The 57,671-nt window shown below is 41.5% G+C and carries 49 protein-coding genes and 2 pseudogenes (1 of these 51 only partly in view); 21 read left to right on the top strand and 30 right to left on the bottom strand.

Going from position 1 to position 57,671, the window contains the following annotated elements:
- Positions 1 to 183: 183 nt before the first annotated feature.
- Both hisH and rsmD read left to right on the top strand, forming a co-directional pair.
- Positions 184 to 819, top strand: a complete 636-nt coding sequence (gene hisH / locus V7L20_RS08520; protein WP_334743654.1) for an imidazole glycerol phosphate synthase subunit HisH — start codon at positions 184 to 186, stop codon at positions 817 to 819.
- Between the two features lie 113 nt (positions 820 to 932).
- Positions 933 to 1,478: a 16S rRNA (guanine(966)-N(2))-methyltransferase RsmD gene (rsmD, locus tag V7L20_RS08515; protein ID WP_334743653.1), complete on the top strand. Its 546-nt coding sequence runs from the start codon at positions 933 to 935 to the stop codon at positions 1,476 to 1,478.
- A 129-nt stretch (positions 1,479 to 1,607) separates the two neighbouring features.
- Here the strand turns inward: rsmD and petG are convergent, their stop codons facing one another.
- Positions 1,608 to 1,721 carry a cytochrome b6-f complex subunit V gene (gene petG / locus V7L20_RS08510; RefSeq protein WP_063721252.1) on the bottom strand — a complete coding sequence of 38 codons (114 nt, stop codon included), beginning with the start codon at positions 1,719 to 1,721 and terminating at the stop codon, positions 1,608 to 1,610.
- A 210-nt stretch (positions 1,722 to 1,931) separates the two neighbouring features.
- Between petG and V7L20_RS08505 the strand changes: the two genes are divergently transcribed.
- Together V7L20_RS08505 and V7L20_RS08500 are read left to right on the top strand one after the other, a co-directional pair.
- Positions 1,932 to 2,306, top strand: coding sequence for a cytochrome c (locus V7L20_RS08505; RefSeq protein WP_334743652.1), 375 nt, complete (start codon positions 1,932 to 1,934; stop codon positions 2,304 to 2,306).
- A gap of 502 nt (positions 2,307 to 2,808) precedes the next feature.
- Positions 2,809 to 3,612 (top strand): peptidylprolyl isomerase, encoded by an 804-nt coding sequence (locus V7L20_RS08500; protein ID WP_334743651.1) that lies wholly within the window; start codon positions 2,809 to 2,811, stop codon positions 3,610 to 3,612.
- Positions 3,613 to 3,633: 21 nt separating this feature from the next.
- Here the strand turns inward: V7L20_RS08500 and V7L20_RS08495 are convergent, their stop codons facing one another.
- The gene (locus tag V7L20_RS08495; RefSeq protein WP_334743650.1) at positions 3,634 to 3,783 is read right to left on the bottom strand and encodes a hypothetical protein; all 150 of its coding nucleotides are present in this window, start codon (positions 3,781 to 3,783) and stop codon (positions 3,634 to 3,636) included.
- A gap of 155 nt (positions 3,784 to 3,938) precedes the next feature.
- Between V7L20_RS08495 and V7L20_RS08490 the strand changes: the two genes are divergently transcribed.
- Positions 3,939 to 4,370, top strand: coding sequence for a response regulator (locus V7L20_RS08490; protein WP_334743649.1), 432 nt, complete (start codon positions 3,939 to 3,941; stop codon positions 4,368 to 4,370).
- Positions 4,371 to 4,728: 358 nt separating this feature from the next.
- Here V7L20_RS08490 and V7L20_RS08485 read toward each other — a convergent pair whose 3' ends face one another.
- From V7L20_RS08485 to rpsT, 6 genes are all read right to left on the bottom strand, one after another.
- Positions 4,729 to 6,060, bottom strand: a complete 1,332-nt coding sequence (locus V7L20_RS08485; RefSeq protein ID WP_334743648.1) for a hypothetical protein — start codon at positions 6,058 to 6,060, stop codon at positions 4,729 to 4,731.
- Between the two features lie 169 nt (positions 6,061 to 6,229).
- Positions 6,230 to 10,300, bottom strand: a complete 4,071-nt coding sequence (locus tag V7L20_RS08480) for a DNA-directed RNA polymerase subunit beta'' (protein WP_334743647.1) — start codon at positions 10,298 to 10,300, stop codon at positions 6,230 to 6,232.
- A 96-nt stretch (positions 10,301 to 10,396) separates the two neighbouring features.
- Entirely contained in the window at positions 10,397 to 12,274 is a 1,878-nt protein-coding gene (locus V7L20_RS08475; protein ID WP_334743646.1) for a DNA-directed RNA polymerase subunit gamma, read from the bottom strand.
- A gap of 136 nt (positions 12,275 to 12,410) precedes the next feature.
- Positions 12,411 to 15,710, bottom strand: coding sequence for a DNA-directed RNA polymerase subunit beta (gene rpoB / locus V7L20_RS08470; protein ID WP_334743645.1), 3,300 nt, complete (start codon positions 15,708 to 15,710; stop codon positions 12,411 to 12,413).
- Between the two features lie 745 nt (positions 15,711 to 16,455).
- Positions 16,456 to 17,241: a TatD family hydrolase gene (locus V7L20_RS08465; protein ID WP_334743644.1), complete on the bottom strand. Its 786-nt coding sequence runs from the start codon at positions 17,239 to 17,241 to the stop codon at positions 16,456 to 16,458.
- Positions 17,242 to 17,557: 316 nt separating this feature from the next.
- Positions 17,558 to 17,857 carry a 30S ribosomal protein S20 gene (gene rpsT, locus V7L20_RS08460; protein WP_334743643.1) on the bottom strand — a complete coding sequence of 100 codons (300 nt, stop codon included), beginning with the start codon at positions 17,855 to 17,857 and terminating at the stop codon, positions 17,558 to 17,560.
- Positions 17,858 to 18,589: 732 nt separating this feature from the next.
- On the opposite strand from rpsT, the gene hisD reads away from it, so the two are divergent.
- From hisD to V7L20_RS08440, 4 genes are all read left to right on the top strand, one after another.
- Complete coding sequence (hisD, locus tag V7L20_RS08455) at positions 18,590 to 19,891, top strand: histidinol dehydrogenase (protein ID WP_334743642.1); 1,302 nt, start codon at positions 18,590 to 18,592, stop codon at positions 19,889 to 19,891.
- A 436-nt stretch (positions 19,892 to 20,327) separates the two neighbouring features.
- A complete protein-coding gene (locus V7L20_RS08450; RefSeq protein ID WP_334743641.1) occupies positions 20,328 to 20,753 on the top strand; it encodes a universal stress protein in 426 nt (141 codons plus the stop codon).
- 19 nt (positions 20,754 to 20,772) lie between these two features.
- The gene (locus tag V7L20_RS08445) at positions 20,773 to 20,949 is read left to right on the top strand and encodes a Uma2 family endonuclease (protein ID WP_334743640.1); all 177 of its coding nucleotides are present in this window, start codon (positions 20,773 to 20,775) and stop codon (positions 20,947 to 20,949) included.
- 115 nt (positions 20,950 to 21,064) lie between these two features.
- The gene (locus V7L20_RS08440; RefSeq protein ID WP_334743639.1) at positions 21,065 to 21,358 is read left to right on the top strand and encodes a Uma2 family endonuclease; all 294 of its coding nucleotides are present in this window, start codon (positions 21,065 to 21,067) and stop codon (positions 21,356 to 21,358) included.
- 312 nt (positions 21,359 to 21,670) lie between these two features.
- Here V7L20_RS08440 and V7L20_RS08435 read toward each other — a convergent pair whose 3' ends face one another.
- A complete protein-coding gene (locus tag V7L20_RS08435; protein ID WP_334743638.1) occupies positions 21,671 to 21,913 on the bottom strand; it encodes a hypothetical protein in 243 nt (80 codons plus the stop codon).
- Between the two features lie 790 nt (positions 21,914 to 22,703).
- Positions 22,704 to 22,913 (bottom strand): hypothetical protein, encoded by a 210-nt coding sequence (locus tag V7L20_RS08430; protein WP_334743637.1) that lies wholly within the window; start codon positions 22,911 to 22,913, stop codon positions 22,704 to 22,706.
- Between the two features lie 1,303 nt (positions 22,914 to 24,216).
- Between V7L20_RS08430 and V7L20_RS08425 the strand changes: the two genes are divergently transcribed.
- Positions 24,217 to 24,831 (top strand): hypothetical protein, encoded by a 615-nt coding sequence (locus V7L20_RS08425; RefSeq protein WP_334743636.1) that lies wholly within the window; start codon positions 24,217 to 24,219, stop codon positions 24,829 to 24,831.
- A 196-nt stretch (positions 24,832 to 25,027) separates the two neighbouring features.
- Here V7L20_RS08425 and V7L20_RS08420 read toward each other — a convergent pair whose 3' ends face one another.
- Positions 25,028 to 25,414 carry a hypothetical protein gene (locus tag V7L20_RS08420; RefSeq protein WP_109006756.1) on the bottom strand — a complete coding sequence of 129 codons (387 nt, stop codon included), beginning with the start codon at positions 25,412 to 25,414 and terminating at the stop codon, positions 25,028 to 25,030.
- A 254-nt stretch (positions 25,415 to 25,668) separates the two neighbouring features.
- On the opposite strand from V7L20_RS08420, the gene hslO reads away from it, so the two are divergent.
- Complete coding sequence (hslO, locus tag V7L20_RS08415) at positions 25,669 to 26,574, top strand: Hsp33 family molecular chaperone HslO (RefSeq protein WP_334743635.1); 906 nt, start codon at positions 25,669 to 25,671, stop codon at positions 26,572 to 26,574.
- A gap of 154 nt (positions 26,575 to 26,728) precedes the next feature.
- Positions 26,729 to 28,807, top strand: a complete 2,079-nt coding sequence (locus V7L20_RS08410; RefSeq protein ID WP_334743634.1) for a chromosome segregation ATPase — start codon at positions 26,729 to 26,731, stop codon at positions 28,805 to 28,807.
- Positions 28,808 to 29,117: 310 nt separating this feature from the next.
- Here V7L20_RS08410 and V7L20_RS08405 read toward each other — a convergent pair whose 3' ends face one another.
- Positions 29,118 to 29,996 carry an NAD(P)-dependent oxidoreductase gene (locus tag V7L20_RS08405; protein WP_334743633.1) on the bottom strand — a complete coding sequence of 293 codons (879 nt, stop codon included), beginning with the start codon at positions 29,994 to 29,996 and terminating at the stop codon, positions 29,118 to 29,120.
- A gap of 351 nt (positions 29,997 to 30,347) precedes the next feature.
- Positions 30,348 to 31,532 carry a class I SAM-dependent methyltransferase gene (locus tag V7L20_RS08400; protein WP_334743632.1) on the bottom strand — a complete coding sequence of 395 codons (1,185 nt, stop codon included), beginning with the start codon at positions 31,530 to 31,532 and terminating at the stop codon, positions 30,348 to 30,350.
- A gap of 592 nt (positions 31,533 to 32,124) precedes the next feature.
- Between V7L20_RS08400 and V7L20_RS08395 the strand changes: the two genes are divergently transcribed.
- Complete coding sequence (locus V7L20_RS08395) at positions 32,125 to 32,706, top strand: hypothetical protein (protein ID WP_334743631.1); 582 nt, start codon at positions 32,125 to 32,127, stop codon at positions 32,704 to 32,706.
- Positions 32,707 to 33,024: 318 nt separating this feature from the next.
- Here the strand turns inward: V7L20_RS08395 and V7L20_RS08390 are convergent, their stop codons facing one another.
- The 6 genes and pseudogenes from V7L20_RS08390 to V7L20_RS08360 all read right to left on the bottom strand — a co-directional run bounded on the left by V7L20_RS08390 (position 33,025) and on the right by V7L20_RS08360 (position 42,867).
- Positions 33,025 to 33,414, bottom strand: coding sequence for a VOC family protein (locus V7L20_RS08390; RefSeq protein ID WP_334743630.1), 390 nt, complete (start codon positions 33,412 to 33,414; stop codon positions 33,025 to 33,027).
- Between the two features lie 81 nt (positions 33,415 to 33,495).
- Positions 33,496 to 33,758, bottom strand: a pseudogene (locus V7L20_RS08385) (GAF domain-containing protein); the annotation flags it as partial.
- A 73-nt stretch (positions 33,759 to 33,831) separates the two neighbouring features.
- Positions 33,832 to 34,692: a hypothetical protein gene (locus V7L20_RS08380; RefSeq protein WP_334743629.1), complete on the bottom strand. Its 861-nt coding sequence runs from the start codon at positions 34,690 to 34,692 to the stop codon at positions 33,832 to 33,834.
- Complete coding sequence (locus tag V7L20_RS08375; protein WP_334743628.1) at positions 34,664 to 37,315, bottom strand: Eco57I restriction-modification methylase domain-containing protein; 2,652 nt, start codon at positions 37,313 to 37,315, stop codon at positions 34,664 to 34,666. The genes V7L20_RS08380 and V7L20_RS08375 overlap by 29 nt, the downstream gene beginning before the upstream one ends.
- Positions 37,316 to 38,004: 689 nt before the next feature.
- Positions 38,005 to 41,459: pseudogene (locus tag V7L20_RS32560) on the bottom strand (helicase-related protein).
- Between the two features lie 223 nt (positions 41,460 to 41,682).
- On the bottom strand, positions 41,683 to 42,867 hold the full coding sequence (locus tag V7L20_RS08360) for an NAD(P)H-quinone oxidoreductase subunit H (protein WP_334743625.1): 1,185 nt from the start codon (positions 42,865 to 42,867) through the stop codon (positions 41,683 to 41,685).
- A 283-nt stretch (positions 42,868 to 43,150) separates the two neighbouring features.
- Here V7L20_RS08360 and V7L20_RS08355 point away from each other — a divergent pair, with 283 nt between their 5' ends.
- From V7L20_RS08355 to rsmH, 3 genes are all read left to right on the top strand, one after another.
- The gene (locus V7L20_RS08355; protein WP_334743624.1) at positions 43,151 to 44,563 is read left to right on the top strand and encodes a M48 family metallopeptidase; all 1,413 of its coding nucleotides are present in this window, start codon (positions 43,151 to 43,153) and stop codon (positions 44,561 to 44,563) included.
- A gap of 122 nt (positions 44,564 to 44,685) precedes the next feature.
- Positions 44,686 to 45,012 carry a hypothetical protein gene (locus V7L20_RS08350; protein ID WP_334743623.1) on the top strand — a complete coding sequence of 109 codons (327 nt, stop codon included), beginning with the start codon at positions 44,686 to 44,688 and terminating at the stop codon, positions 45,010 to 45,012.
- 218 nt (positions 45,013 to 45,230) lie between these two features.
- Positions 45,231 to 46,178, top strand: coding sequence for a 16S rRNA (cytosine(1402)-N(4))-methyltransferase RsmH (rsmH, locus tag V7L20_RS08345; protein ID WP_334743622.1), 948 nt, complete (start codon positions 45,231 to 45,233; stop codon positions 46,176 to 46,178).
- Between the two features lie 151 nt (positions 46,179 to 46,329).
- Here rsmH and V7L20_RS08340 read toward each other — a convergent pair whose 3' ends face one another.
- Entirely contained in the window at positions 46,330 to 46,503 is a 174-nt protein-coding gene (locus V7L20_RS08340; RefSeq protein ID WP_334743621.1) for a DUF6887 family protein, read from the bottom strand.
- The gene (locus V7L20_RS32555) at positions 46,500 to 46,670 is read right to left on the bottom strand and encodes a DUF6888 family protein (protein WP_442943515.1); all 171 of its coding nucleotides are present in this window, start codon (positions 46,668 to 46,670) and stop codon (positions 46,500 to 46,502) included. Before V7L20_RS32555 ends, V7L20_RS08340 begins: the two co-directional genes overlap by 4 nt.
- Before the next feature lie 313 nt (positions 46,671 to 46,983).
- Between V7L20_RS32555 and V7L20_RS08335 the strand changes: the two genes are divergently transcribed.
- On the top strand, positions 46,984 to 47,190 hold the full coding sequence (locus V7L20_RS08335; RefSeq protein ID WP_334743620.1) for a glycogen debranching protein: 207 nt from the start codon (positions 46,984 to 46,986) through the stop codon (positions 47,188 to 47,190).
- On the opposite strand, the gene V7L20_RS08330 is transcribed toward V7L20_RS08335, so the two are convergent.
- Entirely contained in the window at positions 47,176 to 47,328 is a 153-nt protein-coding gene (locus V7L20_RS08330) for a hypothetical protein (RefSeq protein WP_334743619.1), read from the bottom strand. The two genes, V7L20_RS08335 and V7L20_RS08330, sit on opposite strands and share 15 nt — an antisense overlap.
- A 170-nt stretch (positions 47,329 to 47,498) precedes the next feature.
- Between V7L20_RS08330 and V7L20_RS08325 the strand changes: the two genes are divergently transcribed.
- Positions 47,499 to 48,056: a methylmalonic aciduria and homocystinuria type D protein gene (locus tag V7L20_RS08325; RefSeq protein ID WP_334743618.1), complete on the top strand. Its 558-nt coding sequence runs from the start codon at positions 47,499 to 47,501 to the stop codon at positions 48,054 to 48,056.
- Between the two features lie 76 nt (positions 48,057 to 48,132).
- Positions 48,133 to 48,699 carry a GNAT family N-acetyltransferase gene (locus V7L20_RS08320; RefSeq protein WP_334743617.1) on the top strand — a complete coding sequence of 189 codons (567 nt, stop codon included), beginning with the start codon at positions 48,133 to 48,135 and terminating at the stop codon, positions 48,697 to 48,699.
- Positions 48,700 to 48,701: 2 nt separating this feature from the next.
- Here V7L20_RS08320 and V7L20_RS08315 read toward each other — a convergent pair whose 3' ends face one another.
- Positions 48,702 to 49,718 carry a potassium channel family protein gene (locus V7L20_RS08315; RefSeq protein ID WP_334743616.1) on the bottom strand — a complete coding sequence of 339 codons (1,017 nt, stop codon included), beginning with the start codon at positions 49,716 to 49,718 and terminating at the stop codon, positions 48,702 to 48,704.
- 473 nt (positions 49,719 to 50,191) lie between these two features.
- The gene (locus V7L20_RS08310; protein WP_334743615.1) at positions 50,192 to 50,821 is read right to left on the bottom strand and encodes a glycoside hydrolase family 16 protein; all 630 of its coding nucleotides are present in this window, start codon (positions 50,819 to 50,821) and stop codon (positions 50,192 to 50,194) included.
- A gap of 493 nt (positions 50,822 to 51,314) precedes the next feature.
- Between V7L20_RS08310 and V7L20_RS08305 the strand changes: the two genes are divergently transcribed.
- Both V7L20_RS08305 and V7L20_RS08300 read left to right on the top strand, forming a co-directional pair.
- Positions 51,315 to 51,479 carry a hypothetical protein gene (locus tag V7L20_RS08305; protein ID WP_334743614.1) on the top strand — a complete coding sequence of 55 codons (165 nt, stop codon included), beginning with the start codon at positions 51,315 to 51,317 and terminating at the stop codon, positions 51,477 to 51,479.
- A gap of 356 nt (positions 51,480 to 51,835) precedes the next feature.
- Positions 51,836 to 53,119, top strand: a complete 1,284-nt coding sequence (locus V7L20_RS08300; protein WP_334743613.1) for an aspartate aminotransferase family protein — start codon at positions 51,836 to 51,838, stop codon at positions 53,117 to 53,119.
- 139 nt (positions 53,120 to 53,258) lie between these two features.
- On the opposite strand, the gene V7L20_RS08295 is transcribed toward V7L20_RS08300, so the two are convergent.
- From V7L20_RS08295 to V7L20_RS08270, 6 genes are all read right to left on the bottom strand, one after another.
- Positions 53,259 to 54,245: an alpha/beta fold hydrolase gene (locus tag V7L20_RS08295; protein ID WP_334743612.1), complete on the bottom strand. Its 987-nt coding sequence runs from the start codon at positions 54,243 to 54,245 to the stop codon at positions 53,259 to 53,261.
- 506 nt (positions 54,246 to 54,751) lie between these two features.
- Positions 54,752 to 55,360 carry a DUF4129 domain-containing protein gene (locus V7L20_RS08290; RefSeq protein WP_334743611.1) on the bottom strand — a complete coding sequence of 203 codons (609 nt, stop codon included), beginning with the start codon at positions 55,358 to 55,360 and terminating at the stop codon, positions 54,752 to 54,754.
- A gap of 132 nt (positions 55,361 to 55,492) precedes the next feature.
- Positions 55,493 to 55,975: a DUF2243 domain-containing protein gene (locus tag V7L20_RS08285; protein WP_334743610.1), complete on the bottom strand. Its 483-nt coding sequence runs from the start codon at positions 55,973 to 55,975 to the stop codon at positions 55,493 to 55,495.
- Between the two features lie 94 nt (positions 55,976 to 56,069).
- The gene (locus tag V7L20_RS08280) at positions 56,070 to 56,465 is read right to left on the bottom strand and encodes a pentapeptide repeat-containing protein (RefSeq protein ID WP_334743609.1); all 396 of its coding nucleotides are present in this window, start codon (positions 56,463 to 56,465) and stop codon (positions 56,070 to 56,072) included.
- 62 nt (positions 56,466 to 56,527) lie between these two features.
- Positions 56,528 to 56,965 carry an RrF2 family transcriptional regulator gene (locus V7L20_RS08275; RefSeq protein WP_229488760.1) on the bottom strand — a complete coding sequence of 146 codons (438 nt, stop codon included), beginning with the start codon at positions 56,963 to 56,965 and terminating at the stop codon, positions 56,528 to 56,530.
- A 447-nt stretch (positions 56,966 to 57,412) separates the two neighbouring features.
- On the bottom strand, positions 57,413 to 57,671 hold the final stretch of the coding sequence (locus V7L20_RS08270; RefSeq protein WP_334743608.1) for a PAS domain-containing sensor histidine kinase. 1,055 nt of this gene lie beyond the right edge of the window; only the last 259 of its 1,314 coding nucleotides appear in the window; the start codon falls outside the window, past its right edge; its stop codon occupies positions 57,413 to 57,415.

Here is a 57,671-nt window from a genome sequence, read left to right as displayed (position 1 = left end):
TAAAAACTTAAGTCATCTGGTATCAGATCAAGTTTGGTAACTTCAAATAATAAATCATCAGAATAATTTGACTGGTGAGATTTTAGCAAAATGTCAAAAGAAGTTAATAGAATTATTTTATTCATAACAAATATTATTTAGAATAGAAAAACCCTCCATAAGAAATTTACAAGGAGCAGGTAAATGCCGGTAATTGCGGTCGTAGACTACGAGATGGGAAATTTGCATTCAGTCTGCAAAGGGTTGGAAAAAGCTGGGGCAACTCCTAATGTTACTTATTCTCCAAAGGAATTAGAGCAGGCAGATGCAATAGTTCTGCCGGGAGTGGGAGCATTTGATCCAGCAGTGCAACACCTGCGCTCGCGTGGTTTGGAACAACCTATTAAAGAAGCGATCGCATCTGGTAAACCTTTTTTGGGAATTTGTTTAGGATTGCAAATTCTTTTTGAATCAAGTGCAGAAGGTTATCAACCAGGACTAGGAATTATCAAAGGAAAAGTGCGGCGGTTTCGTCCAGAACCTGACATCACTATTCCTCACATGGGTTGGAATCAACTGGAAATGACTCAACCAAAAAGTATTTTGTGGGAGCATTTACCGTCCGATCCTTGGGTATATTTTGTCCATTCTTACTATGTTGACCCAATAGACCCGCTAATCCGTGCAGCAACCATCACCCACGGTACTCAAACCGTCACAGCTGCCATCGCTCACGAAAACCTGATGGCAGTCCAATTCCACCCCGAAAAATCCTCTAATATCGGATTGCAAATTTTATCTAATTTTGTTGCTCAAGTCCGCGAAAAAATTCCTGCCTAATTATTTTGTCATTTGTCATTTGTCTTTTGTCATTTGTTAATAAATGAAAATGATCATCGACCTTTCATTAATGCCAATGCCCTATTTGATCCATGCCCAATGCCCAATGAATAATGAGTCTGAGAATTTACGGTAATCGCCAGCTAAAAACTTTACCAGGAAAAGAAACTAGACCCACCAGTGCTAGGGTTAGGGAGGCAGTGTTCAATATTTGGCAGGGAGAAATTGCAGGTTGTCGCTGGCTAGATTTGTGCGCCGGTACTGGTTCAATGGGCGCAGAGGCTTTGTGTAGAGGAGCCAGCCTAGTAGTGGGAATTGAACAATGGAGCCGAGCCTGTGCCACTATCCAACAAAATTGGCAGCAGATAGCGAATGCCGAGCAAGAACTTCGGATATTGCGAGGAGATATTGTCCAACAGTTAAAGACTTTATCAGGCAAACAATTTGATAGAATCTACTTTGATCCACCTTATGAGAGTGGATTGTACCAACTAGTATTAGAAGCGATCGCTCACTATCAACTTTTAGATGCTAGCGGTGAAATCGCAGTTGAACACACCTCACAAAGTTGGACACCGCCAGATATTCCCGATTGGGAAATTTGCCGCGAGAAAGTTTACGGCAACACATCACTTACTTTCTACAGAATTATCCAATGAGAAAAGAGGGGGCAGACAAAGGAGCAGGAGGAGAAAATTTTACTTTATCTGCCTCATCCCCCTCATTTTCCCACTCAAAACTCAGCACTGGCTCAACCATAGCTATCCGTTAACAAAACTCAGTACTGTTTACCCCCCCAATTGATTGGGGCGCTTATATTGCTTATAAGCAGCGTAAAATAGTCCAGCGAGGGTGACGAAAACTAGACCAAGGACAATTCCTGATAATAGGGGTTCAACCACTGTAAATCTCCTCTTTGTAATTATTAAATATTCGTTGCCTGTTTTTGATTTTACCAAATTTCGTATGAATCCTGCGCCCTACAGCCTTTTTGGAAGGCGATTGCCCACAAGAAAATAGTCTTCTGTGCTTGCAGACACAATCAAGAACTTTTAAGCTATGTGTAGGAAATGAAAACTTTTTAGCACACCTAGATTTTCACAGCAAACCTTTTGGATAACCAGATTACCAAACCTGAAATTTTGATTCAGCGGATCGTTTTATTGACGCTGGCTATACTGCTAGCAGTCCCTTTATGCTTTTTTGGTGTTCAGTTGGTTCAAGCCTCCGATCCATACGTCAAGAGTGTTCTATCCTTAACAGGAAACCCAGTTCAAGGACACGCGATCTTTCAAATTAACTGTGCTGGTTGTCATGGCTTGGAAGCAGACGGCCGAGTAGGGCCCAGTTTGCAAGCTGTCTCAAAGCACAAGTCTCGATATAGACTGATTCGCCAGGTGATCAGTGGCGAAACCCCGCCAATGCCAAAATTCCAACCTAGTGCCCAAGAAATGGCAGATCTTCTGAACTATTTAGAGTCGTTGTAAACGTTAGAATTTTTGGTTGCGGGATATCATAATAGGACTTTGGGATAGAGGTATAGTGAGCGTAGGTGTAGCCCGCACTTCGGCAAGCTCAGTGACCATCGTAGACATCGCTTTACCAAAAAGATAACCGGAAAAATCAGATTCAAATGATACTCGCTATAGGGTGAGTATTTCTAGTTAACTAAAAACACCTTTGTTAGGAGAGGGTTATCTCAAAGCACCCTAGCTCAGTTTGATAAATTCGTCTTCTAAGTTGCAGTGGCGAGAAGTCTCATTAGTCATTGACCTTCGTCTTTTCTTCACATCTGGTCGTATTTACGTAGAATCTTTGATAAAAACTTATATAAACTGTATATTTTAGAGTATATTAAAGCCACTATTTAATTATCACGAAAGTCAAGTTGCATACCTAACTCGGTAAGATTAAGACAAAAGTTCCCAATGAATGGGCTAAGGTTTAGCTTATTTAACAAACTAGATACTTTGAGATGGCCGAAAGCTAATGACTGAAGCGATCCAAATCGGTAATCGTACAATCACAGCTAGTGAACTGATTTCCTTACTGGCGAGTTACCAAATGCTGCCACAGTTGCAGCGCGAATTAATCATTGATGAGGCTATAGAGCAAAACTCACGCTTTGCCAAGCTAGCAATAGAGTGTACACCTGAGGAAGTAGCCCAAGCTAAACAGCAGTTTTACGCTGAAAAACAGTTCAAAAATGAAGAAGATATCCAGACTTGGATGGCACATCAAGGGCTGACTTCCAAACAACTAGAAGTTATTATCACTCGTAAGCTTAAAATTGAAAAATTTAAGCAAGCTACTTGGGGTAATAAACTAGAATCCTACTTTTTTCAGTCCAAGACAAAACTAGACAAAGTAATTTATTCTCTACTGCGAACCCAGGATGTGGGAATAGCCCAAGAACTTTACTTCCGTATTCAGGCAAAAGAAAACTCTTTTGCTGACTTAGCGCGTGAATATTCACTCGGACCAGAAGCTCAAACAGGAGGCTTAGTAGGCCCGATTGAACTGAATGCACTACATCCGGTAATAGTGCAAATGCTATCTAGCAGTCAACCAGGTCAGATATTGCCCCCTACCCGCATTGCCGACTGGTTCGTGATTTTGCGACTGGAAAAATTTATCCCCGCACAACTGGATGAATTTATGAAAGTGCGACTGCTGAATGAACTCTTTGAAACCTGGCTACAAGAAGAGCAAAAGCAAATCATGTCTGCACCACGATCAGAGGCGGGGACGCTACCACAGAAACAGAGCGATCAACCTTTAACCAGCCTTTAACCTAAGTATGGCAGGTGACTCCTATGCTTGGTTGGCTTCAAAACTGAAGATAGTGATCGCTCTGTTATTTTTCCAGGCTGGACGAGCGATCGCTTTTGATGTTTGTTGTTCATATAGTAGATGGAATCCCACCTGATTAATTTTTAAAAAGTGGAATCTGGTCTTTGTCAAGAGAAAAATAGAGGCATTCAATGTTGATTAGTGAATTAACTTCTCCATATTGATAAAGCTTTTCACCGCAAGTTTGTGTATTTAGGATGAATACTTATTCCGCTCCATGCGTTGCAATAGAAATAGCAGACTATAGCAGACTATAAAGGGAAAGCATGACAACCGAGCAAAAAACCAACCAAGAAACTGAGTTAAATTCGCTCCAACACTTGATTGGAATCCTGATTTTGCTAGTAGAGGATGAGCCAGATATTGCAGATTTGCTCATCTTCATTTTGGAAGCAGCAGGTGCAGAAGTGATGGCTTTAAGCGATGCAGAAGCAGCCCTTGCCTTGGTAGAATCGCTTCATCCCGATATTCTGGTGTGCAATGTAAAATTGCCCGCTCATGATGGAAATTGGTTAATTGAGCAAATTCGAGTGCATTCTTGCTCATATATAAGACAGCTGCCTGCGATCGCTATCACTTCTTATACACGGGAAGTCTCAAGTCATAAGGCTTTGAATGCCGGCTTTAATCGATTTTTAGTCAAGCTTGAGAGTCCAGAGGAAATCGTAGGTGAGATTGTTCACCTGCTAAACTGTTAACCATTTAAGCAAGCACATTGAGGCCCCAGGGGGGCAGAGGTAAAAACTATCATAGCTAATAATACAATTTTACTCAAAATTATACTGTGATTATTCGGCATGGGAAGTAATACTTCTCATTAATAAATCTATTAATTATATAGCTTCGCTGCACATTAATAATTTTTTATTTGGAAAATATTTAGCCAAATTTGAGGATATTATTATTTCAATTTTTTACCATAAAATAAGTACTTCCAGTGTTCACGACCAAGATCAGGTTACAGCATTTGGATGTTATCTCTGCCTTTTTGATGCTGTATCAAGCGTTGGTGTTCTAAAAATAAACTTGATTACATGAAAAAGACAGAGAATCCACTTAAAGTTGAAAACCCTTTGCTGGTTTTTTTTGCCCTTTGGTCTTGGGCTTAGATTTGTTAACTTCTCCTAAAGCTTCCTGAAACAAGTTGTGTAGATGTATAGGAACACTAGCAATTTCTGGTAACTCTGGCTCAATAGGTTTATTGAATTCTTGCAAAAGTGCGTCTAAGTCGCTTTCAAGACGAAACTCTGGACGTTGCAAAACTGTTTGCAACACATTTTCTAATTTACTTGAATACTGTTGCGCTAATCGATGCCAAATAAAAGCATTAATACTTTTATCTTCAAGGTAATATCGAACTAGTTTTTCAGACCCTTGAACACTTTGCCAATCCTCTGCCGATAAAATTGCTTGTATTTTACTATATGTTTGTAAAAACATTTGTCCCCAACGGGGATGAGAAAGAGCAGTTACCTGTTCTGCTTTCTTGAGTTCAGGAGGCAAATCAACCTTTGGCATCACCATTTTGCTATTACTGCTTTTGCTGTTAAACATCTGAGAGACTACCTTAGAATCAGCACCAAATTCTTCTGCTGCTGCTTTTATTTCATCGTCTCCGATCCCAGCTGCTTCTGCTACTTCAGCCAAGGATTTAGAAGTATCAATTCCTGCTTCTGCAAAACGTTTTTCAGTGATTAATTCTTGGAATTCAGCTATTTTTTTATTAAGCTGGTAGCCAGGTAGTGTAATTTCATCAGTGCCAAAAAAATCCAGAAACTGCTGATGATATTGTACTACTGACAGCCAAGCTTCTTCTAGCAAGTCTGGAGCATCGCTGTAAAGATTACTTTTATAGTTTTCTTTGAAATTACCAATTGCTACAGCAAGTTTTGGTTTACCTAATTTACCCATTATTGTGTAGGGTCCAGAAAACATCCAGTAGCTATCGGTAACAGGAGAAATGCGAGTTAATAAAATTTCTCCTACTTTCAACCGAGATATTGCCTGTAATGTTTGAGTATTGTTTGGCTTGACGATGTATTGTTTATCTGTCAACCAGTTCGTTAATTCAAAGCCATCAGGTAAGATGTTGGTTATGGCAAATAAGCCAATAAAACTATCATGCCAGCTATTAATCAGGTTGCGATCGCTTTCTTCTAAATCTGGATTGCTTTCGATAAACAACTCTAATGGAGACTTATCACCGACTTTCCCGGCTGTCAGAAAGCTATCAATGATTAAGTCCTGCTGGGTACTATCCCCACTTCCACGGCGCAACTGTTCTGCTGCATAAGTTTCTAGTGCTTGTGCCAGTTCGCCTTCAGCATCAAGGACAAAATCAACTAAGGCTTGTTTTAATTGGTGCGATCGTTCTAATATGACATCCACAAGTTAATCTCTCGGTGCAACAGATGTCGATTATAGCTCTTGAGAGAATTGCAGCATCTAGCTATTGCTAGATTTATGGTGATAGAAAGCCAAATAAAAAGGCAAAAGAAAATTTTCTTTTGCCTTTTTAGTTTTTACCTTTTATATAGAGACGAGAAATTTCAACTTTCTATTCGTCGTCGAAATCATCGTCGTCTTCCTCATCTTCCTCGTAATCGTCGTCGTCTGCAACTTCATCGGCGATTAATTCATCTTCGTCATCTAGAACTGATCTTTCTGTACGTCTGCTACCAAAACCAGATTCTCCAAGAGTAGGAGAATCTAAATTATAGGTGCGAGCTGTGCGGTCATCTAAGACCATATCCAGGGGATCATCTACTTCATCCAAGACACTACTGGTAATCTCAGCAGCATAGTCTTCAATCGCACCGGGTTCTTCATAGGTATTGTAGCCAGTACCAGCCGGAATCAATCGCCCGATAATCACGTTTTCCTTTAAGCCGCGCAGCCAGTCCGATTTGCCTTCGATAGCTGCTTCAGTAAGTACCCGTGTTGTCTCTTGGAAGGATGCCGCAGAAATAAAGCTATCGGTGTTCAAAGATGCTTTGGTGATACCTAACAATACTGGGGTATATTGTGCCCTAGCACCGCCTGTAATTGCCATAGCTTCGTTCACCTGCTCAACTTGGCGCAGTTCTACCAATTCACCAGGAAGCATTGTGGTGTCACCACCATCATCAATCCTGACTTTGTTGGTCATCTGGCGAACAATCACTTCAATGTGCTTATCGGAAATATCAATCCCTTGAGACTGATACACCATTTGCACTTCATTCACTAAGAATGACTGTACCTTCTGCAAAGCATGGCTAGCACAAGCATAGATTCCATCTTCAGAACCCAGACTAAAGAAGATTTCCAAAATTTCGTGGGGATTGGATGGGCCATCGCTTAATGGTTGTCCTGCTAACACAGTCGATCCATCTGGCACAATCAAATTTTGTCCTGGGCCTAGAGGATAATCTGTAATCACGCCATTTGATTCTACGACCTTGATGGCGATCGCTTCATCACCACTTTCAGCGTAAACTACCTTAACTTCACCCCCCCGGCGACATAAAATGCACGCTTCTTTGGGTTTACGAGCTTCAAGTAGTTCCTCAATCCGGGGCAAACCTTGAATAATATCTCCGGTTTTGGCGCGTTCAAACACCAGCAACACCAAGTTATCACCCCGTTGTACCAAATCGCCGTCTTCTATCTGCAACACAGCACCAGGGCTGACTCGATAAGGGCGACCGATACGGGTAGTAACAACGTAGTTCTGAGTTTGAAGTGAGGAGTTAGAAGTTTCGGAATTAACTCCTAACTCCTCACTCTTAACTCCTAACTTTTTAACGTCCACTACTTGTCCTGATTCTGGGACAAAAACTCCAGGAGCAACTTCTGTACCTTCTACTAGTAAATCACCCACTTTTACTTTTGGCTGAGTACTAGTATTAATGGTCAGCCTGTCAGCAGCGCGTAACACTAAGCAGCGACGCACGTTTTCGGTTCCTTGTCGGACGCCCCGTACTTCTCCGCCTTCTTTACACAAGATTTGGGTACGTGCGACTACAGATCCAGGGGCGATCGTAAGCCCATCTTGTACCTCAAGTGTGGTTTGGGTGCTACCTTGGGTGGCATCGGCGGTAATGTCTCGACGAATTACCAAGGATTCCAAAATTACCAGTTGTAAACGTTGAACTTCTGGGTCTTCAGTATCCTCTACTAATTCAATATCTGCTGCTAGTGGCGAAGCATTATGGTCTTGTTCCCCTTCTTGCTCAATTTCCAGCACTAGCTGGGTTCGCAGAAGTTCCACGCCTTCAACAGATTTGACACGTTCTGAATCTTTGTAAGGTAGTCGCTGCACAGCCCGCAACTGAATTGACCGCCCGGTTTGTTGACTTACTGATGTAGTTGATGGCACATCTGGATTATCCGGTACAGGAAACTCAACTACTGGACGACTCAATAGAGCGGGCCCTTCCGGTGTCTCCACATACTGGATATAACGCAATTCCGTGGCCACGTTGCCTTGGAATTCCTCACCTGGTTGGATGAAGGTGTTATCTCGCCCAATAACTGATTCGGGATCATCCACCATCAGTAGTTCCCCAGGCTTAACCACAACTTCCCGTAGGATGTCATTTTTCTGGGTAACTTCTATCACACCACTGTTTTGGCAGAAGATATCTTTTACTACCTCAGTGCCAGCTTCTACAAACTGACCGTCTTCTACCAACAACAAGGAGATATCTTTATTAACTTCGTGGCTTTCTTCAGGAATCCACAACAGTGTACCGCCCTGCACGACTTCATAACCCAGCTTGGCTTTGCCTTTTTTCTGGACTTCTACACCTGCGAATTTCAAGAAACCACCAGTGGTTGTCCGATAGCGGTCATCAATTAACTCAGCTACCACTTGACCATTTTGCACTTTAGTGCCTGGTGTAGCCCGGAGGTTAAATACTTGGTTGTTGCCAGTGGAGACTAAGTAGTTATTGCGACCTTGAGAACTTTGGACTGTCACCGTAGCTTGGTCTAGTACCACAGAAGCAGTGATAATTTCAATTTCCCTGGTACTCTTACCTGGGGTAGCTTCTGGCAAGCGCACCACACCGCCGTGCAAACTGGTTAACTTGGTTTCTGCTAAAACTCCATTAGAGGCGATCGCATCACCATTTTTCACCACCAATTCTGCACCAGGCGGCAAATTGTAAACTTCTCCAGACAAAATCCAAATCAAGCCACCGCGTGCGGCTGTGGTTGTGGTATTACCTTGACGGTCAGTTTTTTGTTCTGGAACTACTTCGGCAAATTGCACTTCTCCTGCCAAGTCAGAGGCAACATCTTTAACTGCTTTTTCTGTATTAGTCCGAGTTGTGCGTCCACCGAGGGCAACCTCTGCCAACAACTGACCTTGTTTTATCTGATTTCCATCAAATACATACAGTGTTGAACCTTGAGTTAGATGAACCTCCTGGTTCTCTGGGGTGACATCACCTACTTTTTTCGGTTCTAAAAGCATGACGCCATTAGCCTCAACATAGAGGGCATCTTCCCCGTGGCGAGTACGATATGTTCTGGTTTTTAGTTTGCGGGGAAGCTTAACAGTCCCATCGATTTTAGAGCGAACTTGTTGTGCCACTTCTCCAGTAAACACCCCACCTGTGTGGAATGTCCGCATGGTTAGCTGGGTACCAGGTTCGCCGATACTTTGGGCAGCAATAATCCCCACAGCTTCACCCAAGTCTACCATCTTGGCGTGGGCTAAACTCCAGCCGTAGCAGTGTTGACAGACAGAACGTGCAGCTTCACAAGTTAGGGGTGATCGCAACACAACTTCTGCCACCCCAGATTTTTCAATTTTCTTCGCCAAGTCATCAGAAACTGGGGTATTACGTGGTGCAATTACTTCTTTTGTCACCGGATGCAGCACATCTTCGGCAATTACCCGTCCCATCAAGCGGGTTCCCAGAGGGATCAAGGTTTTAGCACCTTCTGTCATGGGCCGAATTGGAATTCCTCTGGTAGTGCCGCAGTCAAATTCCCGAATAATCACATCCTGGGATACGTCCACCAAACGACGGGTGAGATAACCAGAGTCAGCCGTCCGCAACGCAGTATCCACCAATCCTTTTCTGGCACCGTAAGACGAAATAATGTATTCTGTTACAGTAAGTCCTTCACGGAAGTTGGTTTTGATGGGCAAATCAATAATTTCCCCTTGAGGATCTGCCATCAGTCCCCGCATCCCCACCAATTGGCGGACTTGAGAGATGTTACCCCGTGCCCCCGAGAATGCCATCATGTATACGGAGTTCAGGGGATTAGTCTTCTTGAAGTGGACGACGACTTCATCTTTCAAGGCTTCACTAGTACCATTCCAAGTATCGATTACCTTTTGGAAGCGTTCTACTTCAGTGATTTCTCCCCGTTGATAACGGGTTTCAGTCGCGCGAATTTCTTCCTCAGCTGCTTCTAAGAGCAATCGCTTAGTTGGTGGTATCATCAAGTCATCTACACTGATGGAAACCCCTGCTTTGGTAGCGTAGCGAAATCCCAAATCTTTCAATTTGTCCGCCATTACTGCGGTTCGCGCCGTACCATAATGCGTAAACGCCCAAGAAATTAAATTTCTCAGTTGACCCTTATCAACCACCCGATTGCGAAAAATCATTTTTTCGTTAGTCATTAGTCATTAGTCCTTGATCATTGGGGATTGGGGATTGGGTATTGGGTATTGGGTACTGGGCATTTTTTCCAGTCCCCAGTCACCAGTCCCCAGTCTCTAACTTGCTAGTGCTTCCTGAATGGCATTATTGTAAATAACGCGACCAGGAGTTGTATATATATACTGAGAAATTACATTACCTTTAGCATCTTGTCTGACTCGACGGAACTTATAGAGTAATGTGCGCGTACCATCCTCGTTTTCCGTCACTTTCAGAGGTTCTGTATCCGGTTGGTCTGATTCTATTTCACCGTCAAACCGCACATAGATATAGGCGTGCAAGTCAATTTGATCTTGCTGGAAAGCCATAATTACATCCTCTAGCGAAGAAAAGTAATTTCCTGCTCCTTTTGTCGCACCGGGATTTTCTGCTGTTAAGTAATAGGCCCCCAATACCATATCTTGACTAGGCGTGATGATGGGTTTACCAGTGGCTGGTGACAAAATATTGTTAGAAGCCAACATCAACAACCGGGCCTCAGCCTGACTTTCTAACGACAGAGGGACGTGTACCGCCATTTGGTCGCCGTCAAAGTCGGCGTTAAACGCTGGACACACCAGAGGATGCAGTTGAATCGCTCTACCTTCTACTAAAATCGGTTCAAAAGACTGAATACCCAAGCGGTGCAACGTTGGTGCCCGATTTAGCATTACAGGGTGTCCTTCAATCACCTCTTCCAGCACATCCCAAACACTGGGATCACTACGCGATATCAGTTTTTTCGCAGCTTTAATGTTATTTACCATGCCACTACGAATCAGGCGGTTAATCACAAATGGTTGAAATAGCTCAATTGCCATTTCTCTAGGCAAACCGCATTGGTGAATTTTTAGCTTTGGCCCGACTACAATAACAGAGCGTCCAGAGTAATCAACACGTTTACCTAACAAGTTTTGTCGAAAACGTCCTTGCTTACCCTCAATAATGTCGGACAAAGATTTTAGGGGTCGGTTATTTGCCCCCACCACAGTGCGTCCTCGACGACCATTGTCAATCAAAGCATCCACTGCTTCTTGCAGCATCCGCTTTTCGTTCCGCACAATAATCTCTGGTGCCAAAATTTCTTGCAAGCGTGCCAAACGATTGTTGCGGTTAATTACCCGCCGATACAAATCATTTAAATCGCTGGTGGCAAACCGTCCGCCATCTAGTTGCACCATTGGGCGCAAGTCGGGGGGAATCACGGGAATAACTGCCATTACCATCCACTCTGGTTTAGAACCAGTGGCGATAAAGTTGTCAATCACCCGCAGTCGCTTAATTAGCTTGGCTCTCTTTTGTCCTTTGGCATTGCCAATTTCTTCCCGTAGGCTTTCAGCTTCTTGTTCCAAATTGATATCGGCAAGCAAACGCAACAGCGCTTCAGCCCCAATACCTACTTCTACGCCTTGCAGCACAGAATCTTCGCTATAAATTTGGTCTTCTATTTCCAACCACTGGTCTTCGCTCAGTAGCTGTTTGTAAGTTAAAGTTTCGGCATTCCCAGGACTCAGGACAACATAAGAGTTGAAATAAACAATCTGCTCCACATCCCGCAAGGGCATATCCAACAGGATGGAAATATAGCTAGGAATACCTTTGAGATACCAGACGTGAGCTACTGGTGCGGCGAGTTTAATATAGCCCATGCGGTGGCGACGCACCCGTGACTCGGTAACTTCTACCCCACAGCGTTCACAGACAATACCTCTGTGACGAACTCTTTTATACTTACCACAATGGCATTCCCAATCTTTTGCAGGGCCAAAGATGCGCTCACAAAACAAGCCATCCATCTCTGGCTTGAGAGTTCGGTAATTGATCGTTTCTGGTTTGGTAACTTCACCGACTACTTGGCCATTGGGCAATGTTCTCTCGCCCCACTGGCGAATGCGTTCCGGGGAAGCCAAGCCTATTTTTACGTAGTCAAACTGATTAGTTTGGGCAGGTCTCATTTTTGTAATTCGTAATTCGTAATTAACAATTTCTAATTCGTAATTAACAATTTTTAATTCGTAATTCGCAATTAATTCTTCAATTACGAATTACGTAGCTTGCTTCTCGCTGCAGGCGAGTATTATCAATTACGAATTATTCGTCGTCTTCCAGCGATTCGCGGGAAAGAGATTCATAGGTGGGTCGAGGCGGTGTGCGACGGGCTGATTGGTCTGCCATCAAATCGACTTCTACATCTAGCGAACTGCCGTCTGTTTGGGTTTCTACCTTGTGTACGGCTATATCTAATCCCAATGATTGCAACTCGCGCATTAGCACCTTAAAGGATTCTGGAGTTCCAGGTCGAGGAATTGCCTTACCTTTAACGATCGCATTTAACGCTTCATTCCGTCCTTGCATATCGTCAGATTTAACTGTAAGCAATTCCTGTAAGGTGTAAGCTGCACCAAAGGCTTCCAATGCCCACACTTCCATTTCCCCAAACCTCTGACCACCTTGTTGGGCTTTACCACCCAAGGGTTGCTGAGTCACCAGTGAGTAAGGTCCAGTTGAACGGGCGTGGATCTTATCATCCACCAAATGCACCAGTTTCAGCATGTAAGCCACACCGATAGTAATTGCTCGGTCAAAGGGTTCACCTGTACGACCGTCATACACCATGATTTTGCCAGGATTGTCTGGGTTATACACCCAGTCTTTGCCTGTTTCGTCCCGTGCTTCTTGCAATTTGCCATGCACGATTCGGCGGGATGACTCTTCACCGTACATTTCATCAAAGGGAGTAATCTTAAATCGTACTCCTAAGGTTTGACCAGCCCAACCTAATAAGCACTCAAATACTTGTCCAACGTTCATCCGACTGGGTACACCCAAGGGGTTAAGTACAATGTCCACTGGTGAACCATCGGGTAAATAAGGCATATCTTCCGCCGGTAATATCCGAGAAATAATCCCTTTATTACCGTGGCGTCCTGCCATTTTGTCGCCAACTTGGATTTTGCGTTTTTGGGCGACATATACCCGGACTACCATATTGGCTCCTGGTGGCAGTTCATCGCCTTGTTCACGAGTAAACAAGCGCACATCAACTACGCGACCTTTTTCACCATTTGGGACTCGCAGGGAATTGTCCCGCACATCCCGTGCTTTTTCACCGAAAATCGCCCGCAACAGTTTTTCTTCTGGCGGTTGGTCAGATTCACCTTTTGGTGTAACTTTTCCTACCAAGATATCTCCAGCTTCTACCCACGCACCAATGCGAATAATTCCCTGTTCATCCAATTGACGCAAGGCATCTTCCCCGACGTTAGGAATTTCTCTGGTGATTTCTTCTGGTCCGAGTTTGGTTTGTCTGGCTTCAATTTCATATTTTTCAATGTGAATTGAGGTGTAGACATCATCCTGCACCAGTCTTTCAGAGATTAAAATTGCGTCTTCGTAGTTGTAGCCTTCCCAAGGCATATAGGCAACAACAATATTTTGTCCTAACGCCAATTCACCGCCTTCGGTGGAGGAACCATCAGCCAATACCTGACCAGCAACAACCCGTTCACCAATGCGGACGAGAGGTTTCTGATTTAAACAGGTGTCTTGGTTGGAACGTTGGTACTTGGAAAGGATGTACTTAATTTCTGAGGTATTAGGTTTCGGACGGACGCGAATTTCTGTAGCATCCACATAAGTGACATCGCCATCAGTACGTGATACAATCACCATTCCGGAGTCTCTTGCTCCTTGGGCTTCCAAACCAGTACCCACCAGAGGGCGTTCTGGTTTGAGCAGGGGCACTGCTTGCCGTTGCATGTTCGATCCCATCAGCGCTCGGTTAGCGTCATCATGCTCCAAAAAGGGAATCATGCTGGTTGCAACCGACACAATCTGTACGGGAGATACTGCTACGTAGTCCACCTGTTCTGGTGTTGTGGTGGAAAATTCTTGGCGATAACGGACTGGTACTAGTGGTCCAATAATGTGCCCAGTTTCATCTATAGGAATATCTCCCGGAGCAACCCGCAGATCGTCTTCTTCATCGGCTGTCATATAGGCTGGAGGCAGATCAAATCTAACTCGCCCATTTTCTACAGGTCTAAATGGTGTTTCTAAGAACCCATACAGGTTAACCCGCGCATGGGTTGCCAAGGAGCCAATCAATCCGGCGTTGGGGCCTTCTGGTGTCTCAATAGGGCATATCCGTCCATAGTGACTAGGATGAATATCCCGCACGGCAAACCCAGCGCGTTCGCGGGTTAAACCACCAGGACCAAGGGCACTTAGACGGCGTTTGTGAGTCAGTTCTGCTAAGGGATTGGTTTGATCCATGAACTGACTTAATTGGCTAGAACCAAAGAATTCTTTAATTGCTGCTACCAATGGTTTGGGGTTAACTAAGGAAGCGGGGGTTAGCACTTCGGCATCGGATACGGTCATCCGTTCCCGAATAATTCTCTCTAAGCGGTTTAAGCCCACCCGCACTTGGTTTTGCAGCAATTCACCGACGCTTCTCACCCGGCGATTGCCTAAATGATCAATGTCATCGATGTTACCGATGTCATATTCTAGGTTGATCAGGTAATCTACAGCTGCCAAGATATCGCCAGGAGTCAACACACGCATTGTGTCTGGGACAGAAAGGCGCAATTTCTTGTTGAGTTTGTAGCGTCCAACGCGACCAAGGTCATAACGTTTCGGGTCAAAGAAACGAGAGTCTAAAAGTTGTTGTCCACCTAATACTGTGGGTGGTTCACCAGGACGGAGTTTGCGATATAACTCCATCAGGGCTTCTTCTTCAGAAAATTGCCCTTCTTTTTCGATGGTTTTTTGGAAATATTCGGGGTGGCGTAAGGCGTCAAAGATTTCGTTGTCTGATAATCCTAAAGCCTTTAGGAGTACCTGCGCTGAGAGTTTGCGGGTTTTGTCGATGCGTACCCATACCAAATCGTTACGGTCTGTTTCAAATTTCAACCATGCTCCCCGGTTGGGAATTAAGCTAGCTGAATAAGTACGTCGCCCATTTTTGTCGATTTCTGATTTGTAATAGACTCCTGGCGATCGCACGATTTGATTGACAATTACCCGCTCGGCTCCGTTAATAATAAACGTGCCGCGATCAGTCATCAAAGGCAAATCCCCAATGAATACCTCTTGCTCTTTGATTTCCCCGGTTTCCTTATTAATCAGACGTGTGGGAACATACATTTGGACAGCATAAGTACTATCCCGCCGTTTGGCTTCTTCGACGCTGTACTTTGGCTCTTTGAGTTTGTAATTATGACCCAAAAAGTGCAGTTCTAATTTGCCCGTATAATCTGTAATAGGACTAAAAGAGTTAAGTTCTTCTATCAACCCTTCTTCCAAAAACCAGCGAAAGCTTGATCGCTGGATTTCAATCAAGTCGGGCAATAGAAAGGCGGGTTCCATATATGTTTCTTTGGTCATGCCTCTACCTTTGTCAACCTGGTTAAATTTTTACTTAGACACTGCTGTTTAATGCTTCCCACTCCTAGCTAGTGTCCGTAGCTGTTTGGGAGCTTCTTCTTACACACCTGTAAATAGCAGGTGTGGGCAAACGCAGCGATTAAAGCTGGAATGAACAATTGGGACAAGGGGGTAATCGCCCGGAATCGGGGACTCAGACGCCAAAAACCCACTATAGTCTTGATTTAAGAAGAATATACAGTTGAGATATTCCTGAGTTTTATCTACTTTCTTCATTTCCCCTCCAAAAAGCGCGTTAATTTGCTGACGCAGCTCTAGACGGTGTGTCTTAAATCCACCCGGCTATTTATACTCTCAGTGATATGCTAGATATCCTAAGACTGAGGGAATGATCCGCACCTTGTCGGCTTTGAATCAGAATCACTTCATTTTGCTGGATTGTACTCACAAGGCAATTTTGTTTAACGATTTTGAATAGGTTCGATACACGCCAAGCCAATGTTGTGCAATCTAGCTCAACTTGAGTTGGCACAGTTAGTCATGTGTGGAGAGCATCCGCTTGTAGAGATTTGGAGGATGGCCAAGCCGATAACAGTACGGAAAACTAGGCTTAGAAATTTTAGGTTCCTTCCTTTATCATTATGGCGCAAGCAAAATGTTTTTGAGGGAATAATATTAGCATATTTTCCCTTTCTAGAGTTTTATTTTTTTTAACACAACAGAATAAAAGAGATTAAAGCACACTTTATATTGACAGACCAAATAATTCACAAGCATTCTGGGTGGTTTGATGGGCAATCGCCTCTACCGTTTCCTGACGCAGTTTAGCTACTTGCTCGGCTACATAAAGCACATAGGCAGGCTCGTTACGCCTCTGGCCTCGTTTCGGAACTGGGGCAAGAAATGGGCAGTCTGTTTCAATCAGCAGGCGATCCCTACTCACTATCGCCGCTGAGGATTGGATCGCTTTGGCGTTTTTGAACGTTACCGTCCCGCTAAAGCTGATGTAGAAGCCTAAATCGAGAAACCATTGAGTTTCTTCTGGTGTTCCTCCCCAGCAATGCATGACTCCCCTGACTCTTTCTCCTTTGAGTTCCCGCCATTTTTGCAATACTTCTCTGGTTGCTTCAGCAGCATCGCGGCAGTGGATAATCACTGGTAAGTTAAGTTCAGCTGCGATCACTAACTGCGACTCAAACACCATTAACTGATGTTCATAGTTATCAGCTTTGTAAAAATCCAGCCCCATTTCTCCAATTGCTACTACATGAGAGTCAGAACTCGCTAAAGTTTTGATTTTCTCGGCTGTTTCGTGATTCCATTTATCAGCATCTAAAGGGTGTAATCCTACGGCAAAGCTGATTTCGGGAAACTCGTGCGCTATGGATTGAATGCTGGAAAACTCCTCTGGGTGAACACAAGAATGTACTAAACGTACTACTCCTGCTTCTTGCCACCGCGATCGCACTGTTGCTAAATCCGGCTGGAAACTATCAAAGTTGAGATGAACGTGCGTGTCTATCAGTTGCATTCTTGGCCCTTTGTCATTGGTGATAAATTATTAGCCCTGATCGTGACTAAGCACAAATGACCCTCCAGGTGAATCTTTTTCCTGCTATCACTAAACTGCTCAAGAGGGAAACTACACCAGCTACTCATTTTAATTTGCTCATTGCACAGCCCTGCGGCTGAAGAATTAAAAACCATAGAGTAAGTTGTGTGGAAACCCTCAAGACTGCACTGGCAAGCCATTACCCTTTGCGTTTTTTGCCACTTACAATAACTTTCGTAAGGTTTGTAATATAGTGGCTCTCTAAGTCAGAACAGGTAACTAACTCATCTAATGACTATTGAGCAACTGCTTGAGTTACTGGTTTTAGTTTCTGAGCCAATCTTGACTTTTTCCTTGCCCCATTATTGGGGTGAAGAACACCCCGTTTGATCGCTTTATCGATTTTGGCGTAAGCCTCCGATAAGCGAGCCTGTGCTTCTTGTTTTAATTCTGGGGTAGGATTAGCTGTATAGACAGCTACAGCATTAATGTATTTCTTCATCAGCGTCTTGACTGCTGATTTGTAAGCTTTGTTACGCAGTCGATTACGTTCTGCGATTTCGGCACGCTTGAGAGCAGACTTTGTATTCGCCACAGTCAATTCCAAAAATACATATGTACACACACTACTAGACTTACTAATATAGCATCCAAATTGCCAATGTTAGAATTTCCTAAAAAAATCTATCATCAGGATTCGGTACTGGAGATTGGAGAAGATAATCCTTAGTCCCCCTCCCTAATGCCCAGTCCTTAATTTGGTGTGTCGTCAATTAAGGAAATGCGTTAAAATAAGGTACATGTAAAATAGTAACCCTAACTCATCACCTGGTTAAGCAATGTGATTGCCAATATAATCAATCTGTCCCTAAAAAAACGGGTGTATTGTCAAAGGCAAGGAACTGAAAATAGCTAAATTTCAGGGGTTTTGAAGTATAGAATCGATACTATGTTATCGTCTCTGTACGGATGTTAACTACTAAAAAGTTAGGAAAATAAAAATTATACTCAGACCCTAACCCCGTGTAAATCTGGGGGATTGGATGTGTAAATACACTACCTGCACGCCGGAAGGAGTGAGGGTAAGGGCGTAAGAGTAGTGGGAAATGGCAGGCCTGCTTGCTGCCGCTAGCCTGCTAAGGCTGGTTGGATTAAGCAATTAAGTGGCCTGATCAAGCAAACTAGATGCTGGCAGAGTTGAGAGTATCAAAAAAATCCAGGTTAAGCTAGAGAAGAGAATTAGAGTCAGCTTGCACACCCCAGTGGGTCAAGAGCAAAACTAAATCTCAGGTGTGAATAATTATAATTTTGGCATTGTCCTTACTCCATGCTGCGAATCATTACTCAGCAGGCAGACGTCAGAGCAGAACTACAACGGATCTGCGATCGCACCCATGACGAACAGGTGCTTCACAAAGAAGCAACGGTGCGAGAGGTTTTGCAAGCAGTGAAGCGCCAAGGCGACAAAGCTGTATTGCATTACACAGCCGAATTTGACAAACAAACCCTAAAAGCCGAAGAACTCCAAGTTACAGGCTCGGAACTAGATGCAGCCTATCAGCAGGTGTCAAAAGAGTTGTTGGGCGCAGTTCGGCTAGCTTGCCGCCAAATTGAAGCGTTTCATCGTCAGCGAGTCCCAAAAAGCTGGGTACACTTTGGCGATGATGAAGTAGTGCTGGGCAAACGCTATACCCCCGTAGATCGAGCGGGGTTGTATGTGCCTGGTGGCCGTGCCGCCTATCCCAGTACAGTGCTGATGAATGCAATTCCGGCTCATGTTGCTGCTGTACCTCATGTAGTCATGGTGACACCCCCTGGCCCTGGTGGCGCAATTAATCCAGCAGTCTTGGTAGCTGCCCAAGAAGCAGGAGTGCAAGAAATTTATCGCATTGGGGGCGCACAAGCGATCGCTGCTTTAGCTTATGGCACAGAAACAATTCCGAAAGTGAATGTGATTACTGGGCCTGGTAACATTTATGTCACCCTAGCGAAAAAACTTGTCTATGGCACCGTTGGCATTGATTCTTTGGCAGGCCCGAGCGAAGTGCTGGTGATTGCCGATGAAACCGCAAATCCAGTGCATGTAGCTGCTGACTTGCTAGCCCAAGCCGAACACGATCCAATGGCGGCAGCAATTTTGCTGACAACAGATGCGGCTTTGGCGAAAAATGTGCAATTAGCCTTGGAAAGACAGCTAGTGGATCACCCACGGCGAATAGACACAGAAAAAGCGATCGCTCATTATGGCTTAATTGTCCTTGTGGAATCGCTCGAAGCAGCAGCAGAACTCTCAAATGAATTTGCCCCCGAACACCTGGAATTAGAAATCAAAGACCCTTGGGCACTCCTACCACAGATTCGCCACGCTGGGGCAATCTTTTTGGGTTACTCTACACCAGAAGCTGTAGGAGACTATTTGGCAGGCCCTAACCACACCTTGCCAACTTCTGGCGCAGCCCGCTATGCTTCGGCATTAGGGGTGGAAACTTTTCTAAAACACTCTAGTATTGTTCAGTACTCCCAAACCGCGCTGCAAAATGTTGCTAGTGCCATTGATGTACTAGCAACAGCAGAGGGCTTACCTTCTCATGCTGATTCAGTCCGACGCCGAATTCAGCAAGAAGAGTGATTTAGAATAGTTAATTTTTCCTAATACTGTTGGCAAAAGTTACTCGATCAGTGGTGAATAAAAGTTTGGATCGCGATGTTTGACGACAAGCCGTTTTGAGTTTACGCACGTTGGTTGCTACTTTGCTTTAAGCCTTTTTGGCGGGCGTCTACAAGTTAGACATTGCCCGCCTAATCCATTAGTTATTAAAAAAGGAGTACTCGCGTAGTCAGCCAGCAAACAGTTTAGAGGAAGATAACCTTTTTCAAATAACGGGCAAAAATATTCTCGACACCAGTTGCTACAACTCATTAGCGTTAAAGTGGGGTGAAACCAATCTATGGCACAGCCTCGAATATATAAAGTAAGTAGGCAGATGGAAAAATAATTTAGTGTAGCTGTCGGCGAATTTTGCTAGATACTTATGTAAGGGTCTACTCTTTAGGAGACGAGAGCGGTGCTAAATAGTGTTTTGGTAGCTCTGGACGGTTCGGAAATTTCAGAACGAGTAATTCAGACTTTAGATAATTTGGCGTTGTCAAAAGATGCCAAGGTTATTCTCTGTCATGTTTTCCTTACGCCAGAGTCAGAGATGGAACTACCCGCCGATCGTCCTCAGCCAGAGTCACCAACATTTTCTTATTTTCATATTGAAAAACAGCTGCAATCCTATCAAGAAAAGTTATCAGTCACCAGTGAGTTAGAACTGGTAACTGGTGATCCTGCCGATGAGATTATTCGCCTTGCCAATATTTACAAAACAGACTTGATTATAATTGGCAGTCGGGGGTTGATTGGGATGAAGCGAATTGTCCAGGGTTCTGTTAGCAGTCAAGTTGTGGAAGAAGCTAATTGTTCAGTGTTAGTCGTCAAACCAAGGTAAAAATTTGTTAGGGGAAACTATGACTATAACCACCCCAAAATTAACCTTTAAAGAGTATCTAGCTTATAATGATGGCACTGATACGCGTTATGAATTAGTCAATGGAGAATTAATTCCCATGAGTCTAGGAAGTGGACAACATGGGGCGGTAACAGAATTTCTTAATCTTTCTTTCGAGCAGAAATTCTCCGGCTAAAGTTGGATTGGACTTCTAAACAAATGGTTGTCGGTGTTCGTTCTCCCGTGCTGGCAGATGGGATACATCAAGGATTCCAGATGTAGTGGTGATTCCATTGCCTCAGTGGTGAGAGTTGAGAAACCGAGAGGTAGTTATTGAACTCAACGAACTACCCCCCTTGTTAGTGGTGGAAGTGGTCAGCGAATCAACGAAGATTGTAGATTATCGAGCCAAGCGAGTTGAGTATAACGTTTTAAATATTCCAGAGTATTGGATTGTCGATCCATTAACGAACAAAGTGACTATTTTTACATTGATAGAAGAATTATACGAACCAGTAGAGTTTGTTAATACTGAACGCATTCAGTCTCAAATTTTTCCAGAGTTAGATTTGACAGTTAAACAAGTGTTGACGGCTGAAAATTAAAAATAATTTGCTCTACAATCTTCTTTGCTATGTTGTGTAACAACTTACTATTTAATTTGACACTTCAATATGCAATAACATTGTAATAATTTTAAGAAAACCCAAAAAAATAGCAGGGTTTTATCCCTGCATAGAGTAGCGCTTATTTCCTAATTGACTACTCAAAGATGAGCAGTATTTTCCGAAAAAAGTGCTACAAAAACTATTGACTGTAGCTATGAAAAACAGTCAATCGGAATTTCTTCAATTTGGAAACCCTGATCAAACAAAAAACGTTGCTAATTCAGATCAAGCATAATTTGGAAACTTTACTTATGAAGGGGCTATAACTACACCAGAGCCGCCAGTAGGAGATCCAGAGTTGCCACCAATGGAACCACCGGAAGCAGCACCACCGCCAGCGCCATTAACATCTCCATAAAAATAGATAAAGTTTATGGTTACATTTCTCGCCTGCTTATTAGGCTTTTCATTCTTGCCAACTTTTTTACCTCCAAACATACTTACTTCTTGGTTTGGAGTTAGTTCTTTAAAAAGCGTTTTGTTGTCGTTCATTAAGCTTTAGATTGTGATGAATATGGTCGATTTGTGAAGATAGCAGCTTTGTACTGCCAGAAGTATTATACGGCTGTTGCTAAACAGGTCAATCAATTATTTTGTTAAAAAATAAAAATATACAGCAGTTTGCAAGCAAGTTGTTTAATTTTGTCAAAAAATGTATAAACTAAGCTTAAGATATATAAGACTCCTATTTGATTTTTGAACAATCAAGCTGCCTAGAAGCTTGACATACCAAGCTTGACTTCTCAGTACACTGAGCAAGATTCAAGTAGGATTCCTATGTTAATACTGGTAAATTAATGAAAAGTTTCAGTATTAAAGATATAGTTAAGCAAACCAAATAATATTTTTATACAAGTTTTACTTAGATAAATTTTTAAAACTTACAACTGGGATTCTGCATTTTTGAATAAATATTTTTATGTAAAAACGGTTTTTTGTAGTTATTGTATAAAACCCAAGTTTGAATAGATATAACTTCTTTTCTTAATATAAAAACCTTTAACTCGCTGAAATATTTATTAATGGTAAAAAATTATATTGCCTAGACACTTTGTTAAGTTTGGTGAACAAAGTGTCTAGGCGACAAGAAACGTATGTTATCCTAGGCGAATCTAATATCCAGCTAAATGACTAGCGTAGAACCATGCCAATTAGCTGTTTAAGATTCGCTCAAAAGTTACTTAACCTACATAATGAATAGGTTAAATACTTTTAGAAGTGCCACTTAATCGCTGTAAAGACGTGATTAATCGCGTCTTTACGTTTATTAATTAGGATCAGATTAAGTAACGTTAATGTTGCCAGGACCGCCAAGAACAACAGATCCAGCAGTTCCACCAGATCCATTATTAATGGAACCGCCGCCTGCAGCACCGCCGCCGGCGCCCTGCTGACCAACCAAAATAATATTAAATTTTTTCGTACCACGATTACCACCAGAGAGGTTGGCTTCTTCGTTGGTGTCTAATGCAGTAAACAATGTGCTTTCCATAATTTTAGTTTTCCTTTGATTGCTGAGATTTAGATAACGTCACACCAAATTCATAAATACAAAAAGCATATTTATGAATATTTCTGTGCCGTTGGGAACATTATATGGATGAAACTAGCTAAATAAAACAACTATTTTTTTAAGAAATGTATATTACCATTACTTGAAAACTATACTACTTATCTAATATTTATACTGTTATTTTGAAAAATAATAATTTTTCTCTCTGTAGAGTATATTGTAATTAAAGCCTGATTCTATACTTAAAATATACCTAAATTTTATATAATTTTTTGTTTTTTATACTAAATAAAATAAAATATTTTACGTATTAATACCAATGATAACCTGCAAAGTCCTTAAAAAAGAGTAAACAATAAATTAAATATTATTTTATTATACAAAATATTTAAAAGCAAATTTAGAGAATGCAATAAGTTTTACTTAACTTTTTCATATTACGTACTATCACGGAAGTAAAACTTATTTTTAATTATGCTTATACAGATACTCTTTTAAAAACTATAAAAGATTGTCATAGTAACGCTTTTAAACTTGCATAACTACTTATTAATTAGAAGATAAAAGTATTTTTTGGAATATAAAAGCTTTTTGCAATTGTTAAATAAAGAAACGGTAAAATTTGATAAAAAATTATAAAGATTTGGTGTTCATACTAAAATGCGCTAATTGTTATTTTGAATGAGCTGTTTACAAGCTTCATATCAACATACTAAATACATTATAAGTCGGCGTTAAAAAATCAAGCTATGTGACAAAATGTAAAGTCATTGAAAAGCTTATAAATTAGTTTTTCCATAGTTTTTACAAAACTAAACATACATGTGTTTTATCATGCCTACTTACTTACAGTCAAGGCACTTATTAGTAAAAAAAGCCAAATACTGGGAAATAATAGGAGTTTTCAAAGGTGTGAAGTACAGCAATTTGTAGAGGCGCACAGTTAGCTGTGCGCCCTTACCTTGTACTCATTCAAACGAGAAGCGCTATATCCGGCAGAATCAGTTACAACGATCGCAAATCGCTGCACAACTAAAAGCCCTAGAAACTCAAGTCACTCCTGAGTCCAATGCAATGCGACAGGCGATCGCATCTATGAATAAATATCAGCAGATGGGAAATATGGGGGCGATCGCTATTCATTAAATTAAGGAAACAGTACAAGCTTTCAAACCTACTTTTGCTAGACTAGAACGGGCTAAGGCGGCACTCAATCGCAGCGATGCTAATGTGGCGATCGGACAGGAACTAAAATAGGAGGATAAATTTGGCTTAGGTTTTTATGAGTTCCCGCCGCATTCTCCAAGTTGGTGAATCTTATACTTTCAGCCGATATTTTGAATTGCTTTTTACAATAGATGATATTCTAGCCGAATTAAATTGCACCATTGAAAGGAAAAATCTCACATTACCTGAATCATCAGAAATTTTAGATATCCAATTTTTACAGCAGCAACTTCGCCGTAATTTATCTCATATTGATTTAGTTAATGAAACTACTAGACGCGAAGCTCTAATTGGGCCAATTTTGTTTGAAGTATGTGCTTTAACTAATCAGAAACTCAATATAGAATATTCTATTGCTGTCAATAATTATCTAAAAGGGACTCTCGACTACTATATTGCAGCCCCTCAAAATTTATTAGTTATCGAAGCCAAACAATCAGATTTAGTTAGAGGATTTACTCAACTCGCTGTTGAATTAGTAGCACTTGACCAATGGACTAAATCCACATCTGAACTTTTATATGGTGCAGTTACGACTGGTGAAGACTGGCGTTTTGGGGTTTACCATCGTGCCAATCGTCAGGTGATTCAAGACCAGAAACGTTATCAAGTTCCAGAAGATTTATCTGTGCTGGTAAAAATTATTGTAGGTATTATTTCTGGTTCATAATGAACGCGAATTTAATAAAGTACAAAACCTCACTCCCAACCCCTCTCCGTGAGTTCAAAGAGGGGAGACTTTGACTTTCGTCAAAGGTGGAGTGAGGTTAAAAACCATATTTGGATGTTATTTAATTCACATTCCTAAACTGGGAACTGGGGAAGCAAAGAATAACCAATGCCCAATTTATTCACTTCTAATCAATTTAACGTCCTTGAGTTGCCAAAAACTGACGCAAGCTCAACAAACTCAAAGTTTGACCCAAATTTAAGGGCAAAAGTGAAACTCCTTCCAAGCGGGACTGTACCCAACCTTCTCCCCAATACCATTCGTGGAACCCGTCAATGCCTCCGCTAAGTACCAAGCGGAGACAGTTTGATTTGACAACATCTACTTGATGATGAATCGCAACTGGCCCAGTCCAGGTTGTAAACTGGAATCCTGGAAGCAGTTCTTCTGGCATTCCTGGCGCAAAGCGTTGCCCTAAGAGCCATTTTTCGAGTTGTACAGGATGCAGCAGACTGTCACGAATTGCATCTGTTGATGCTTCGATTTCGATCCGCAGTTGGCTTTGTTGAAAATTACCCAGCATTTTTATAGGATTACCTAAAAGTGAGCGATCGCTATTTCTAATATTGCAAATAGTTTTGGTCATTAGTCCTTTGTCCTTTGCAAATAACTAATACTTCGACTCCTTTCGACTTCGCTCAAGGCAAGACGCTCAGTACAAGTGACTAATGACCAATGACAGCCGTTTATTTGCGTAACACCCCACTACGTTACTTTTCTTGCAGTAGAGAACTTAGAATAGAAAAAGTGAACTTGTTAAGAAATGTAAGGTTATTCATGGCGGATCAGTTAATTCGTGCAACAGCAGCCGAAGGTGGAATTCGTGCCGTAGGTGTGATCACCACACGTTTAACAGAAGAAGCACGGGGGCGTCACAAGCTTTCCTATGTGGCAACGGCAGCACTAGGTCGGACTATGGCGGCGGGCTTGTTAATGGCTTCTAGTATGAAACGAACTGGCTCGAGGGTCAATGTCCGGGTAAAGGGCGATGGCCCTTTGGGTGGCATATTGGTAGATGCAGGCTTAGATGGTACGGTACGCGGGTATGTGGCAAATCCATCTGTGGAATTGCCTCCCAATGCCAAAGGAAAGCTAGATGTTGGTGGTGCAGTGGGTGAGGGCTACCTCTACGTTGTCCGGGATATTGGTTACGGTTATCCTTACTCTAGTACTGTTGAACTAGTTTCTGGCGAAATTGGCGATGATGTGGCTCACTATCTGGTGAATTCCGAACAAACACCTTCGGCTTTAGTTTTAGGTGTGTTTGTGGGAGCAGCTGGAGTAACGGCTGCTGGAGGATTACTGGTACAAGTATTGCCCAAAGCTGCCAGAGACGAAGCTTTAGTAGAAACTTTGGAATCACGGGTTGCTGGTCTAGCAGGGTTTACGCCATTGTTGCAAGCTGGTAAGACTTTACCTGAAATCTTTAACGACTTGTTGGGAGATATGGGGCTGGTAATCTTTCCCGAACGGCAAATGCTCCGCTTCCACTGTGGTTGTTCTTTTGATCGCGTTCTGGGGGCACTGAAGATTTTGGGAGAAGCAGAACTGCAAGATATGATTGTCAAAGATGATGGTGCTGAAGCAACTTGCGAATTTTGCGGCAACGTTTACCAGGCAAGTAGCGATCAGTTAGCTCAACTAATTGCCGATTTGCAAGCTGAATCTACTGTTTTAGGATAACGTATAAAATAGCACTGATTTTAGATATTGCTAATGGTACTCTGTGGAGAGAGATAATCAAAAAAGTAGCTTTTTAATGATGAGAAAGTTACTATGTCAACAATGGAATTATCAACCTAAAACAGAGCGCTATTCAATTATTTTGGTGTGAGAGATGACAGAGCGGGATATTCCAGACAGTTGGTCAAGTGCCAATGGAAGAGAGCCAGATCAAAACAAAAGATTATCCCGAACAGAACAATTCGGTGAAACTCAGCCATTTGATGCCCCAGCTACTGGTTCTAACTCCAAGTCAGTGAAGCGGCGGAAAAAAAACCATAGGAAAGGATTACCTATAAATAGTAATTCAGAAGAAACTGCACAACTCAGTAGTACTGGGAAATGGCCACGCTGGATGAAAAGCTGGACATTATGGCTGGTACTACTAATGTTGATTCCTGGCAGTGTAGGATTCTTGGCAATGGCAATGCTGCTAAAGTTGCCCTCTGCCCCTAATTGCCCCTCGATTTTCTGGCCGCTAGCTAGTGCTTCCGTGCGGCTACACTGCGCTCAGTTAGCGGCTTCTAAGCAGACAGTGAACGACTTATTGCAAGCGATCGCTTTGGTGAAGCAACTACCACAAAATCACCCGTTACATGAAGAAATTAATCGTTTCATCGAAGAATGGTCGCGGGATATTTTGAAGCTAGCTGATGAAAGTTTCCAAACAGGTAATTTAGAAGAAGCGATCGCAACTGCTCGGAAAATACCCGAAGATGTCGCCGCTTATAAATTAGTCGATGAGCAAATTGACAAATGGCAGTCAATTTGGTCAAAGGCAGAAGCCACATACAACGGTGCGATCGCTGAAGTCAAAGAACGGCGATGGCAATCGGCATTTATGTTATCGGCCAAAATGCTACGCATAGACAATCAATACTGGGCGGGTACTAAATACGACCAATTGAATCGTCTAATTGCCACAGCGCGGGAAGATGGCGATAAGTTAGGAAAAGCCGAAAGTTTAGCAAACAGCAAAGTTGTCGATAATTTATTAGAAGCTATTAAGTTAGCCGAGTCCATTGGGCAAGAAAGTTACATTTACCAAAAAGCTCAGGAAGCGATTCCGGTATTTGGACGCAAAATGCTGGAATTGGCACAGGCAAAACTAGATAAGCAGGATGCGGATGAAGCACTGAACATTGCTAGACAAATTCCAGAGATTGCAAAACTACAGGGCGAAACAGATGACTTTATCGCCATAGCTGACGCCAAAAGAAGTGCTTGGATAGGTAACGTTTCTGGTTTAGAGGCAGCGATCGCCCAAGCACAACAAATTGATCCTTCCAGACCAGTGTATAACGAAGCACAGCAACTGATTGCTCGTTGGCAATTGGAAATTGAAGATGTTGCTAATCTAGAAAAAGCGAGAACATTAGCTAGCCAAGGAACAGTGCCTAATTTAACAGCAGCGATCGCCCAAGCGCAGCTGATTCCTGCTAGTAACCCCAGAGGCACAGAAGCTAGGCAAGAAATCAGTCGCTGGCGTGCCCAAGTGGAGACAATTGAAGACCAACCTTATTTAGAACGCGCCGAACAGATAGCAATATTCGAGGATATTAACTCTTTGCAAGCTGCGATCGCCCAAGCCAGCGAAATTCGTAGAGGTCGTGCATTATATCCAGAAGCACAGAAAAAAATTCGCACTTGGGTAGGAAAGATTCAGCGAATTCAAGACCAACCTTACTTGGATCAAGCACAAGAACTGGCTCAGAGTGGAAATCTCACCGCCGCCATTAGCGCAGCTCAACAAATTGCCTCGTCGGGAAGGGCGCTTTCTGGGGAAGCACAAGCTGCGATAAATGACTGGGAAGGGCAAATCCGCACCAGAGAAAACTGGAAAAAAGCCCAGGAAGTAGGCGCAGCTGGCACGCCAGAAGCTTTAGTTAAGGCAATACGGCTGGCGGATCGGGTTTCAAACAATAGCATCTTACGTATGGATGCGAATCAGGCTATTGACCAATGGAGTCAGCAATTGTTAGAAATAGCACGTTCTCAAGGTGAGTCTGATATTGCCAAAGGAATTGATATTGCCAAATCGATTCCACGAGGTAGTGCTGCTTACAGTACGGCGCAAGAGCAAATTAGGGCTTGGCAGGAATTTCTCAATCCTCAACCAGAACCTCAGCCTCAGCCTCAGCCTCAACCTGAATCTCTACCATTTCCTCAATCAACTACTACTACTGGGCAGTAATATCCTTATTAACAATTCAGTTAAAATCTTTTGATTCAGAATTTTTAAAGCACATATCAGGGATGCCGGGGTGTAGAGATATTTCCTCAATGTGTCTCAATTTATAACATCTTTCAAGTAGAGGCGCACAGTTAGCTGTGCGCCCCTAGGAAAATTTATCAAAAAAGCTTCATGTTCAAAACCGAACTTCGTCCCGCTACGCTAACGCCCGCAAGTGGCGTGGCTTAGTTTAATTACGAATTACGAATTACGAATTACGAATTACGAATTACGTTAGCGTAGCGGGGCGTAGCAAGAGTGCGAATTGGTTTCATTCCCCGATCGCTTCTCCCCATTCTTTAATTACAGAAAATAGTGATGAGTAATCATCATCAGCAAATGACATTTTCACGGCTGTTTGCAAGATTTGCCGCACTCCTTTAATACTGCTGAGATCCAAACTCCGAGATTTCGCTTCTGAGATAAATAATTCTGTATCTTTGAGCAAGTGTTTTGTGGGGAAATTGGGATTAGCATAATTGCCATCCAACATTCGTTGCAACTTTTTGTCAAAGGTCGGTGCATAGAGTGAACTGTCGCGCAATATTTCCATAAACACATCCACATCGACACCTTGACGCTGGACAAAAGCCAGACTCAGAGCAAAGCTAGTTGTTAGAGAAGCTATTAGCTGATTAAGTGCTAATTTGAGCGCCGCCGCAGATCCCACTGGCCCAATAAGTAAAGGTTCTGTTCCAAAATTTTGGAGTAACTTTAAGTAGCGTTGATATTCTTCTGGCTCGGCCCCTACCATAACACTCAACTTGCCAGCTTTTGCTTCTGGGATACTCCCTAATACAGGTGCTTCTAAATATTTACCACCACCCGCAACAACTGCATCTCTAATTTCTTGGCTTTCTGTAGGAGTAATTGTTCCCATTTGGATGATTGTGCGCCCTTCCAAAGTTTGCCAAGCAGTGTCTGAAAGCAACACGTTATAAATAGCCGGGGCATTAGTCAGCATGAGGATTATGCACTCAGCAGTACGAATGGCGTGGCGGGGATGTGTAACAATTTCAGCCCCAGCTGCTTGTAGTGGTGCTAATTTTTCTGGGGTGCGATTATAGGCAACTAGCTGTATATCTGCGGCTAATAACCTTTGAGCCATTGGTAGTCCCATCAGTCCAGTTCCCAGAAATGCCACCTTCATTTTTTACGTTCCTTTGGTACAGCGTAGGCGTAGCCTGTTATAGACATCGCGTTTCCATCGTTTGATTTTAATATCAGTTATCAGTGAACAGTTATCTTTAAATACTGATAACTGTTCACTGACTAGTGATTAACGTCTCTGGTGATTAACCACCAGCCGCAAAAGTCATCATAATTATCACTGAAAGTAAAATCCCTGGAGTCAGTAAGGTTACTAGCATTAACAGGTCATGAGTGGACATAATTATTACTTTGGTATTGTGTTTAGCTTTACAGTAATCACTGTTATGCTAGTCTAAATAAGACTGATAGTGCATTCTTAAATAGAGTTTTAACTTTTCTTTTTTTAGGTTTACTCTGGCAGGGTCAATCCTTTTAATGGTTGAGAAATTTCTGTATTGTCTAGACCTTTGCTCTGAATTAAAACTCCAAAGCCGCCGAGTCCTGTAGGATTTATAAGCTGGTGTAGTGAGTCTCGACGCTGTAATAACTGTGAGAGGGGTTGCTGTTGATCACAAAGGGCAGCAATGCGATCGCCTAACCCCAATGCCATCAAAAATAATCCCTGCTGGATAAAACCAATATTCTTTAAATTGGACTTTTCGCCCCAGCGTTCCAAAGCCGTAAAGTCAACATGGGCTGTGATATCTTGTCGCCCAATATTTATATAGGGATTGTCATGGAAACGGTGATGGTAATAACACTGTAGCGTTCCTTGCGATCGCCTGGGATTATAGTACCGACTGGCGGGGTAGCCATAATCAATTGTTAACACATAGCCGCGCTGCAAGCGGTCTGCTACTATACTCAACCAGTCTAGAGCAGCTAAATTAATTTCACTACGGTAGCCATCTGGATATGCACTTTGGATGAAGTCGATTCCCAATAAATCGAAATATTCAGCTAGTTGGGGCGTTGAAGGTTCTCCTGTGACTTCTACAAATGATGGACATGGGGCATTGGTTTCTTTTTCATTCCATGTGGTTACATAAATTTCTTGGAGTTCTCCTGTTTCTAGGATGAATTGATGGACGGGGAAAGCATCAACTAACTCGTTAGAGAAAAAGCAACCAGCGATCGCATTTGGTGGTATCTCCTCTAAATTACACCAATGCACCGGGAAATCTTGCAAGCGTTGCTGCTGTTCTTGTCTTAAAGTTGGCGACTTTTCAACAATGATGTACTCCAGTGCCGTAAAAAAATCTGGGTAGTGCAGTTGATTATATTTAAGGATATGCAAAGCTAGCAATCCTTGACCTGCTCCCATTTCTACTAAAGAAAATGGTATAGGTTTTCCTAAAATCTCCCACATTTGCAAAAATTGTTCTGCTAGTAACTCGCCAAAGTCAGAACAGAGGTTGGGAGAGGTAAAAAAATCACTATCTTTAAAACCTATTTTGACTGCATCGCTGGAATAGTAGCCGTATTCAGGGTGGTATAATACCATGTCCATGAATTGGGCAAAAGTGATTCGTTGCTGGGGACTGGTGGTAATGTGATTTGCGATCGCAGCACACAATGCTGGATTTGAATCCATAAATTTGAGGTTTAAGATTGGAGAATAGAGAAAAATAAATGAATTATGAATGATGCAAAACAAAACTCATAATTCATTATTTCTCTAATGGTCTACAAACCTATGATATCGACCACTGTGGTATAAGCGCTGGCATTCATTAACAGACAAAACTGGGGAAGTTTGCAGTTCGGTGCGATCGCCTATGAATTTTATATATTGACAAATCTACTTTATTGTATATAAATCAATATTTTTGCGATCAGAATATGATCTTTATGTATTTTACTTTGGACAAAAAGTGGGAGAATGTCTCGTGAGTAGTAGTACTTACAAATAATCACAATCACTAATGCCAGTCACCAATAGGTTACATGCGCTTTGCTTCTAGAGCGCACTGGAGCCAAAAAACTCCTCAACCGAGTTCATCATCTGGACAGTCGCACCAATCGCTTACATACGATTTAGATGGATGGTGGGGATCGAGGAGAAGACTTTATGCGTTGGATGATGGATGTGTAACGGTTGATTGTTGAGGTGGTCAAGAAACCTTTTGCTATTTCTGGATAAGTTTTAATAACACAAATGTGTAATTAATCAGGAGAACATTCTCATGTCTAATCAAGATGTCGTTAATCAAGTTGCTATTAAGTTTAATGATAAGTTTTTTCTCAAACACGAGAGCGGAAAATACTTGATTGCGGTTGAACAAGGACGCTACAACTGGCCGAAGTTGAGCCAAGAGAAAAAAAAATTAGCAAAACTTGAACTTGTGGGCGGTAATGGCGAGCTTCAAGCCAACAGCCGCATCAAAATCAGAACGACAGAAAAAGCAATAGGCGACAATAATATTTTGGGGGCTTTTGCGGATAGCCATGATTGTTACTATTGGCAAGATGGCTATGATGAGGATAAACAAAGCTGGCAGATTACTAAAGCGGATGGCGATGCAAGTCCAATTCGCTATGGTGATCGCGTTCGCATCACCAACATCTCCTACAGTAATCAAAGCCTAGCTGCCGATACAAAGTACGATGGTTATATAACTACCGTGGAAAATGCTAGCGACTCGTGGATCTTAGCACCTGCTACCGTAGAGGCTTCTTTTAGAGGTTTAGACGATACAGGGAGGCACGATCCGGAGGAAATAAGTGATGGAGAGGATGATGATGATGATGCTCCTACTTGGTTCTAATTCATCTGGACTACCGGATTTTTCTCGTTCGTCGTCGTGGTTTGTCGTCTTGTTGCGTGTTTGACGGCGACGACGCAAAGTAAGTTCCGGTACCTCCTAGCTGTCTAAATAGTATACAAAGCAGGTAATGATATTGCACCATCAGAAAATCGACTGCTGTTTGGTGCAATAGCTCATCCACCCAAGTGAAAATCTGATCGGTTATAGAAGTATGGAACGTGGCTAGAGGCTACGGTAATTATAGCTTTGCTTGTTTGATGCCTTAATCAATGAAAACTTGCGATATGGGAATTACCAATTTCAAGATAGCGATCGCTATTAGGCACTCACCAAGGACACCAGTACACCATTGAGATCGCGGACACGAGCAATTGTATGTCCTCCAGGCTGGCTTTTCGGGGCATCTAGTGTTTTTGCACCTGCCCCAATTGCTCTCATGTAGGCGCTGCCAACATCAGGTGTGATAAATGATATCTGAATTAATGGCGGTGGTTGTGTGGGATCGTTAGCATGGCAGCCTCCAGGAAATAATTTCTGTGCTTCGCTACTAGAAGAGAAAGCTAGTGTGGTGTTTCCGGTTTCGATTTCCGCCCAGATAGATTGTCCTTTATCCTGGAGAGTGCGACGAAGTAAACCAAAGGCTTTTTCGTAAAACTCAACTGTTTTAACTACATCGTCTACCCAGATGACCGTGTAACCAAATTTCACAGTTCTTTCTCCTTATTAGAAAAATCAGTGCTGGCGAGTATCTCTGCTACTTAACTGTATGCGATTTAAATACACAGTTACTTAATCCAGAATATTACGATCTGTTGCTATTTGTGCCCCTGTTTGCATCATTTCTATATCTGATGGCGACCAATAATCAGGCCCTTAACAGTGATGTGCTATTAGTAATCCCTATAATCCTCTAAGGATGACAATTGGTGCAACTAAGGAAGAGCGCGAACCTGCAAATTGCACAGAAAATCTCGGTGACAAGGCTGGATTGGCTCTAATTTAATATCAGCGATCGCCTTTACCCGTCCTCCTAAGTATAAAGCAGCATAGTCGCGTTTTTATTCATAGTTACAGACATTTGTCAACCAATATAATTAAAAACCTTCATAGTTGTGCCATTAGTATTCAAAATGCTACTTGTAAGTCTCCAAACATTGGGGCAAAGGTACGGTAAGCTTTTAATGCTGCTTCTTTTACGGTTGCATTTACAATTGGAAATGTAGTGAGGATGTAGCTAAATTCATCTTCAGTTAAGCCGTAAAGGTGTGCTACTATTCCATCGAGTTCGGCGCGGAGTTTGGCGCGTTCTGTTTCGTCGATAACGCCTTGTTGATGGGAACCTAAACCGACTTCTTGCGCGAGTTCGTCAAATTCTGGTGTGGTGCAGATGAGTTTAGCGGCACGTTGTACAATGTCGTTGAAGTAGCGATCGTTTTTTGTTAAACGTGGGACGGGTAGTTGGTAGACAATAAACATTGAAATTGATGTGGTGACTCGTTGTCGAGCCATAAAGTCAAATATGAAAGAGTTGAATAATCCACAAACATACAAAAGTTCTTGAGTACTAATTGTTGATTTATTCAGGTTGCTGAGTGTTAATTTATGATTGGCAAAAACATTTTTTGGAATAATTGCAGAAATTAAAGTTCGTTCATTAGTGCTAGCTGCTATTTCACGAAATGCTAGTCTATATTTCTGGTAACTTAATATTTGCCCAATATCTTCTTTTTTGGACAGTAACTGTTGACGCGCTTCATTTTCATGAATCCAATATTTAGATTGAGCATATAAGTGGGTAAACTGATGAATCATTTTACCTTCATATAATTGCAACTTCCCTTGTCCTGGCTGTTGTTTAAACAAATGACTATCATTCGTCATGTCAAACTCACGAGTTAAGCGCAAATTCCACTTACCATCAATTTTTTCACCCAGCAGAGGAAACTTAAGCATTTTCTTACAAATGCGGATATCTATCTCCCTCATTTTTAAACTCCATGACGGATACCGAATCAGGCGATAGTTTACGAACCATATCAATACTAATCTGCAAGCTATCATCACTAGGAAAAGTTTGAAGTTCTTGCACATCATGACGCATAAACGCAGACGGGAATTCTGTTGTTGTACTACCTTTTACAAAAGTAATAACAACTATTTTAAAACTGCGATGAACACCTTCAAAAACTTCCTTACGATTTTCAAGACAGAATAAACCAGTAATTTTAGTATGACTAAACAACATCTCGCGCAATTGCTTAGTCCCTAAGTCAGTATAGATACCACTAGGAATTACAATTCCGCACTCACCGCCTGAACGCAAAAGATTAAAACATTGTTCTGTAAACAGCTTATAGAGATTAATATCCGTACCTGCTTTTTTACCATTCACAATAGAAATCTGATTTTTATACTGTTCAGATGAACGATAATATGCGCTGACATAAGGATATTGACTTTGATATTCTAACCAAGTACTAGCAATTATTGGATTTTTTAATAGTTTATTCTGTTCCTTCTCAAAATCCTTAATATCCATTTTGTTCTTAGTCACCAGTTCATTATGCTGTACAAAGAACTCTTTAGCTTGTGGCTTAAAAGTTTCCCAAGGTGGATTAGTAATAATCGCATCAAAACCGCCGCCTTCTAAAACCTTGTCAAAATGATAACCCCAGTGAAACGGCTTCAAGGCTGCAATATCATCAACCTTTAATACACGCTTCTGTGATTTTCCAGTTAACTGAACCTCCTCGTATTTAATACCCAGCTTTTGACTAAACTCATCCAACAATAAAAGATTTAACTTCTTTTGTGATTCTTTATTAAGGTTGTCAATAGATTTACGTAAGTTCAATAACCTTGCATCTTGATGCGTTCCCAGTTCTCCACCAGGAAGTTTTTCCTCACCAGGAATAAAAGCATGTTTTTTGTAAAGTTCAATAGATTTATTCTTTTCTTCAAGAATTTTCTTATAATTATCTGCGGCTAAAGACTGTAACAGATTTCCTTGTAGTGAATTTCCGACTGCATCAAAAGCAGTATCATCTACTTTAATTAATCCAATCAACGAATTACCCACCATAATATTAAAATCAATATTAGGCAATGGCTCTAATTCTTCCACATCATTAGCAGAAGAAACTAAAGCTAAGAAAAGACGCAATTTAGCAATTTCCGTTGCTTCCTCCATGATATCTATACCATATAGGTTATCTGAAACAATACGCTTTTTAATAAAATAAGGTAGTGATGGGTGGAAATTTTCTATATCTTCAAGCTTCTTTTTTAGAGTGTCATCACCCATTAATTTAATTGTCCCAATTACCGCACTATAAACTTGAATTAGCGTCTTCATCGCCGCCACTAGAAAAGCACCAGAACCGCAAGCTGGGTCAAGTATTGATAAATTAGGAAGAATATCTTCCATTAGTGAACGACAAACATTTGTATCGAGCTTGATCAGAAGTTCATTGATATCTTCAAATGGCTTATACTTATCAGATAGCGCATCATTTACACGGTCTACAATTAACTTGTGGATAGTTCTGTCACAAAGATATTCTGTAATCTGCGGTCTAGTATAATAGGCTCCAAAAGCCTTTTGATTGATGTATTTTTCAAATATATAACCCAACACATCGGGGTTTATCTCATCATCTTTACCTTCAGGCGTATCATCGAGATTCCAAGAATAACGCTCAAATAAATCGAGAACTTGTTCAAACGCCTCATCAACTATAGAAATCTGATATTTCTCTTCAATATGATGCTTGAGAAATAGTCCACCATTCAGGTATTTAACCTTTCCTACCAATTCCTGTACAGATAAATCGCGTTCAATCTCAGGTTTAGCAAAGCTTTCAAAAAACAAAGCCTTAAGAAATTCCGCATAAAAAGAATTTTCACCTTTTTGCTTGCTTTGTTCAAGCTTATTTTGCAGATAATTTAAATCATGATTATCAATAAAACCCTTACGCTGGAGAAAATAAACAAACATCAGACGGTTGAGAATTACCGATGTATACCAACGTCTATCTGTTTCATTGTCAATTCCTTTCACAAACAGCAAAAACTTCTGGTGTTGCTCTTGAAATTCCTTGTAAAACTTCTTAGTTACTGGCTCAACATCGAACCCGCGTTGTAGTTTATAAGCAATTTCGACAACAGTCGGTTTGCCATGTTCTAATTCAGTAATATCAATGACTAAAGAACCAAGCTTACTTAAAAATAAGTCTCCTGGTTGACCTTTCACATATAAATGGTCACGAACGTAGCTTTTAGTTCCTTCTCGTTTAACCCAATACCAAAGACTACGTGTACGTTCTTGGGTAATAAAAATGAGAAGATTTTCAGCTATTAGTTTAGTAATTTCTTGATGAATAACAATTCTAACTTTCGCTTCTGGTATTTTGCCATCTGCTGCGGTGATTTCAAAGATTGCAACACCTGAAAGTTCAGCAATCTTATGGTATTGATATCTCTTGTTCTCAATTTCTAAGGTTACAGGTTTTTGCCTTGAAGGTTGCGACCAACCTAATTGCTCTATAAACAAATCACTAAATTGGAAATTAGAGAGTAAATCGCGTGTTCGTTGAAAATTAAGTGGCATAAGTTACCATGCTTAAACAATAAAAAAAGAGCATGGTAAATTTGCCACTCATAAAATAAATCTGTGGCTATAAAAATTAAGTCTGCGCTGACAGACTTTAAGAAACCCTCTTTATCCGAGTTAAATTTTTACCCATGATTTTTATACTTTATAAATCCTTTATGCTTGATTAAGGTTCAGCGATACTACCGAAAAAGTTATCGATTTATTTGAGCATCAGCTTAATTTGTACAGCTGTGATTTTTAATTGTCAGGTAGATTTGCTGATTACTTTACCAAAATGCCTAATTGCTTTATAAAAATGCCCGTTTGCTTTATAAAAATACTGAAATGCTTTCTCAAAATGAGCTTTGACTTACTCAAAAGAAGCTTTTGCTTTCTCATTTTGGTGTTTTCCGCAAGCAAAATCAACTTTTACTTATTCAAACTCCAATTTGCTTTTTCATTTTGGTGTTTTCCGCAAGTCAAATAAGCTTTTGCTTTCTCAAACCCCAGTTTGCTTTCTCATTTCAGTGTTTTACGCAAGTCAAATCAGCTTTTACTTATTCAAACCCCAGTTTGCTTTCTTATTTAGGTGTTTTTCGTAAGGCGTAGGTTGGGTTGAGGAACGTAGCTTGCTTCCCGCAGGGTAATCCAACATTATCAAAGCTTTAAAGACGCAATAAATCGCCGTCTCTACAAAGGACTGATTATTGTAAAGACGGCGATTTATCGCGTCTCTTACCAAATAATCCTAAAGAACAAATAATCTGAGGTTCTCGCTTCTCCAGTTCTTCAGTTACAATACACAAACGGTCATCCATCCGTAACGCCACAACTAACTCAGCCAACTGCTGATTATTAATACCGCTTCTCAGTTGACGGTTTAGAGTATCAATGGCTGACTGTCGCAAAGGATAACGGTAAATCTCATCAATTGCTTTTAAAAGTTCTTCACTGACAAATAGCGTTCCCTTCATTTCTTGAACATAACTTTTCAGTCGTTCATAAGTGCGGAACCTTGCACCTGATGGTCGCCCTAATTGACCGCCTGCATTTTTCTCTTCTTCAGCAATCAATTCAGCACCCTTTTGCACTAACTCGTGATGTTGTTTATCTCTGGGTATCGCTGGGGTAGATTCTTCACACGCCGCTACCCGCAGAACTGCTAATTGTGATTGAGTAACGCTATTTCCATCACGGTCAACATAAATCAAAGAATCATTTCCCTCGGTGGTTTTCATATAAAGCAATACCCCCTCCGGTTGCACTGGTTGAGGAGTATGGGCGCGAGTAGAATAAACTACATTTTCCATTTCTTCAATCGTTTTTTTCAAACCTGGATTACCATCGGTGGCTTTTTTCCAAATTTGAAATGCTTCTGATGTCAAATCAACTTCTGTATCTTCTTCGCCATCTAAAATTCCAGATTTCTCGTTGTATAAATCAAGAATTACCCGTGCATCATCGTCTTCAAAAAAAGCTTCATCAGTTCCCACTACTTCAGCATTTTCTTGCAGTCGTTTACGGAGTCGTCCCCGCAAATTAATAATGCGTTCTACTCCCTCGGCTGGTAAAAAAGAATAACAGAGAATTTGGTCAGCATTTTGTCCAATGCGGTCTACCCTTCCTGCACGTTGAATTAAGCGAATAATTGCCCAAGGTAAATCCCAATTGACAATAATTGCACAGTCTTGCAAATTATGACCTTCACTCAAAACATCGGTGGCTATTAAAATTCGCAACTCATCTGATGATGAAATTTGCTCCTGTTTTCCATTACTCACAGGGCTAAATCTTCCGGTGATTACTGTTGGGTCTTTAGATTGACCTGTCACCCCTGCCACATTAGTAATATGACTCGACTGCAAATTCTTTGCAAGATAGCGGACTGTATCAGCAAATTGTGTGAAAATTAGTACTTTATCGTTGGGGTGAGTTTTTGTTAGCAATTTGATTAAAGCAGCAAGTTTTTCATCTTGTTGAGAATTCCATTCGCCACACTGTTGCAGTATATTAATCAGTGCTTTGGCATCCTCTAACAAATCCTGTTTCAGTTTTTTAATATCAAAAACTGTAGACCGCAGCCATTTAAATCTTCGTTGATATCGAGTTGTATATTCTTGATAAATTGATTCTCCTTTTTGACGAAAAACTTTTTCTGTTTTAGATGCTTTCTCATCCTCGTTAGAAAAAGAAGTTACTTCTCCTTCCTCTCTCTCTACTTGCAGCAAAGCAGTGGAATCATCTTCTTCTGTTTCGGTATCAAACAAGGCTGCTACTACAGAATCAGCATCTTCATCATTATTACTTGTATCTAATAACTCAGCTTCCTGTGTTCCAATCGGAATATCAAGCCCCTGCTCTAGAGCATATAAATAAAATTTCGTAAAATGTGGCGCTCAATTGATTGAATAAAAGCAACACCACTACTTTCTAAACGTTTAAATAAATTGGTGCGAGAAAAACCCATTAACCTCCTACCGCCACGAAATAAGCTATTAATAAAGCGTTGTTCGGTGTCTGTCGGCGGTTGTTTGTGTTTAGCAATAACGTAATTTCCTAGTCCATAACGAGGTAAATTCAGTTGATTAATGACTTCTACTACTAACTCAGAGTAAAGGCGAGCATAAAAATCTGTGTTAGAACCTTCAAGAGGAAACTTAAGATTATGAGGTAGACGCTGGGGAAAATAAGAACGTCTTCCATCAGCAAATTCTAAATATTTCCGCCCGGTTTCATCTGTTTGGGCATAATTATCTTTAATAAAAGAGCGAGTGCGTCGCACCATGTAACGCTTCATCAATTCTCGCCAGTCATCAGGGTGTTCGCTTTTCTCAAAGGCAGCTAAAGAACGTACAGAACACTGATGCTTTCTAATAAATTCTAATTCTCCTACAGAACTGCCACCAAGTTCATTAATTAAAGCTTCTGGTCTTAATCCTAAATCTTGGTCTTCTGGCACAAATAGCCGGAGTTGGGCGGAAAGGTCAAGATAACTTTTATTGTAAGGAGTAGCTGATAATAAAATACATTTACTTTCATTGGCAGCAATATATTCTGTAATTGCTCGATAACGTTTACCTTCACGGTTACGTAAATTATGACTTTCATCAATTAACACAACTCGATAGCGGCGGAGTTTTGGTAATTTATTTTGTACTTGACTAATTGGCATAACTTCGGCAAGTAGCCGATAGTTGTTTACATATTCTTGCCACATTTGCACCAAGTTTTTTGGGCAAATAATTAGTGTTTCAAAAAAACAATCTTCTTGTAATATCTTGGCAAGGGCGGTTCCAACTAAAGTTTTACCCAAACCGACCACATCACCGACTAATACGCCGCCACGCCTAGTTACATGACGTGCTGCTAGCTGTACGGCGGCTTTTTGGAAATCAAATAAGTTATTAAATTCGCGGGGGATGCGGAATTCAGAAAGTCCAGCGATCGCTTCATGGGATAAGTGGTAAGCTATCTTCAGGTAGATGTAGTAAGGTGGGATTAACTCAACTCTTGCCCAGCTTTGATCGATAATTTCTGCGAGTTCTTGAGAAATATCTACACAACCGTAATCTTGCCAGCGATCGCTAAACCACTTTTGCAGTTTATTACAAGCATCGTGGTCTAAAATATCAACATTCAACTCCCCTTGTTTCGCCAGTCCAGGAAGGGTTAAATTACTACTACCCAAGAATCCCACTGTGGGTATGTTAGGGTCATAGCGATGCACAAGATATAACTTGGCGTGGAGAGAATAACGGAGATACAGTTTAATAATTACTTTCTGAGTTTTTAACTGATGACTTAACCGCCGCAACCCCGCTTCATCTTCATTAGTCGGCGCACCAATAGTCAACTGCTGACGAAATTCTGCCGCCATGCGTTTTTTAAACCGTACAATGCTACTGTTGTCAATCCGTCCATCACTACTACTAAGGGAAAATGCCGCATGAACTTCATCACTGGGCAAACTTTGCATCCCAATTAGCAAACGGCAACAAGCATTTTCACTACCAACATACTGTTCAATTAAATCATCAATTCTTCGCCAACCTCTGAGATTGAAGTAGCCAACGCAAAAATCTGCTCGATAGGAGATTTTGAGGGTTTCTCGTAAAATCGGTAGCAATTGTAAATCAATATTGTCAAAAATCCGGGGCATTATTTAAAACTCTATAAATATTTCGTACATCTGTTATATGAGTAAAAAACTTTTCCAGCCAGATTTGTGAAGGATGTCAGACAAGAGACGCGATAAATCGCCGTCTGTACAATAATCGGTCCTTTGTAGAGACGGCGATTTATCGCGTCTTCAAAATCATAAAAAAATAGAGCAGTTGCACTGAAATACAACTGCTCTAAAAAAGTATTTAGATAGATATTATTTACCTATCTACAGATCCCATAATTACGTCAACACTGCCAAGAATCACCACGATATCTGCAACCTTCATGCCCCGCAGTAAATGGGGGACAATCTGAAGGTTGTTAAAATCTGCTGCGCGAATCTTCCAACGTGCAGGGAAGACGTTATCCTCGCCTACCAAATAAATTCCCAATTCACCTTTGCCACTTTCTACACGGGCGTAGATTTCACCCTTGGGCATCTTAAAAGTGGGGGAAACTTTTTTACCAATGAATTGATAATCAAATCCATCCCACTCGGATTTTTTACCTGCGGCTAAACGCTTGGCTTCCAGATTTTCGTAAGGGCCGCCAGGAAGTCCTTTAATTGCTTGGCGAATAATCTTTACAGATTCGCGCATTTCCCGCATCCGCACCACGTAACGGGCAAAGCAATCACCGGCGGTTTCCCACTGTACATCCCAGTCGAAATCGTCGTAGCATTCGTAATGGTCAACTTTCCGCAAATCCCATTGCACACCAGAAGCGCGTAACATTGGGCCAGAAAGTCCCCAGTTAATTGCTTCTTCACGAGTGATAGTACCAATACCCTCAACACGTCGCCGGAAGATGGGATTATCGGTTACTAAGCGTTCATACTCATCAACTTTAGGTACTAAGTAATCGCAAAATTCTAGACACTTATCTACCCAACCATAAGGTAAATCGGCTGCTACCCCACCAACGCGGAAGTAGTTGTTATTCACCATCCGATAACCTGTGGCAGCTTCCCACAAATCATAAATCATCTCCCGTTCCCGAAACTGGTAGAAGAAGGGAGTTTGTGCGCCTACGTCAGCGAGGAAAGGGCCAAACCACAGCAAGTGGTTAGCGATGCGGTTCAATTCCAGCATAATGACGCGGATGTAACTAGCGCGTTTGGGGACAGCAACACCTGCAAGCTTTTCTGGGGCGTTGACAGTAACCGCTTCGTTGAACATTCCCGCCGCGTAGTCCCAGCGACTGACATAAGGGACGTACATTACATTAGTACGGTTTTCAGCGATTTTTTCCATTCCCCGGTGCAAATAGCCGATAACTGGTTCACAGTCAACGACATCCTCGCCATCCAGAGTCATGATTAGCCGCAGAACCCCGTGCATTGATGGGTGGTGTGGCCCCATATTTAGCACCATTGGTTCAGTGCGGGTTTCTAGTCTGGTCATAGATTTTGTGTTCTCCCGTTGTGTTCACGTAGCGTGCTGAAGGCAAATTTTCAATTGAACCGCTTAGATGCCAACCAGAATGTTTCAGTTTGTTGTACTTCTTCAACTATTATATGGAAGCTCGATATCCACTTAATTGAGGCATCGGATTTTTTTCACCTCATCGCGCTGTGACAAGGGGACAATGCCCAATGCATAATGCCCAATGATTTCTGAGTTTTTACGTAAGTCATAGAGATATTGTGTCAGTTATATTACAGTTTTATGAGGCTGATACATATCTATGACTTTCACTCAAGAGCGTTTTGATAAGCTAATTGAGAAGTTAGAAGTTTTTGCAAATAAACAACCGCATCTTTATAAATTGCATGTTGGTTTTTTGGCTACTTTAGGGTACGCATATATATTTTTGGTTCTAGTTGTAACCTTGACTCTGTTGGTAGGTATTATCTTTTTGATGCTTAAGGCTCAGTCAATTCATGCCTCATCTGTAAAAGGTGTTCTGTTTTTGCTGGCGTTCGCATTGGTGTTAGTGCGATCGCTATGGGTTTCTTTTCCCCCGCCTACAGGTTTACCACTACAACCCAAAGATGTACCCAATCTCTATTCTTTAATTAACCAAATCTCATCGAAGCTACAAGCTCCACGGTTTCACCAGATCCTGCTGACCAACGATTTTAATGCAGGGGTTGTCCAAAGACCACGCTTAGGTTTGCTGGGATGGCAGCAAAATTACTTAATTGTGGGTCTACCGCTCATGCTAGCACTGCCACCCGAACAATTTCGTGCTGTCTTAGCCCATGAACTAGGACATTTATCAAGAAATCACAGCCGTTTTAGTGGTTGGATTTATCGCCAACGCGAAACATGGTATCGCATTATTAAAGGGCTACGACAAGGTGGAAATGAAGTATCATCATTAATTTTTGATCGGTTTTTGACATGGTACAGCCCGTTTTTTAATGCCTATTCTTTTGTGTTGGCACGGATGGATGAATATGAAGCAGATAGATGTGCCGTTGAGCTAACGGGAGAACAAAATGCTGCTGAAGCTTTGATAAATGTGGAGGTCAAAGCTAGATTTATAGAAAGATATTTTTGGTCTAGCATCTATAAACAAGTTGAAACAGAAATCGAACCACCAAAAATGACTTATATGGCTATGCAACAGGCTTTAAGTCAGAGACTTCATCAGGAAATAACAAGTAGTTATTTAATGGAAGCTTTAACAAAAAAAACTAATAATGCTGATACTCATCCTTGCCTGACAGATAGACTAAAAGCCTTGGGATACATCTTCAATCCTCAGCAGGAATTAGCTATATTTGCACCAATTGAAATCAGTGCTGCTCAAAACTTATTGGAAAATAGGTTAGAAAAATTTATCGCACATTTTAGTCAAACTTGGCGAGAAGAAATAGCAACACCTTGGCGACAAAAATATGCTAATTTTCAACAATCAATAGCTACTTTAAAAGATTTAAATCAAAAAGCCAAAACACAACAGCTAACTTTAGATGAAGCTACTAAACGAGCCTTTTTAACATTTGAGTTTGATGGTGAAGAAGTGGTTATACCACTATTACAAGAAATTATTCATCGTGATGCTCACCATGCCTCAGCGAATTATTTACTAGGTCAAATATTATTAAATAAACAGGATACAACCGGAATAGAATACATTGAAAGAGCATAGAGCAAGACTCAAGTATAATCATAGAAGGTTGTCAGACAATTTGCTATTTTCTTCAACAACAAGGAAAAATTAATGAAGCAAAATCTTATCAAGAACGTGCCGAAAATTATCATGAATTAATTTTGAAAGCACAGCAAGAACGTTCAACTGTAAGAGAAAAGGATAAATTTGAATCTCATACTGTCTCAGATATAGAGGTCAATAAGCTTTGTCAGCAGTTTTCTCATCACTCGGATATAATAACTGCTTACTTGGTGCAAAAAAATATACAATTCTTTCCTGGAAAACCATTTTACGTTCTAGCTTTGAAACGAAAAGTGAGCTTTTTAGAAGGTATTCAGGAACCCGATCACTCTAAACTTGTAAACAGCTTGTTAGAGGAAAACGAATTTCTTGGAAATGTATTCATTTTTATTTTAAATAACCATTTAAATATGGAAAAAAACTAAAACGGATACCAAATTCGATGATTTACCAAAAAAAAGGTAAAAAATAGCACTACAGATGCTTGAAGCTCAACATTCAAAGCTGACGCTGAGTGTTGAGTTTATGATATTTTCTTTTGTGTCTTAGTGCTTTAAAAACTATTTTTTAGCTAGGAACCACAAAGACACAAAGAAAAGAATACATAATTAAAGTTCATCTGTGGTTTTTTGCCCTAAGTCTCATGAATCGTCAGCTAGCTATCGAAGAACCGATATTTTCTCATCTACCAGTGTTACCGCAGGAAGTAATTGCAGGTCTAGCGGTATCTCCAGGAGGTCATTATCTTGATACGACAGTAGGCGGTGGTGGTCACAGCCGTTTGATTTTAGCAGCTGCACCAGATGTAAAATTAACCGCGATTGACCAAGATGAAGATGCTTTAGCAGCAGCGAGGAAAGAATTAGCAGAGTTTGGCGTTAGCGTTCGCGAAGCCTCTCGAAGAGAAGCGTCTTTGTCAGGAGAAGCTCCTCCGAAGGAGGCTCGCATACAATTTATTTATAGCAATTTTGCTGACTACGAGTTTCCCCCCAACACTTTCGATGGTATTTTAGCTGATTTGGGGGTAAGTTCTTACCACTTAGACCGTGCAGAACGAGGTTTTAGCTTTCGCCAAGCTGCTAGTTTGGATATGCGAATGGATCGGGGGCGATCGCTAACTGCTGCTGATGTGATTAATAATTGGGATGAAGCAGAATTAGCTGATATTTTCTTTAAGTACGGTGAAGAAAGATTATCGCGGCGCATTGCAAGACGCATTGTCGAACGGCGACCATTGCACACCACTACAGAATTAGCTGATGCGATCGCTTCTTCAGTTCCCCCGAAATACCGTTATGGGAGAATTCACCCCGCTACCCGTGTTTTTCAAGCTCTGCGAATTGTCGTCAACGATGAGTTAAAATCCCTAGAAACTTTTTTAGATAAAGCACCAAATGCCCTTGTCCCTGGCGGTAGAATTGCGATTATCAGTTTTCACAGTTTAGAAGACCGTCTGGTGAAGCATGGTTTAAGAAATTCACCTTTGTTAAAGGTCTTGACAAAAAAGCCGATTATTGCACAAGAAGAGGAAATTAGTCAGAATCCGCGATCGCGATCGGCCAAACTCAGGATAGCCCAAAAGCTGCTGTAAATATAATAGACCTCTTGCACAAATGCAAAATTCGCCCTCATCCCCCAACCCCTTCTTCCAAGTTTGGCACAAGGATTCATGCAAGAAGTCTAATGCAGCGTTAAACTGCTCCATCTTGTAGTTTAGAACTATTGCGAATACGCTCAATGAACTAAGGATAATTTTCTAAATCCTGTTCTGACTCCAACGGTGGCATTTCAATCCAATTACCTTCAAGATGCAACTTATCGACATAAGCGTAGAAGGCTTCTTGATCTTCCCGATGAGCAAGAACGTAATCATGTAACTCTTTCTGACTCATTGCATGAAAATTAGGCTTGCTCATCCTATGTATCTCCATTTACCGTTAGGGTATATCTCTATAATATTTTCCTCGCCTGTCAAGAAGAATAGATTTTTTGTCTGTTCATCCATATGAACGATATTAATAGGCAAATAAAGCTTAGTAAACCAGCAGCACAATATGTAGCACTGTGTTTTTTGTTCTGGTATAGGAATAATCCGAACTCCTTAACATTAGTTAAAGTTACTGCTAAAAATAAATTCTCAATAACTTATGATCAGCCAAACTAAGGATAGCCCAAAAGTTACTAATAGACATCTCCAGAAATTAAATATGCGTTACCTAAAACCCTTGTAGCGACGTAGCACTGCTACGTCTCTACATTCTTTTTCGGAAATGTTTAATCAGTAATTGGGATTAATTCATTACTTATTACCGATTTTTGCTCCATAAGTTTTAACTCTAATAGTATTCTAAAATGACAAATAGCTTTTTTCGCTACAGTTTTCGAGGGAATATTCCATGACTATTTGGGTAAATGAGCAAATTGATCCGTCTGGGATGATTCATGCCTGTATTGCCACTTGTAATGAATCTCAAGCCAAAGATTGCCATGATTCATTTGAAAATAATTTGACCGAGGCGCAAAAGGAAGCAGGTTGGGTAGCGCGATTGCGGATAGTGGATTCTTGGGATGAAGTGCCGGTGAATTCTTTAAAACTCAATTAATTGGGTGAGATGGAGTTCATTTTTTGGGGTTTTAATTGAACAGATTTCAGGAGCGTAGGCGCAGCCCGCCATAGGCATCGCTTGTCTACCACACGCTGCACCTATGCCAATGCCGAGTGCGATCGCAGCAAATTCCATGAGAACAGGTTAATAAAGAATAAAATTCTGATTAAAATTCTCAAATTATTAGTAACTGCTTCTAAAAAAAGTAACATATTATAGGAAAATGATGATTTTTCTTAACTTTGAAGAGGTATCATCTATACCGTAGATTAAATTAAAAAATTTGTATAAGCCGAATCAATTTAGTGAACTATCCCAAGGTTTACACTTCGGAGCAAGCCTGTCCCATTAATTTAGTTGGCGAAACGGGACAAGCGGTTCAAATTTCAATTCATGCTCCCAGTCAATATATCTGTGCCAACTGCGAACGGATATTACCAGATTGGAAACGGCAACCATTTTTACGAGTAGTGATTGTCTTACAGCAATCGCGTTATCAATTAGTCGAAAAGACAACAGAAGTAGAGACAGAGAAAGAACGCTTACGAGAAAAGTTTATGAGATTTGGCTGCGATTTGGCATTTAATCTGCGCGATCGCGGATATTTAACTGACCTAATCGACCCTCGTACAGGCTATCCTTTACTGTCTCATCCTGGAGCAATCCCTCACGATGATACAGCAGTTGTCAAAGCTTTGCTCAACTATCCAGTGATTAAAAATCAATGCCGTGTGTTAATTCATCCCGATTGGGGTGCAGCAGTTTATCCTAGCATCTTGATATCAGAAGCTCCTCCAATTGCGATCAAATTGGTTACAAAAGGCATAGCATCCATGCATGGGTGGAAAGAAGTTGATTATTAGTCATTGGTCATTAGTTATTAGATCATAAACTCCAAATTTAAGAGTAATGTATCAAAAGATGTGTTAAAACCTTGTAATGACTAAAACGCAGCCTAATCAGATCAAAATTCGCCTAGCCCAACCGCAAGATAGAAATCAGATTTTTGATATTCGAAGAGATGCCATACAGATACTTTGCTCCAGAGATTATAATTTTGAACAAACTCAAGCCTTATTGAATGATACACAGTTAGATAAATCACAAGGAGGAGAGACAAAAGATATTGTTTTTGTCGCTGAAATTGGTGAAAAAATTGTGGGTTTTTCTGCCTATTCTAGATATTGGGTGAATGCAGTTTATGTCCATCCTAAATATGTGCGACAAGGAATTGGCACAGAGTTGCTAAAAGCAATAGAAAGCGAAGCTTGTTCTCAAAATGTTAATACGTTAGCTGTCTGTGCTTCAATCACTGCCAAACCTTTTTATGAAGCATCTGGCTATCAAGACTTTGGCAAAACTTATATAAGTTCAAGTAGTGGAGTTTATATACCATGTAGCCGTATGCAAAAATGGCTATCTTCAGCTACTGAGGCAGAACAATTGCCATCAGACAGTTTGACAGTTATATGCAGATTCTTGCAGTGGGTATTAACTGGTAAGTAAACTCAATTATTTTTTGGTCGTCGCAATTTATGAGAACCAATTGGGCCAAGAATTTGGTTAAGGTCACGCAATTGTTCTGCTGTACCCATACCAATTAGCCGATCGCCTGGCATTAAAACCGTATCGCCAGTGGGGCCACCGATTAAAGTCCCATCAGCGCGGCGAATTGCCAGAACTAATGCCCCAGATTGCGATCGCAACCTCGCTTTTTGTAAAGTTTGACCGACAAAAGGGCAAAAAGCTGGGTCGAGTAAAAATTCTTCCATATACAACTGACGGTCTGCACCTGCTAAAATTCCGTCTACAAAGTCTAATACTTGGGGTCTGAGAGCCGCAGCAGCCATGCGCTTCCCACCAGTAATATAGGGGGATATCACTTGATCTGCACCACCGCGTCGTAACTTCTGTAAAGCCTCTTCTGTACTTGCTCGTGCAATCACCCGAATTCCTGAATTTAATGTTTTGGCTGATAAAACAATATATAAATTTTCGGCATCTGAAGGAAGGGCTGCAACGATACACATCGCCCGTTCAATACCAACTTTCAAAAGGGTGTCATCTAACGTAGCGTCACCTTGGTATGCTGTGTAACCTTCAGTCTGCGCCCTTTGTACAGATTCCGTCTCCGAATCAATCACCACAAAAGGTACGCCTTCTGCCTGGAATTCCTTGGCAATTTGACGACCAGTCCGACTAAATCCACAGATGATGTAATGTTCTGACAGGGATTCCATTAACCGCCTCTGTTGTTGTAGCCGAATTCCTTCTTGAAAGTACCCTTGAATGATCGCTTCTGTAAATCTGTTGACAATGTAACCGATATTGACTACACCTAACAAAATCAGGGCAATTGTAAACAATCGTCCTCGGCTACCCAGTGGATGCGTCTCTCCATATCCGACAGTTGCTAAAGTGATCACTGTCATGTAAGCTGCATCTTCCCATGACCAGCCCTCAACTAACCAGTACCACAAAGTGCCAATCAGGAAAACACCGCCAAGAGCGATCGCCCCTGCCATTAACTCCTTTTGGATACGTTGATATTTTTGCTCAAGTGTTGAGAATGACGTAACAATAGTACTTTTAGCCTACCTTTTCTAATTTTGTACTAACTCTATCGCATTTGTACTTTTTAGTACATTTAAACTAAAAGTTATCTAAACTAATAGTCCAAACTCAATACCTGAAGTTTAGATTAACCCATGAACCTATCCCACTAAGAAAATTCTGTTAATCCAGATGTGAATTGTAGCTAGAGAAAAAAGCATTGAAGCAGGTAGCAATCCTCTCCCAACAAACAACGAGTCTGCGGTATTTGCTTTGAACCTATCCCACTAAGAAAATTTATATTAAAAAGCTTAAGCTTATTAAGAACTTGGCTGATGACAAAAAGAAGTGTGTATTCTCTGGGGTTTGTTCTAGATCAAAGCTCGTAAATTGGTAAAGGTATTAATTAATATTAGAGGTTTTCTTAGTGCCATTTCAGTCAAATTTACATTGGTATAAATTTGAATGAGCGAATAATCAGCTCAACCTGCTGACCATTTGTTGGTGGCTGTCCCTTGAAAAGCCAAAGGTTGATATAAACGGGCATTGGTTTGTGTCCTATGTAGTTTGCTGAGTCGAGAGGCTGATATAGCCAATTGGCAAACTGGTTAGTGTTGTCATCATAGTGGCCATTCAGCGACTGGAAGTACACGTTTGCAGCAGTCCAGGTGAACCTATGCGTTGTATAACTTCCGTTTAGGTTCACTGGGAAATTATTGTACTTGCGGTCGAGTTCCTTTTTCACAGGCCAGACTGTATAGTTGCCAATTGAAGCTGCTACATTGCCCCACTTAGCGAACTCAATATCAATTTCGTTGGTGCCATCGACTCCGACATCGGGTGTTGGATAGTTGTACAAGCCAAATACAGTATTAGGATCGAGTTTATCCAATCGTCCGATAACTTGAAACTGATAACGACCAAAGCCGAGTCGATCTTTGGTGTATACTTCTGAAGAATACCACTGGTTTTGACGTTTAGTGAGTTTCAGGTGTAAGTAGCCGTTTTTATCGACCCAAACATTGTTCTCATCCCAATTGTTTGGACCTGGGCCCTCATTAGTGCCAGACCTCACTATCCAATCGTAACCAGAGAACTTGATAGTTTTAGCTTCACAAGGATTGCAAACTGTTATTACAAGGGTTGCTACGCTTGCGACTAGTATAGTTGTTGTTTTCACTTTTGCTTCTTTTTAACTTTTCGTTTAGTGATTTACTTTACATCTAAATCTAAGAATATTCAACAATTTAGTTACAGTATGAGGCTACAAATCCAATCCAAAACCTCAGTAATCATGTCTTGTAAATAGTAATTTTTAATCTTACCTTCTTATTTGTTATAAGTAGGTCGGCGCAATTAAAGCTAACTGGCGTACCCCTCCAAGGAAGCAAGCTACGCGTAGTGTCTGTCTGCGACACGCTGCACGAACGTAGAGAAGGACACAAAGAAAGAAATAAGAAGCCAAGAAAATTTGGCGCAGCCTCACAAAGAAATGTATTAGTACAGTTTTGCGTAAAAGCGTAGCGTTTTTAATGCATCCCGATGCATTGGTATTGTAAAGGGACGCATTGGTATTGTATCGGGATGTATTGGCATTGTATTGGGATGCATTGGTATTGTATTGGGATGCATTGGCATTGCAGGGGGACGCATTAACAATGCATCCCGATGTATTGGTATTGCAAGGTATTGCTGAATTTAATTCGCTACGAATTAAAAAATACTGTACTTAGCTTTCTTGCAGTTTTCCTGCACACAGCAAGGGGAATTTCCTCATGTGTCTTAGCGCCATCAAAACCGCAGGCTGGCATTTGACGAGTTAAGCTTGGACATCAGTGAGAAAATCCCTGGACTCTACCTAAGACTTGCAATGCCTAGCTTGGGCTGGTTTTATGCAAATTGACTTTCACTCATACTCTTGCTCAAGTGTTAAGTACAAAGTTTTTTTTCACCCCCACCATGCCTTTGAGGTTATATAAGCGTTAGCTTAAAATGAAGTACGAGTTGTACTAAATAAAAAGTATTTTTTAGGGATTTCTAGGAAACTAGTAAATAACTATATAATGAAAAACTTTCAAAAGGAGCGGTAGTGAGCCTACAAACTCTCGTTGAACAAGCCACCATCCCCCCAGATTCAGGGTCTGTAGCATCTAGTCCCTTTGAGGCAGATAGCTTTAATGAAGCTGTCATGTCTACATACGCTCGGTTTCCTCTAGCCCTAGAACGCGGTGCTGGATGCCGGGTTTGGGATACACAGGGGCGAGAATATCTGGACTTTGTGGCTGGAATTGCCACTTGTACTTTAGGACATGCCCACCCAGTTATGGTAGAAGCGGTAACACGCCAAATCCAAAAGCTGCATCATGTCTCTAATTTGTACTATATTCCTGAGCAAGGTGAATTGGCAAAATGGCTGGTTGAACATTCTTGTGCCGATCGCGTGTTTTTCTGCAACTCTGGTGCTGAAGCTAATGAAGCCGCAATTAAACTGGCGCGGAAGTATGCACACACAGTATTAGACATTGAAAAACCGATTATTTTAACTGCCAATGCCAGTTTCCACGGACGGACTTTGGCAACAATTACCGCTACAGCACAACCGAAGTATCAAAAATATTTTGATCCCTTGGTTCCTGGTTTCCACTACGTAAATTACAACGATATTAACGCTGTGGAAGTGGCGATTAGCGAGTTAGATGAAGGCGATTATCGGGTAGCGGCAATTCTGATCGAGCCATTGCAGGGAGAAGGCGGTGTGCGTCCAGGAGATATTGCCTATTTCAAAAAGCTCCGGCAAATTTGCGACGAAACTGGCATTTTATTGATTTTCGATGAAGTGCAAGTTGGTATGGGGCGCAGTGGCAAATTATGGGCTTACGAACATCTTGGCGTTGAACCGGATATTTTCACCAGTGCCAAAGGCTTAGGTGGCGGTATCCCCATCGGTGCAATGATGAGCAAAAAATTCTGTGATGTTTTTCAACCAGGGGAACACGCTAGCACTTTTGGCGGAAATCCTTTTGTGTGTGGTGTAGCACTCAGTGTTTGCCAGACGTTGGAACGGGAAAATATTTTGCAGAATGTGCAAGACAGAGGTGAACAATTGCGATCTGGATTGAAGGCGATCGCAGCAAAATATCCTCAGCACGTTGGCGAAGTTCGGGGTTGGGGTTTAATCAACGGTTTGGAATTGCGAGCCGATATTCAAATAACCGCAGCAGATATCGTCAATGCTGCCATCATAGAGGGCGTATTGCTAGTACCAGCCGGGCCAAAAGTAGTCCGATTTGTGCCACCACTTATTGTCACAGAGGCGGAAGTAAACACTGCCTTGGAAGCTGTGGATAAGGCGATCGCAACTCTCACAGCTTAGGTAATCAAAAAGCGAGGATTAATCTTTATGCCTATCTCTCGCTTTTTCTTACTTTTAGATTAATTTTTACTCAACACGGGCTAAACGCCCCGCTACCGCTAACAGCACTTTGCTATTATATCTAAGACTAGTTGAACTTTTAGGTAATCGACTTGTCGATTTGGAGGTCTGTTAGAAACTCGATGAGCAATCTATTAACTTCGACTGGGCGTTCTTGCTGAATCCAATGACCAGCCTTTGGTAGCAATACCTTCTGCTTCAAGTTGGGCACGTTTTCCTCTAGGGTGTCGAATGCTTCACGGTACATTGTGATCACTGCATCTGCTTCTCCCGCCACAAACAATGTAGGCTGGCGCAGCTTTGCGCCACTAAGAAATGGTGTTAGTTCCCAGATTCTATCTATGTTTCGATACCAGTTCAACCCGCCCCGGAAACCAGTCCGCTCAAACTCAGAGGTGAAAAAGTCGATATCCTGGTCTGTTAACCAAGCTGGAAGTTGCTCTGGTACGTAACTTGTGTCTATTGCCTTCTCCGACTTGTTAAATAGGAAGCGCCAGCGTTTTTCTGGTGGTGGATCTCCCGAGGCGGAGTAGAGAATTGCACGTATGGTAGCGCGAATATCAGACTCTAGTTCCGCCTCAGCTTTACCTGGTTCTTGAAAGTACAGCTGATAGAACTCCTGCTCGCCTGCCATCAGCTTCATTGCTTCTGTCGGTCGAATGTCTGACCAACTGCGGGGTTGATAGGGCACACTCAGCAGGGAGATAGCGTGGAAGATATCTGGACGAAGTAGGGCACAATACCAGGCAACAGGCGCACCCCAATCGTGTCCAACAATGATTGCTTGCTCCTCACCCAGCGCATGAACCAGACCAACAATATCACCAACCAACTGGAAAATATGGTATGCCTCAATTGGTTCCGGTCTTGAGGTCTGTCCATAGCCGCGCTGGTCTGGTGCTACCGCGTGGAACCCAGCTTCAGCTAATGCCGATAACTGATGCCGCCAGGAGTACCAACATTCTGGGAAGCCGTGACACAAGATCACCAATGGACCTTGCCCCTGTTCGGCAATATGCATCTTGATACCGTTGGTTTCGATGAAACGGTGAGTTACTAAAGTCATATTTCCTCAATTCCTTTTTTAGGGTTGAAGCAGCTCTTTTCATGTTGGCAAATGAACTACAAAAGTTAAAAAGCCTAATGCTGCCTTCACTGAAAACAAATTAATGAGGTTTATCATTAAAAGAGTAAAAAATTATTGCCAACGGTATCTTCTCTACTTCTTTCCAACACAGTCACCATTATCTAGCAAAAGGGGATCAGGATGGAAAACTTTTCGCTCTACTAAATGTCATTTATAATTGGTCTTCCAAGTTGAGTTTTGCACGTCACCCAATATTAAGTGTTTGTGGCGATCGCCTGAGCGCACAACCTCAAGCATCTGGTTGAAGTCTCGCTTTGGCACTCTACACAACCGTTTGAAGTCTTCTTATTTCAAGCTTTTCACCTGTTTGTAGGTCATATAAGGTACTACGCTTTTACCTACTTTTCCCATGTAACTAGGACTTTTGCAAAAGGTGTATTGATTTTTTTAGCTATGTATTTAGTATCCCTATCCCTGCGTTCTCTTCATTCTGGGGAAATTTCCCGATAAGCTTGCCGACACTGCTCATAATTGTCTGGCAAAATCTCGGCATTACCAAAACATAATTGCTCGTGTGTGGTAATTAAAGTTTCATAAGGCTGTATGGGAGTCACAGACGATCGCAGCAATTGCAGATATTCTCCATCTGTGCGGCTGAGTTTGTGGGGTGCGATCGCGTTTTTATCCAACTGCTGCAACATTGCTAAATAAACACAACGGCAAGCCTCACGGTAATTACCTTGACGATAAAATTCTTGCGATCGCTCCAACAAAAGAGCAATCGATGACTCATTGGAGCGAGTTTTTACGCGAAAATCAGTAAGATTGCCACTTCTATTTAGCCAAGAATATACATAAGGACTGAATTCTCGCCATAATCGCCAACCAATCCAAGCTATAAATAAGCCTAGTACCAACCAAAATAGGAATTTCAGCAATTCAGCTAGCCAGGGGCTAATTGACCATCCGGTAGGCAATTCTGGTAAAGCCTGTTCAAAGCGGTAAAACTGGTATTCCCACCATTCACCCGCTTGTTGTTGGAATTGAGACAAATGCCAACTCCAGCTAGTTTTTTCAAAAGTATCTGTAGGCATAAGGGAGAAGGGGGAGCGAGGAGTGGGAAGCAAAAGGGGACAAGGGGGACAAGGGGACAAGGGGGAATTATTGAATAAGTGTCTCCCTTGTCTCTCTTTCATGCCCAATGCCCCATGCCCCATGATTATTGACTATTGACTAGTTGACTCTTTTTTTATCATTATCGAGCCAATAACAATAAGTAGCGCACCGAATGCAAGAAATCCTAAATCCCAAACTAACTGATTTGGGCCTGGTTTCACATGATGGATACCGAGAATTTGGTGGTCAATTAAACCTTCAACGAAGTCAAATAACCCATTCCCAATCATTAGTGACCCAATAAAAATCTGTGATGACCAAGGAACATCATCACGCCCTCCGGCACGCCATAGCAATACAAGTCCTACCACGGTGAATACCCAATCCAAGGCATGAAATAACCCATCCCATACCATGTTCAAATCGATATTCGCCATGTTTGTCAGAGGTCGAATGCTACTGAGCATGTGATGCCACTGGAGGAGCTGATGCAGTAAAATTCCATCAAGAAATCCTCCAAGACCCACACCAAGAAAAATTCCCGCAGTAATTAGTGGTGCGCGTTGATTGAGGGTTTCACTTTTTGCCTCCATTGTCAACCTCATAGATAGGCTTTCTTACCAAAGTACAACATCTTTTGGGAAAAAAATCTTCTATTTTAAGGCAAGTAGGAACATTCAACTTAAATTAATAATTTACAAATTTAATCTGCATACCTGCTTTGACTGGATCAAAATCTTGGGGAAAATGGGTGCTGCGATCATAGTCTGCTTTTTCTAGCTTCGCTCCTTTAAGATCGGCTTGGCGAAGATTCGCTGACATCAATAATGCTCCCCTTAAATCGGCATCATTGAGATTAGCTTGACCCAGATCGGCAAAACTCAGATCAGTTCCCCTCAAATTTGCGCCACTCAGGTTAGCTTCACTCAAGTCAGCATAACTAAGGTCAGAACCTTTCAAGTTAATGCCTTGCAAATCAGCATTACCCAGTTCTGCTTTACTAAAGTTCCGTTTTCCTGCTACATAACTCTCTACAAGAGTAGCGGTACTATTTATAGGCTGTTGAGAATTGGCTTCAGGCATATAACAGCCTCACTGGTTATTAGCTTCATACTGAGGATGAAAATTTTCCTACTTCATCCTTTCTAAATGTAATACATAAGTTCCTTTTGCTTTCGCATTGATCTTCGTTCACAAAGGTCTTGAAGTGTATATTTTTCTAGAACTGAGTTAGCAGCCTGACGTGCTTCCTGCCAGACTTCCTGAATTAGCTCACCTTCTACCGTGTTTGGAGTTGGCTCAGAATCAGAGACTACGATATCTGATCCTTCCATGCAGCTAAAAGCATCTAACACTGTAATCTTTCCGGGATCTCGTGCCAGAACATAGCCACCTTTGGCTCCACGTATACTCTTAATTAAACCTCCACGCCTTAATGTGGCCAGAAGTTGTTCCAAATAGCGGTTCGGGATGTCTTGTAATGCCGCTATCTCTCGAATTTGGAGGGCTTCACCGTTAGGGTAACAGGTTGCCAACTCTAACAGGGCTAGAAGTGCGTATTCTGATTTGTTAGAGATAACCACAGGCGTAATATTTTAAACTCACACTTAAATATACAAAGTATTTGAATTGCTTTCCCTAAGCTACTGTTAAGAAAAACTTTACAATCAACTTATTGTTGACCGGCTAACCCCACTTTAAAGACCTTTTAGCATAGAAGCAATTATATTTTATTTTTAATTTAATAAGTAAAAGTGATTGATTATCAAGAAAGGCAGAAGGCAGACGGCAGGAGGCAGAAGGAATACTGCCCTCTGTTCTTTGCTGCGACCAATCAGGGTGCATGGTTTAAGACCCCCACTGAAAGGGAGTTGAGTGGCTCTAAGTCAGGAGGGGTCGAATTCTATAAGTGACTTGTTCCTTCTGCCCGGTTGTTGAGCATAGTCGAAACACTGCCTCCAGCAAGAACTGCCTCCTTCAATTATTAAAATCTTCTCAAGTGTAAATTGGCTTAAAAGCTGTGCAAGCCGCTATATATTCAAATTTATCGAAAATGGGAGAGTTACGATAAAGGTAGTTCCTGCACCGATCGCACTTTCGACAAAAATTTCGCCGCCATGTAAATCTACAGCCTGCTTGACGATAGACATCCCTAGTCCCATTCCTGAGATATTACCTGCATTACTGGCGCGATGGAAGGGTTCAAAGATGTGTTCAATGTCATCTGGGGGAATGCCAATACCACAGTCTTGAGTTTGGAATATAGCTTGATCGTTGGTAATGGTGACA

Source organism: Nostoc sp. (genome assembly GCF_036916735.1).
Taxonomy (GTDB): Bacteria; Cyanobacteriota; Cyanobacteriia; order Cyanobacteriales; family Nostocaceae; genus Nostoc.
The sequence above is the reverse complement of the archived record's forward strand: the minus strand, read 5'-3'. Positions and strand labels throughout refer to the sequence as shown.

What these genes read in the sequence shown, in the direction of transcription:
- hisH (WP_334743654.1), top strand. Translation starts at nt 184, where the DNA reads ATGCCGGTAATTGCGGTCGTAGACTACGAGATGGGAAATTTGCATTCA.
- rsmD (WP_334743653.1), top strand. Translation starts at nt 933, where the DNA reads ATGAGTCTGAGAATTTACGGTAATCGCCAGCTAAAAACTTTACCAGGA.
- V7L20_RS08500 (WP_334743651.1), top strand. Translation starts at nt 2,809, where the DNA reads ATGACTGAAGCGATCCAAATCGGTAATCGTACAATCACAGCTAGTGAA.
- V7L20_RS08490 (WP_334743649.1), top strand. Translation starts at nt 3,939, where the DNA reads ATGACAACCGAGCAAAAAACCAACCAAGAAACTGAGTTAAATTCGCTC.
- V7L20_RS08480 (WP_334743647.1), bottom strand. Translation starts at nt 10,300, where the DNA reads ATGACTAACGAAAAAATGATTTTTCGCAATCGGGTGGTTGATAAGGGT.
- V7L20_RS08475 (WP_334743646.1), bottom strand. Translation starts at nt 12,274, where the DNA reads ATGAGACCTGCCCAAACTAATCAGTTTGACTACGTAAAAATAGGCTTG.
- rpoB (WP_334743645.1), bottom strand. Translation starts at nt 15,710, where the DNA reads ATGACCAAAGAAACATATATGGAACCCGCCTTTCTATTGCCCGACTTG.
- V7L20_RS08465 (WP_334743644.1), bottom strand. Translation starts at nt 17,241, where the DNA reads ATGCAACTGATAGACACGCACGTTCATCTCAACTTTGATAGTTTCCAG.
- hisD (WP_334743642.1), top strand. Translation starts at nt 18,590, where the DNA reads ATGCTGCGAATCATTACTCAGCAGGCAGACGTCAGAGCAGAACTACAA.
- V7L20_RS08445 (WP_334743640.1), top strand. Translation starts at nt 20,773, where the DNA reads ATGACTATAACCACCCCAAAATTAACCTTTAAAGAGTATCTAGCTTAT.
- V7L20_RS08435 (WP_334743638.1), bottom strand. Translation starts at nt 21,913, where the DNA reads ATGAACGACAACAAAACGCTTTTTAAAGAACTAACTCCAAACCAAGAA.
- V7L20_RS08430 (WP_334743637.1), bottom strand. Translation starts at nt 22,913, where the DNA reads ATGGAAAGCACATTGTTTACTGCATTAGACACCAACGAAGAAGCCAAC.
- V7L20_RS08425 (WP_334743636.1), top strand. Translation starts at nt 24,217, where the DNA reads ATGAGTTCCCGCCGCATTCTCCAAGTTGGTGAATCTTATACTTTCAGC.
- V7L20_RS08420 (WP_109006756.1), bottom strand. Translation starts at nt 25,414, where the DNA reads ATGCTGGGTAATTTTCAACAAAGCCAACTGCGGATCGAAATCGAAGCA.
- hslO (WP_334743635.1), top strand. Translation starts at nt 25,669, where the DNA reads ATGGCGGATCAGTTAATTCGTGCAACAGCAGCCGAAGGTGGAATTCGT.
- V7L20_RS08410 (WP_334743634.1), top strand. Translation starts at nt 26,729, where the DNA reads ATGACAGAGCGGGATATTCCAGACAGTTGGTCAAGTGCCAATGGAAGA.
- V7L20_RS08405 (WP_334743633.1), bottom strand. Translation starts at nt 29,996, where the DNA reads ATGAAGGTGGCATTTCTGGGAACTGGACTGATGGGACTACCAATGGCT.
- V7L20_RS08400 (WP_334743632.1), bottom strand. Translation starts at nt 31,532, where the DNA reads ATGGATTCAAATCCAGCATTGTGTGCTGCGATCGCAAATCACATTACC.
- V7L20_RS08395 (WP_334743631.1), top strand. Translation starts at nt 32,125, where the DNA reads ATGTCTAATCAAGATGTCGTTAATCAAGTTGCTATTAAGTTTAATGAT.
- V7L20_RS08380 (WP_334743629.1), bottom strand. Translation starts at nt 34,692, where the DNA reads ATGAGGGAGATAGATATCCGCATTTGTAAGAAAATGCTTAAGTTTCCT.
- V7L20_RS08375 (WP_334743628.1), bottom strand. Translation starts at nt 37,315, where the DNA reads ATGCCACTTAATTTTCAACGAACACGCGATTTACTCTCTAATTTCCAA.
- V7L20_RS08360 (WP_334743625.1), bottom strand. Translation starts at nt 42,867, where the DNA reads ATGACCAGACTAGAAACCCGCACTGAACCAATGGTGCTAAATATGGGG.
- V7L20_RS08355 (WP_334743624.1), top strand. Translation starts at nt 43,151, where the DNA reads ATGACTTTCACTCAAGAGCGTTTTGATAAGCTAATTGAGAAGTTAGAA.
- rsmH (WP_334743622.1), top strand. Translation starts at nt 45,231, where the DNA reads ATGAATCGTCAGCTAGCTATCGAAGAACCGATATTTTCTCATCTACCA.
- V7L20_RS08340 (WP_334743621.1), bottom strand. Translation starts at nt 46,503, where the DNA reads ATGAGCAAGCCTAATTTTCATGCAATGAGTCAGAAAGAGTTACATGAT.
- V7L20_RS08335 (WP_334743620.1), top strand. Translation starts at nt 46,984, where the DNA reads ATGACTATTTGGGTAAATGAGCAAATTGATCCGTCTGGGATGATTCAT.
- V7L20_RS08330 (WP_334743619.1), bottom strand. Translation starts at nt 47,328, where the DNA reads ATGGAATTTGCTGCGATCGCACTCGGCATTGGCATAGGTGCAGCGTGT.
- V7L20_RS08320 (WP_334743617.1), top strand. Translation starts at nt 48,133, where the DNA reads ATGACTAAAACGCAGCCTAATCAGATCAAAATTCGCCTAGCCCAACCG.
- V7L20_RS08315 (WP_334743616.1), bottom strand. Translation starts at nt 49,718, where the DNA reads ATGGCAGGGGCGATCGCTCTTGGCGGTGTTTTCCTGATTGGCACTTTG.
- V7L20_RS08295 (WP_334743612.1), bottom strand. Translation starts at nt 54,245, where the DNA reads ATGACTTTAGTAACTCACCGTTTCATCGAAACCAACGGTATCAAGATG.
- V7L20_RS08290 (WP_334743611.1), bottom strand. Translation starts at nt 55,360, where the DNA reads ATGCCTACAGATACTTTTGAAAAAACTAGCTGGAGTTGGCATTTGTCT.
- V7L20_RS08285 (WP_334743610.1), bottom strand. Translation starts at nt 55,975, where the DNA reads ATGGAGGCAAAAAGTGAAACCCTCAATCAACGCGCACCACTAATTACT.
- V7L20_RS08280 (WP_334743609.1), bottom strand. Translation starts at nt 56,465, where the DNA reads ATGCCTGAAGCCAATTCTCAACAGCCTATAAATAGTACCGCTACTCTT.